This window comes from Nakamurella lactea DSM 19367 (genome assembly GCF_000426645.1).
GTDB lineage: Bacteria > Actinomycetota > Actinomycetes > Mycobacteriales > Nakamurellaceae > Nakamurella > Nakamurella lactea.
Genome location: NZ_AUFT01000008.1, coordinates 56,084 through 113,754, shown reverse-complemented (window position 1 = coordinate 113,754; position 57,671 = coordinate 56,084). Strand labels below are relative to the sequence as shown.

Below are 57,671 nucleotides of genomic sequence, written 5' to 3'. Positions count from 1 at the left end.
CATCTGCCGGCCGGCACCGCGACGCTGGCGGTCGACCCGTTGCTGCTGGACGAACTGGACGCGATGAGCAAGGGGTACCGGGTGCAGCGACCGGGCACCGTGCAGGGACCGATCACCCAGGTGCCCACGCCGGCCCCGACCACCACGGCCGCGACCACCGGCAGCGCGGGCGGGCAGAGCGAGACCGATACCGCCTCGTCCGGCACCGCGATGTCCGAGCCTGCGGTATCCGGCGGCGTACCGGCGACCGCCGGCGCGGCCGGGTCGTCCCCGGCGTCAGCCCCTGCCGCGTCAGACCAGACCGCGACCGACGCGGCCACCGGGTCGACCGCGGCCGCCGGGGCGACAGAAGCGGCGCCGAACACCGTCGCCGGCACCGGCGCGGCAGCGGCCGCAGCGTTCCTCGGCCGGCTGCGCGAGCTGGCCGCCGGGACCCAGGTGCTGGTGCTGCCGTACTCGAACCCGGACACCGCCGCGCTGGTGCGCTCCGGCGACTCCTTCACCACGTCGGCCGCCACCGGCCGGCAGGTGGCCGCCAGGGTGCTGGGCAGCCAGCAGCTGATCGACGATGTGGCGCTGCCGCCGAACGCCGTCACCGATGCCGCGACGCTGGACGGGTACCGGGCCGCGGGTTACGGCTCCGTCCTGCTGTCCGCGGCCGGTCTGAGCGGCGACGACGGCGGCGGCGTCGGGCTGGCGAGCACCGCGGTCGGCGCCGAACTGCCCGCCCTGCTCGACGATTCGGATCTGCAGACGGTGCTGGATCAGGTCATCCATCCCAGCTCGGGGACCGGCGCGCTGGCCCTGAACTCGGTGGTGGCGCTGCTGGCCCGCCGATCGTTCGACGGCGACCAGCGGATCGTGCTGCGGATGCCGGACCAGGTGGTCGCGGCCGCCGGCCTTGACGATCTCGGCGGCGCCCTGTCCGCGCTGGCCGGCGATGGATCGGTGGCGCCGGCCGACCTACCGAGCCTCACCGCTGCGGTCCGCTCCGACCCCCGGGCCCCCGCGCTGACCGTCGCCCTGCCGGCCGCCGAGCAGGCCTCCCTGCTCGATGCCGGTTACCTGCGCCGGGTGCGGGACGCGCAGACCGAACTCGACCTGCTCGCCGCGGCGCTGCCGGCAACGCCGGATCCCGGGGCAGCTGCCCTGATCGCCGAGCTGAAGGCCTCGTTGGCCCCGCTCACCTCGACCTCGCTGCGGGTCGACCGCAGCCCCGGCGATGCCGTGCTGTCCACCGTCGATGCGACCATCGCGCACCTGCGGGCCGGGGTGTCGATCCGACCGACGGTCGGCTCGTACACGCTGGCCTCATCGGATTCGCCGCTGGTCCTGACCGTCCAGAACACGCTGCCGTTCCCGGTCAAGGTGAAGGTCCGGATCGACGGCGGGCAGCAGGCCGGCCTCAGCACCCCGCCGCAGGACTGGCTGACGCTGGCCGCCGACACCACCCGACAACTGCAGATCCCGGCAACCGTCAGCCGAGCCGGTACGTTTCTGGTTTCGGCCCAGCTGATCGGGCCGGACGGCCAGGAATGGAACGACCCGGTCCCGCTGAAGATCAGGTCGAACGCCTACGGCGCGTTGACCATCATCCTGATCTCGGTGGCCGGCGGTGTGTTGTTGTTGATGGTGGCGCTACGGATCTGGCAGCGGTGGAAGGCCCGGCGCGACCGGATCGCCGCCGCGGCCGCCCAGCAGGCGGAGCCGCCGCCACCGCCGGCGGCCGGCTCGATCATCGCCAGCGCCAGCGACCCGGAGGAGGGTGAGGAGTCGTGAACGAGCGTGCCAGGGAACCATCAGCGCTGAACGACGCCAACCCGCGAGGGACGAGCGGGACGGGGTCGTGACGATTCCGCGCGGCCCCTGGGAACGCCGTCCCGAGCAGAGCGCGGCCGGCCGACCCGGGCCACGGCACGCCCGCGACGATGCTCCACCGGCTGCCGGCCCGCCACCGCAGCCGAGGCAGAACGTGGGCCCGTACCTGAGCCCGAACCCAGGGCCGTTCCAGGTGCCGTTCTTCCCCGGTCAGGAGGACGCCACCGTCCTGATCCAGCGGATCACCGATGAAGTCGACATCACTGCGACGACTCCGCGGGTGGTGGTCGATGATCGCCCGCCGGGCGGGCCCGACGACGGCGACGGCGCTGCCCGGGGCGGGCCGGACGACGAACCGATGCGGACCGCCAGGACCGGCGGTGTTGTCCGGGCCGGCGCGATGATGGCGGTGGCCACCTTGGCCAGCCGGATCACCGGGTTCATCGCCAAGGCGCTGCTGCTCGGCGTCATCGGACTGACCCTGGTCAACGACTCGTACAACCTGGCCAACACGCTGCCCAACATCGTCTTCGAGCTGGTGATCGGCGGCGTCCTCACCTCGGTGGCCATCCCGCTGCTGTCGCGGGCCAGGGCCGATCCCGACGGCGGTCAGGCCTACACCCAACGACTGATGACGATGGCCCTGGTCGGGCTGATCGTCGTCACCGTGTTGGCGGTGTTGGCGGCGCCGGTCTTCACCGCCATCTACAGCTCCGACAGCAGCCACGCCGACCCGGAGCTGACCACCCGGCTCGCCCGGCTGTTGCTGCCGCAGATCTTCTTCTACGGCATCGCGGCGCTGTTCGGCGCCATCCTCAACACCAAGGAGCGCTTCGCCGCCCCGGCCTGGGCACCGCTGGCGAACAACCTGGTGGTGATCGCCGTGGCGATCGTGCTGGGGTCGATGGGCGGGATCAGCACCACCGGGCTGACGGCACCGCAACTGCTGTTGCTCGGTCTCGGCACGACGGCCGGCATCGTGGTGCAGGCCGCCGTCATGCTGCCCTCGCTGCTGCGCTCCGGCTTCCGGTTCCGCTGGCGCTGGGGTGGCGACCAGCGGCTCGCCGAGGCCGGCGGGCTGATGCTCTGGTCGATCGCCTACGCACTGATCTCTGCGGTCTCGTTCGTCGTGACCACCAGGGTGTTCACCGAGAAGGTGGCCGGCGCGCTGTCCGGCTACTCGTTCGCCTCCATGCTGTTCCAGCTGCCGTACGGCATTCTCGGTGTCTCGGTGCTGACGGCGATCATGCCGCGGATGAGCCGGCACGCCGCCAACGGCGACATCGAGTCGGTCAAGGACGACGCCTCGCTGGCCAACCGGCTGTCGGCCATCGCGTTGATGCCGGTGGCGGTGGCGATGCTGGCGCTGTCCGGGCCGCTCGCGGTGATCACCACCCGCTACGGCAAGGTGGACGCGGCCGGTTCGGCGATGATCGGCGGCACGCTGGCCGGGTTCGCCCTCGGCCTGGTGCCGCTGGCCGTCACCCTGGTGCAGATGCGGGTCTTCTACGCGATGAAGGACGCCCGCACCCCGACACTGATCAACGCCGTGATGGTCGCCGTGCGGATTCCGTTGATCCTGCTCTGCGCGAACCTGCGCACCGATCTGATCGCCCCCGGCATCGCCGTCGCCACCACCGCCTCGTACCTGGTCGGCGCGGTGGTCGGCGAGGCCTGGCTGCGGGCCCGGTTCGGCGCGATGGGCACCGGTCGGCTGCTGCTGACGGTGCTCAAGATGACGCTGGCCGCCGGGTTGGCAGGCGTCGCCGCCTGGTGGGTGGTGGGCCGGATGAGCGAACCGGTCGGCGCTTCCGGCGCGATCATCCGGTTACTCGTCGGCGGGGCGGTGGGGCTGATCGTGCTGGTCCCGGCCATGCTGGTGGTGCGGCTTCCCGAGGTGGATCCGCTGCGCCGACGGATCGCGGCGGCGCTCGGCTTCGGGCCGCGGCCGGTGGTGTCCGACGGCGTTGCGGCAGCGGCGCCGTCACCGACTTCCGTTCCGCAGGTGGCACCATCGATGACGCACACCGCACCAGCGCGCCCGGCCCGGGCGCCGGTTCCCGACAGTCAGGAGTCCGACCCGGTGGTTTCCGTCCCCCCTGGATCCGAGCCGGCCCGTCCGCCGGCCGACGAGGCGACGCCGGCCGACGCTCCGCCGACGCCCACGGACGCACCGCCGACACCCACGGACGCACCGCCGACACCCACGGATGCACCGACGACACCCACGGATGCGCCGACGACACCGACGGACAGCGGCGCCGACGAGACCGTGTCGATCCCGCCGCCGCCCGGATCCGAATCGGCCCGCCCCCCGGCCGACGAGGCGCCTCCGGCGCCCGGCGTCACCATCGGCGGCCGCTACCGGCTGGTCAGCCAGGTGGCGGTGGACGCCGCCGGCAACCGGTTCTGGCGGGCGAAGGACACCGTGCTGCCGCGGGACATGGCCGTCACCCTGCTGCCCGATTCGTCGGGCACGTCAGCCACCGTCGCTCGCACCCTGCGGGCCGGGCGGCTGCATCACATCGGCCTGCCGCAGACCCTGGACCTGGGTACCGACCGTGGGCAAACCTTCGTCGTCGGGCAATGGGTGGACGGGGCGACGCTCACCGACCTGCTGGCCCGCGGACCGCTGGAACCGGCGGTCGCCAGTTCGATCGCCGGCAAGATCAGTGAGGCGGTGGCGGAGGCCCACCGCAATGGCCTGTCCCTCGGCTCGATCAGCCCGTCGCTGGTGCGGGTCAACGTCGACGGCCAGGTCCGGTTCTCCCACGTCATCGCCCATGCCGCCGCCACCCCCGATGAGGACATCCGGGCGCTCGGTGCGGTGCTGTACCTGATGTTGACCGGCACCTGGCCGGCCGGCGAGCAGGTTCCGATGGTGCCCGGAGCGAACCTGAAGGCGGCGCCGCACCGGAACGGCCGGGAGATTCCGGCCGACGAGGCGAACGAGGAGGTCCCGGCGCCGTTGGCCGACCTCACCGAACGGGCTCTGCACCCGGAGGACCCCAACGGAATACACGCGGTCGGCGCCCTGGCCACCCTGCTGCGCTCTCCCGAGCCCGCACCGTCGGCCGGGATCAGCGCGTTCGCCGGCGCACCGGCCGGTCCCGGGCGACCCGCGCCCGAACCGCCGCCGCCGACCATGTCGCCTGCCGATCGCAAGCTCCGCAAGGAGCGCCGGGTCAAGCTGGGTCTGGCCGCTTCGCTGATGGCGGTGTTCGTCGCGCTGATGCTGATCATCGTGGCGACGCTGGCGAAGAACGCGCTGACCGGGATCAACGAGTCGAACGCCGCCGGATTCGACCAGCTGGCCGAGTCCTCGCAGCCCACGGTGTCCGCGACCACGGCCAAGCCCGCCGGCGGGCAGGGCAGCAGCGGCCCGACCGGCAACAGTTCGTCGGCCGGCAGCGCCACCACGACGGCACCGGCCGCCAAGAAGGTCAAGATCATCGGCTCGGCGATCTACGACCCGGAGGGGCAGGGGTCCAAGGACTACGAGGACCTGCGGGACCGACTGTACGACGGCGACCCGTCAACCGAATGGCTCACCTGGGTCTACAAGCAGCAGTTCAAGCCGAAGGCCGAGGGCGGCTACAAGGTCGGAGTCGGCGTGGTGTTGCAGTTCGAGCGCGACGTCACCCCGCAGTCGGTCGAGATCACCGTGCCCGAGGGCGCCGGCGAGATGACGGTCGAGATCCGCACGGCCGGCGGGATGGACCCCGGACCACTGGCCGGCACCACGGTCGTGGGTTCAGGAACGGTGGCCGGCGGACCGGCGGCCATCCCGGTCAGCGGGGCGCCGAAATCGCCGTATCTGCTGGTCTTCCTCACCCAGATCCCGGGTTCGGGGAACACCTACCAGGCGAAGATCGGCGAGATCGTGGTGAACGGAAACTGACCCGGCCGCGGCCCGGTCAGGCGGCGCCGGCCCGGGCCGGAGTTGATCTCTTTCGACCCTCGCGGTGGAGCCCGTTAGGCTCTCGGGGTGCCAGTCCTCGATTCCGGGCGTTCCGACGCCGACCTGATCGCCGCTCACGTGGCCGGCGACTCGGGCGCGTTCGGTGAACTCGTCGCCAGGCACCGGGACCGGATGTGGGCGGTGGCGTTGCGCACCCTGCGTGATCCGGAGGAGGCCGCGGACGCCGTCCAGGAGGCGCTGATCTCGGCCTTTCGGGCGGCCGCCCGGTTCCGCGCCGAGTCGGCCGTCACCACCTGGTTGCACCGGATCGTGGTGAATGCCTGCCTTGACCGGATCCGCCGCAAGCAGGTCCGGCCGACCGTCCCGTTGCCCGAGGAGGGGTCAGGGACTCCCGGCGATCCCGCCGTGTTGGCCGCGCCGCGGGACGCGATGGCCGACCGGGAACTGCAGATGGACATCACCGATGCGCTGGCGACGCTGCCCGACGAACAGCGGGCGGCCATCGTGTTGGTGGATATCGAAGGTTACCCAGTGGCCGAAGTGGCGCGCATGCTCGAGGTGGCCGAGGGGACGGTGAAGAGTCGCTGCGCTCGGGGGCGCGCGAAACTTGCCGTGCTACTCGGGCACCTACGGAACCAAGACTCCTCGAGCGGCGTCGAAGCTTCGAAAGCCGCATCCGGATCTGGACCCCCGACGGGCCGGGTCGGGGGAGGAGCGGCGCCGCATGCGCATCGAGGGAGCACCCCATGACCACCGAGTTCCAGGGCCCGTACGGGCCACCCTGGGACGTCGACGTCGTCGCTGACGTCCACGCAGGCGTGTTCCCACCAGAGCAGACCGCCGAACTCCGCCGGCTGATCGCGGACGACCCACAGGGGGCGGCGATCCTGGCCGCGTTGGACAGCACGGTCGACGGGTTGTCCCTGATGCCCGCGTTGACCATGCCGGAGTCGGTGGTGAAGCGGCTCGACGCGGCGCTGGCCGCGGAATACGCAGCACTGACGCCGGCGACCCCGGCCGGCGTCGGATCCGGATCGGCCGGTAGCGCGAACGGACCAGGGGCCGGTGGGACAGACGTCATCCGCGGGCACCTCGGCGCGCTCCTGCGGCCGGGAGCGGCCACTGCCGGGCCGGGCGCCGTCGGCGCCCAGCTACCGCGCCAGGTCGGCTCCGCCCGGCCGGTGCATCCGCCCCGTCGACAGCCCGTCATCCCGGCCGTGTTGCCCGGCGGGCCGCGCCCCACGGCAGGGATTCCGGCACCGGCCGCAGCAACCCCGGCGCCGGCCACCGAACCGGGTGGCCCGGCCGCGAACATCACCGACCTGCGCACCGCCACCGGGAACCGGCCGGCCGACGGGCGCCCGCCGCGCGCTGCCGCACCGTCGGGTCCGACCGGACCCAGCCGGGTCGGCTCGCTCGAAGCGCAGCGCGCCAAACGCCGGCGCTGGACCGGCGGGCTGCTGGCCGCCGCGGCAGTGGTGGCGATCGGCGCGGTGACGGCAATCTCGCTGACCTCCGGCAACGGCAACAATGTCGCCGGCAGCGCGGCGCCGACCGAGACCGTCACGATCCAGACCGGCGTGCCCGCCCCTGGGGCCGGTAACAACGGCGATGCCCCGCAGGCACTGGTGCTGGAGCCGGGCAAGTTGGGCGATTCGCTGGACCAGATCGAGGGCAACATGACGCCCGGCGGTCCGCTCGCGAACCCGGTCACCCAGGCCGCCTGCCTCGGCGCGAACGGCATCGACCCCCGCGACATCTCCGGGATCACCCAGGTGACCTACCAGGGCAAGCCGGCCTACGCGATCGCGGTGAAGCAGGAGAACAACACCAAGGTCGATGTGGTGGTGGTCGGCGAGAAGTGTGGCACCGACGGCGCCGCCGACACCCTGGACAGCCAGGTCGTCACCCGCTGACCCGCCCGGTTCGCGGGTTCAACTGCGGTTATCCGGCCAGCAGGCCGGCCGGCACCGCTTCGGCCAGCAGTTCGACCTGCGCCGGGTCGGCCGAGGTCGGGAACAGGATCAGCTCGTCGACCCCGGCGGCCGCGAAGCCCGCGACGTACTGGCCGATGGTGTCGGCGTCCTTGGCGGCACTGCCGATGATCATCTCGGCGTAGTCGCCGAGGAACGCGTAGTAGTGCCCGAGGTCGTCGCGGGCCTGCTGTTCGGCGTCGTCACCCAGCGCGTAGTAGCAGAGCACCACGACCCGCGGTTTGCCCTCGCGTCCCTGCTCCGCCCAGGCGGCGGTCAGCTCGGGGAGCGCTCCGGCGACCATGTCCGGGGTGCCGCCGCCCATCGTCCAGCCGTCGGCATAGCGGGCGACCCGCTGGTAGGACTTGGCGTTCCCGCCGCCGATCAACAGCTGCGGCCGGCCGGCGGCGGGCGCAGGACCGACGCCGGTCTCCCCGCCCCAGTGCGCGCTGAGCTCTTCCAGCTGGCGGTCGAAAACCTTGCCGCGAGAACGGAAGTCGACACCGGCGGCCCGGTAGTCGTCCTCCCGCCCACCGACTGCCATGCCCAGCACCAGCCGGCCGTTCGAGAGGCTGTCGATGGTGGCGGCCTGCTTGGCCAGCAGCGCGGTGCCGTGCAGCGGGGCGAGCAGCACGTCGGTGGTGAGCCTGATCCGCTCGGTGACGGCCGCGGCAGCGGCCAGCGCGATCAGCGATTCGTAGTTCGAATAGACCAGCCGGTCGATGGTGCCCAGCGAGGCGAAGCCCGCCTGTTCGCTGCGCCGCGCCCAATCGACGATGCCGGCGCGATCGACGCCGGGGACGGTGTTCGGGAGTCCGATGCCAATATCCATGTCCGTCATCCTCGCCCTTGTCGGTGCCCAGGCGCTAGCCGGCGTCCGACGCGGTGCCGGCCTGCTGGGCGCGCAACGCCCGCTCCAGCTCGTCTGTCCGCTCGATCACGATGCGGCGCAACGCATTCGGCGCGTCCCGGTGCGCAGCCAGCCAACCGTGGGCCTCGGCCAACACCGGATGTTGCCCCATCGGCGTAGCTGGGCCGACGCCGTCCGCCGGCGAGGTGGCGAGGTTGTCCCGGCCGTCGGCCGCGGTGCCCGGCCGTAGGTCGCCGCCGGGGAACAGGTCCTCGGCCAGCATGCTGGCCATCACCTGTGAGCGATGCCGCCAGATGTCGATCAGCATGGCGAAGTACGGCTGCACGAAGTCGTGCCGCTCGCCCGCGCCGAGCGGCTGGGTGAAGCCGGTGATCATCGCGCCGAGCTGGTCGTTGGTCAGCGAGCTGTCGGTGGTCATCCGGGCCCAATCGCTGTCCTTGCGACCGGTGCGGCTGGTCACCGCCTGCAGGTGCGCGGTACGGCCGCTCATGGTGTTGTCCTGCGCCAGCACCGCGGCCAGCTCGGCCTCGGTGGCGCTGCCGACGGCAGCCAGCGCCTGCCAGAGCTGCCACCGCAGATCCGGGTCGATCGTCAGCCCGGTCAGTCCCTCGCTGCCCGCCAGCAACCCGCGGACCTGCGGTGCCGCGGCCGGCACCGTGGCGGCGACCGCCGGGAAGCTACGGGCCAGGAGCAGCTGCAGCTCCGAACCGGCGGCAGCAGCGTCGAGGCGCTGTCGGATCGCGGCCAGCAGCGCGGCCCGCGCCGCTGGCCGGTCGGCCGCCGGCAGGTAGCGCTCGACGGCGATCTGCGCATTGCCGATCAGGCCACGCAGCAGCCCGAGGTCCGGCTCGTCCCGCAACTGCGCCCCGACCAGCTGCAGGTAGTCGGCCGCCGGCAGCAGCGCATCCCGGGTGGCGTTCCACAGTGCCGAGGTGACGATTGCCCTGGACAGGCTGCTGTCGATGGTCGACAGGTGCGTGCGCAGCGTCGGCAGTGCGTCAGCGGCGAGCCGCACCTTGGCGTAGGTCAGGTCGTCGTCGTTGACCAGCACCAGCGCCGGGTCGCTGCCGACCGCGTCGGGCACCGGGGTTCGCCCGCCGACCACGTCCAGTTCGATCCGCTCGGTGCGGGTGAGCCGGCCGGAGACCAGCTCGTACAGGCCGACCACCAGCCGGTGCGGACGCAGGTTCGGCTCGCCGGTGGTCGGGTCGGTGGCCCGCTGCTCGATGACCAGCTCGGTGAGCCGACCGTCGGCGCCGCGAGTGAGCACCGGCGTGAGCTCCGAGATCCCGGCGGTCTGCAGCCACTGCACCGACCAGGCCTGAAGGTCGCGGTCGCACTCGGAGGTCAACGCGGCCAACAGGTCCGGCAGTCTGGTGTTGCCGAATGCGTGCTCGGCGAAGTACCGGCGGGCGGCGGCGAAGAACGCCGGCTCGCCGACATAGGCGACCAGCTGCTTGAGCACTGACGCACCCTTGGCGTAGGTGATGCCGTCGAAGTTCTGCCGGGCCGCCTCCACGTCGTCGATGGTGGCAACGATCGGATGGGTGGTCGGCAGCTGGTCCTGCAGGTAGGCCCAGGCCTTGCGGCGGGCGGCGAACGGCGTCCAGGCATCGGTGAACTCGGTCGCCACCGAGTTGACGTGGGTGCCCATGTAGTCGGCGAAACTCTCCTTGAGCCACAGGTCGTCCCACCACTGCGGGGTGACCAGGTCGCCGAACCACATGTGCGCCATCTCGTGCAGGATGGTGTTCGCCCTGGCCTCCCGTTCCGGCCGGGTCGCCGAGCCACGCGGCAGGTAATCCTCGGTGAAGGTGACCAGCCCCGGGTTCTCCATCGCGCCGATGTTGTACTCCGGCACGAAGATCTGGTGGTACTTCCCCCACGGGTACGGGTAGCCGAACTCCCGGTCGTAGAAGTCCAGACCCTGCTTGGTGACGGTGAGAATGTCGGCGGCGGCCAGGTGCTGCGCCATCGAGGCGCGACACAACAGCGCGAGCTCGATCTGCTGGCTGCTGCCGTCCTGACGGGCTGTCGACCAGCCGTCGTCGACCCGGTGGTAGGGGCCGGCGGCCACCGCGGTGAGGTAGCTGGACAACGGCGGGCTGACGGCGAAGCTCACCGTCGCGACGTCATCGCCCACCGGCTCCCGTCCGGACTCCGGCTGGTTCGACAGCACCTGCCAGTCGGCCGGTGCAGTGACGCGGAAGGTGAAGCGGCCCTTGAGGTCCGGCTGCTCGAAGCAGCTGAACATCCGCCGTGAGTCGGTCGGTTCGAAGTGGCTGTAGAGGTAGGTGTTGCCGTCCTCAGGGTCGCGGAAACGGTGCAGGCCCTCGCCGGTGACGCTGTACCTGCAGGCCGCCTGCACCACCAGCTGGTTCTCCGCAGCCAGCGGGCCGATCGGCAGCCGGGCGCCGTCATAGTCGGCGACGTCCAGCGGCACGCCGTTCAGGATTGCCGACCCGAGGCCGTCGGCGATCAGATCAACCCAGGTGTGCTCGCCGGGAACTCCGCTGAACCGCAGGGTGCTGCGGGAGCCGAAGGTGCCGACGGCCGGATCGGCCGCTGCGGTCAGGTCGAGCTCGACCAGTTGCCGCAGGTCACCGACGAGCTCGGCGCGGCGGGCGGTCTCGGTCCGGGTGAGGTTCGCGGTACTCATCGGCTCCAGTCAAGCACCCCGGACAGGGGCGGCAGCGCCGTCGTCGGTCGGTCGCTGCTCCGTCGCCGCTGTGTCGCCGGTCCGTCGCCGCCGCGCGGGTAGCGTGCCCGTGATGGACGGCTGGGACGCTACCGCTGCCGGCGTGCTGGCGCTGCCGTCCGGCCGGCTGGTTCGGGGCCGCGGACTCAGCAGGCCAATGCCGATCGGGCCACCGCCACAGTTCGGGCTGTACCTGCTCGGCCGGCGGCCCGCACCGCTGGACTGGCCGTCACGCTGGGTGCACTGGCCGGACTTCCGGCTGCCTTCGGACCCGCGGGATGCCCGCGATGCGCTGGCCGAGCTCTGGCGCCGGTCCACCGACGAACGGGTGGAGGTCGCCTGCGCCGGTGGCCACGGCCGCACCGGCACGGCGCTCGCCTGCCTCGCCGTCCTGGACGGGGTGCCGGCCGTGGCGGCGGTCGAATATGTGCGCCGGCATTACGACGCACGTGCGGTCGAAACCCGATCACAGCGGAAGTTCGTGACCCCCTTCGGGTGATCCGCCGGTCGACCTGGCCGGGCATCAGCGGCCGGCAGGCCTTCCGTCGACCGACGCCAAGAGGTATGTTTGTCGGTCGCCCCCCAGCCACCCCTTCGAAGGGACTGCCAACGCCTGCGCGCCCGAAACCCGTCACCGTCCGCTCCCGAGGTCCACCCGAGCTCCCACCCTGAAGCCAGCATCCCGAAGAAGTTTGTTGCGCCACTTGAGGTCTCATCTATCGACCGGAGAGGACCAACACAGACATCGACGACGAAACCCATCACGAGAGTCCCCGGAGCGCCGCATTGCACTGGATGTACGAAGACCTGGCCCGCGACCGACAGAAGCAGAACCGACGTGACATGGAGGCCATCCGCGTGGCCCGCCGGGTCCGCACCGAACGACGGAAGAGCGTCGACCGACGCCGCTGGTAACCGACCAGTGTTCTGATAACGCGGGCCCGGACCATTCGGTCCGGGCCCGCGCCGGTTCCGCGGTCGTCGACCGATTCGGCTGACGGGCTGACGGGTAAAGCTGTTGCCGATCCGGCCGCTGCCCGTCACACTCCCGGGCATGCAGGGATTCGACCCGGCGACCAGCTTCGGCCCCGACGTCGCCGGTCGCTACGACGACCACCCGCGCGGCGACGAGGCCCAGACCGTGGACTTCCTCGACCGCTACACCCATCGTGATGCGACCAGTGGCGACGCGGACGGCGGCCGAGCCGGGCAGGGCCACGCCGTCGAGCGGACGGCGCTGGAACTCGCCATCGGGACCGGCCGCATCGCGCTACCGCTGGCGCAGCGCGGCGTCCGGGTCGACGGGATCGAGTTGTCGCCGGACATGGTGGCGGCGATGCGGGCCAAACCCGGTGGCGCCGACCTGCGGGTGACGATCGGCGACATGGCGGAGGTTCGCGCACCGGGCGAGCGATACCCGTTGGTGTACCTGGTGTTCAACACCATCTACAACCTGTTGACCCAGCAGGCGCAGGTCCGCTGCTTCGAGAATGCCGCCCGGCATCTCACCGACAACGGGGTGTTCGTGGTCGAGGCCGGGGTTCCGTCAGCCTGGCTGCGCGGTGACCAGTTCGTCGACGTCGAACGGGTGACCACCGACGAGGTGGTGCTGGACGTGAACCGCTACGACCCGGTCACCCAGATCCTGGACGAGAACCACGTCAGCCTGACCAGCGGCGGTGTGCGGATGGGCCCGATCTCCTGCCGGCTGATCTGGCCGGGCGAAATGGACCTGATGGCCCGGATCGCCGGCTTGCGGCTGGTCAACCGATGGGCCGGTTGGCGCGACGAGCCGTTCACGTCCGACAGCAAGCGGCACATCAGCGTCTATGCCCGCTGAACCCAGCGTGGCAGATCAGTTCCTCCCTCACCGAATGCATCAAAAGGGGTCCCACGCCGCACTTTGGGTGCACTCCGGGCGACACCACCGTCAGTCGCGGCCCACCCAGGACGCCACGTCGACCTCGTTGCCCTCCGCGTCGGCGAGGGTCCACCACATCGGCGCGAACTTGTCGTTGATCAGCCGGCCGCCGGCGGCGATCGCCGCGTCGACCCTGGCCTTCGCCTGGTCGTGCGGCACCGACACGTCGATGTGGATGCGGTTGCGTTCCGGTCGGGGCCGGTCCATGTCCTGGAACCACAGCGACGGACCGCTGCCGCGCGGGTCGTCCAGGTCCTCATCACCCCGCTCCACGTAGCCGAGCACCGCCCGCCAGAACGGCATCACCTCGCTGCTCACCACGGCGTCGATGGCCACCTGCACGGTCTGCACCATCGACGGGTCGGCGGTCACACCCAACTCCTTCGCGGCGACCGAGATCTGTTGCGCCAGTGCGACATCACGACGACTGAGGCCACCGACGTCGTGGCTGATCAGCCGCACGGCCACCGCCGAATAGCGCAGGTCGACGTCCGGATGGTGGTTCGCCGCGTCGGCCAGGGCGCCGATGGCATCCACCAGCGCGACGCCCTTGCCGAACGACCCGGTGCTGAAGTACGCGCCCGCCCCGGCGAACACCACCCGCCAGTCGTCGACCCCATCCGCCTCGTGGAACTGCCGCGCCGTGATCTGGTCGGTCATGGATCCGACGGTAATCCCGTACTCCGATCCCAACCAGTGCTGGCCCGCACTCGTCAGCCGCGCCGGATGCACTCGAAGTGCCCGCACAGGGCATTCCGGGTGCACTGCGCTGCCGTGGACGGCCCGGATCCGCCAACCTGCCGCCCGTTACGGTGGACGCGGACCCGACCCGACCGAAAGGCGCCACCAGTGACCCTGACCGAAGCCCTACTCGCCGAGCAGCGTCGTCCCGCCGTCGTCGCCGATCTGGTGGCGGTGATCGACGCCGAGGTCAAGGGCAAGAAGGGCGTCTCCGGCGCCGCGATCAAGGCCGGCTACGCCACGGTCAAGAAGGTCAGCCCGAACATCACCACCAGCGCCACCAACCGGATGCTGCCGGACTTCGCCACCGTTCTCGAGCCGTTCTGGACCGACTTCGGCGGCGCCGGCGACTTCGGCAGCTATCTGGCCGGCCGGGGCGACGAGGCGGCGGACGCCCTGCTCACCGTCACCGACAACCGGGTCGGCAAGTCCGGCCGCAAGACCGTGCAGAAGGCCTACAACGGGCTGCGCGGCCGGGCCAAGGAGAACGTCAAGGCGGCGCTGCCGCGGATCGGTGCGGTGCTGCAACAGCACGCCGGCTGACCGTCCTCCGGTCCCAAAATTTCGGACCTGTGCAACGCTCGGATGCCGACGGCCATTACCGACGGTGGGAGCGACTACGGACGACGAGCGGCAGCTGCAGCCGACCGCCGATGAGGATGACCGGGCGGCGTTCGCGGCCGTCTACCGCCGTCATTCGTCCCAGGTGTTCACCCACTTCCTGCAACGTGGGGTGGTCCGCGCCGACGCGGAGGACCTGACCGCCGAGGTGTTCGCCATCGCCTGGCGTCGCCGGTCGGTGATCGAACCGCACCCCACCGCCGGGCTGCTGCCCTGGCTGCTCGGCACCGCGAACAACCTGATCAAGGACAGCCGCCGGTCGATCATCCGGGCCCGCCGCGCCCTGGCCAGGGTCGAGCTGCCCGGCGACGTCCCGGACATCGCCGAGGAGCTGGCCGCGTCCGCCGAGGATCGGGCCCGGATCCGGATGCTCACCGATGTGCTGGCCGACCTCACCACGGCCGAGCAGGAAGTGATCCAGTTCTGCGTGCTGCGCGGACTGTCGGCGAACGTGGTGGCCGGCGTCACCGGTGAGCCCGCCGGCACCGTCAGGTCCCGGCTGTCCCGCGCACTGGCCAAGGCGCGCACCAGCTATGCAGCTCTCAACTCCGATGACGCACCCCGCCGCACCCGCAGGAGCAACCCATGACGACCTTCGACGACCTGGTCGCGGACCTGCCCGACCTCGAGCTGAGTCCGCAGGTGCAGCGCCGCCACCTGGCTTACCTGGCGGCCCTGCCGGACACCGCCACCGACACCGCGCCCGACGACGACACCGCGCCCGACGACGACACTGCACCCGACCACGACACTGCACCCGACCACGACACTGCACCCGACCACGACACCGAGGACCGCACTGACGCGGGCACGGCCGCCGGCCGGGACGCCGTGGTGATCGACCTGGCCGCCCAGCGCCGCCGGCGCCGGCGCTTCATCGCCGGCGGCATCAGCATCGCGGTGATCCTGGCGGGCACCGGCACGGCCGCCGCCTTCGGAGTGTTCGGCAAGGTCACCAATACCGAGACCGCCTACTGCTACGGCAGTGCAAGCCTGAGCGAGGACAACGGGAATCGGATGGAGTTCGCCACCCAGGGGACCGCGGAGGACCCGCGGGACGCCGCGGCCAGCGGGGTCGACATCTGCGCCGCCTACTGGCGGTCCGGGGTCTTCCAGTTCGGCAAGCCACCGGACATCAACGCCGTGCCGACCGGCAATGCCTACTCGGTTCCGCCGCTGGTCGCCTGCGTCCTGCCGTCCGGGCAGGCCGGCATCTTCCCGGGTGACGACACCACCTGCGAGAGCCTCGGGTTGGAGAACTATCGTCATGAGTGACCTAGATCACATCAACCCTTTGCAGCACGGAACCGTCTTCGGCAACAAGAGAGAGCAGGGACGACAGCGCAGGAGGTGCCGATGCTGCAGCCGGCCTCGTCCGGCCCGCGCCGGTGGTGGATGCGGGCGGCAATGGCGGCGTTGACTGCTGCCGCGATCACCGTCTCGACACCGTCGGTATGGGCAACACCGTCAGCACCCTCGGTACCGTCAGCACCCTCAGCAGCCGCCGGCAGGATCGACGACGCCGGCAGCTTCTGCGCGTTCAACTCGGCGACCGGCGTGCTCGCCTGCGTTGACGACCTACAGGACTATCCGGCGGCCAAGCAGGCCGCCGGCGTCGAACCGGACCTGGGCGTCGCGCGACCGGGAGCGATCGCCGCCGCCCAGTACCTGCTGGGCCGCTTCTACGACGACGAGCTCTTCCTGACCACCCACGGCTACATCGACTGGTTCGCCTCCTCACCCTGCACCAGCACCGGCAGCGACATCGACTCGAGCTGGTCGGACACCACCAGCTGGCGGTCCCGGATCAGCTCGTTCCGGGCGTACTCGAACTGTGCGATCAAGGCCTGGCGGAACACCGGCTACAGCGGATCGAGCGTCGGGTACACCAGTTCCAGCTCGAACGTGGGCAGCACGCTCAACGACCATGTCTGGTCGGTGCGGTTCACCTGACCGGGGGGTGGCTTGGTCCCGCTGCCGGTCGGGGGTAGCGGGACCAAGTCTGAGGGGAGTGACGATCCTGCCGGGTTGGCGGCAGGTTTCCCGGTCCGCCGGCGGGTACCCACCCGCCGGCGGACCCATTCCGCGATCGGTCCGCAGAGAATCGGTCGGCGGCCGCGACGGGACCGCATCCGCCCCCGATTTCCGCATCCGGCGCCGGATCTGTCCCGGCCGACGGAGGGAATGCCGGTCGGTAGGCTGACGTTCCAAACAATGCACACCCGAACAGCACCGACCGCGCCCCCGGTGGCGACACCGCGCCTGCGGCATCGGTCGGGGATGCAGGCCGGCGAAGGAGAGTAGTGAGCGACACCACCACCAGCACCGAGAACGTCGTGCGCGACGTCATCGTCGTCGGATCCGGGCCGGCCGGCTACACGGCCGCCCTCTACCTGGCCAGGGCCGAGCTGAAGCCGCTGGTGTTCGAGGGCCTGAACTTCGGCGGCGCGCTGATGACGACCACCGAGGTGGAGAACTTCCCCGGGTTTCCCGAGGGCATCATGGGCCCGGACCTGATGGCCAAGATGCGCGAACAGGCCGAGCGGTTCGGCGCCGAACTGCGGATGCAGGACGTCGAATCGATGGACCTGGACGGAGAGATCAAGTCCGTCGTCGTCGACGGCGAGGTGTTCCGGGCCAGGGCCATCGTGCTGGCCACCGGCTCCGCCGCCCGCTACCTCAACCTGCCGGACGAGCAGCGGCTGATCGGCCGCGGCGTCAGCGCCTGCGCCACCTGCGACGGATTCTTCTTCAAGGGCCAGGACATCGCGGTGATCGGCGGCGGCGACTCGGCGATGGAGGAGGCCACCTTCCTCACCCGGTTCGCCGACAGCGTGACCATCGTGCACCGTCGGGACGAGTTCCGGGCCAGCCCGATCATGCTGGACCGGGCGAAGGCCGACCCGAAGGTTCGCTGGGCCACCAACGCGCAGGTCACCGGAGTGAACGGCGAGCAGAAGGTCGAATCGCTCACCGTCACCGATACCGAAACCGGCGAGCAGCGCCAATTGGACGCCACCGGGCTGTTCCTGGCCATCGGCCATGACCCGCGGTCGGAACTGGTCCGCAATGCGGTCGCCACCGACGACGAGGGCTACGTGCTCACCGGCGTCAACCTGCCGGACGCCCCCGCCGACGTCCCCGGCACGGCGACGTCACTGCCGGGGGTGTTCGCCTGCGGCGACCTGGTCGACCACACCTACCGGCAGGCGATCACCGCGGCCGGCTCGGGCTGCGCGGCCGCGCTGGACGCCCAGCACTGGCTGGCCGCCCACGGCGCCCGCACCACCGATCCCGAACCGGAAGCCGCCGTGGAGCCCGCGCTGGCCTGACCCGGGGCGCCGTCAGCCCCGGTCCCGGAACGACCACCAGACCCACCCCACCATGCACGACTCAGAATCCCAGAAAGGGAATTACACATGGGAAGCATCAAGACCACCGACGCCACCTTCGCCCAGGATGTCCTGCAGTCGGACAAGCCGGTCATCGTCGACTTCTGGGCCGACTGGTGCACGCCCTGCAAGGTGATCGCGCCAGTCCTCGAGGAGATCGCCGACTCCAACTCGGACAAGGTGACGGTGGCGAAGCTGGACATCGACGCCAACCCGCAGATCGCCGCGCGGTACCAGATCATGTCGATCCCGACCATGCTCGTCTTCAAGGGCGGCGAGGTCGTCAAGCAGGTCGTCGGCGCGAAGCCGAAGGCCGCCCTGGTCGCCGAATTCGGTGACGTTCTCGCCTGATCGAGGGCCCGGGTTCCACCCACGGTCACGCCGGTTCGACGGACCATGATCGACCCCGGAAGCGGCGCCCGTTGCGGCGCCGCGACTGGTCGTTCCCGGTCGGCCGGCGCGCTACGGTGAGGGGTCACGACAACCGCCCCAACAGCGTTCGGACCCGCTCGAGAGCACGGTCCGGTGGTCACCCGGTCAGGAGGGAATGTGCTGCGACTCGGTGACGCGGGAGCCGCTGTGGCGCAGCTGCGTCGGGAGCTCAGCTCCCTCGGGCTGGTCGCACCGGAGTTCCTCGACAACGACGCGCTGGCGGTGTTCGATGCCGACGTCGACGGCGCGGTCCGCGCGTTCCAGCAGAAGCGTCAGCTGATCGTCGACGGGGTCGTCGGCCCGGCCACCCAACGAGCCCTGCTCGATGCCCGCTGGCGGCTCGGCGACCGCACCCTGTCGTACACCCTTTCGGCCCCGATGACCGGCGACGACGTCGCCGACCTGCAGATGCGGCTGTCCGGTCTCGGGTTCAACACCGGCCGACCTGACGGCCTGTTCGGCGACACCACCGACGCCGCGGTCCGGCAGTTCCAACGCGACTCGGGCCTGCCGGAGGACGGCGTGTTCGGCGCCGACACCGCCCGCGAACTCGGCCGGATGACCCGTCGGCCGCTGGTCACCGGTGGCCGGCCGCACTACCTGCGCGAGTACGACCAGGTGCGCACCTCCGGACCCCGGCTGCGCGGCAAACGGATCGTCATCGACCCGGCGCACGGTGACGGCGATCCCGGCTGGGTGGTCGACGCGGTACGCGCCGCCGACCTGGTCTTCGACGTGGCGCGCCGGCTCGAGGGCCGGATGACGGCTACCGGGATGTCCACCTTCCTGACCCGCGGGCCGGGCCAGAACCCGTCGGCCGAGGAACGCGCGGCGCGCGCCAATTCGCTGGATGCCGACCTGCTGATCAGCCTGCACATCGACGGCACCAGCTCGCCGAAGGCATCCGGGATGGCCACCTTCCACTTCGGCACCGACTCCGGCGGGGTGTCCACCGTCGGCGAGAACCTCGCCGAACTGGTGCACCGCGAGCTGGTCGCCCGCACCCGGCTGCTCGATTGCCGGATCCACCACGCCGCCTGGGATCTGCTGCGGCTGACCAAGATGCCCGCCGTCCAGGTCGAACTGGGTTACCTGACGAACGATGCCGACCGGAACTCCCTGCTGTCGCCCGAGTTCCGCAACACCATCGCCGAGGGGTTGCTGGTCGCCATCAAGCGGCTGTACATGGACGGCCGCGACGAGCCGCAGACCGGCACCTACACGATGTCAGACCTGTTGGCCCACGAGGAATCGGTGCGCGGCCTCGGCAGCTGAAGAGGGCGCAGATCCCCGCCCCCGTCCGGTCGCAGTGCCGAACGGGGGCGGAGCGCCCTGCAGGCCGCGGTGCTCAGCCGGACATCGCCTGCACCGTCACGGTTGACGTGGCGGCCCCGAACTGCCGCTGCAATGCCACCCGGTTCTGCTCGGCCGTCGCCGTCACCGCGTCGGTGAGGGTGTCCGGGGCCCCGGCGGTCTCGGCCGCCATCGATCGCGCGGCGGCCACCGGCGGTGCCGTGATGGTGGCGAGGATCTGATCGGCGATCTGGCCGGCCAGTGCCCGGCCGTTCGGCGAGTACCAGGCGTCCCGGCCACCGAGCAGAACGAACTGCACCGCAACCGCGGTGGTGCTGCAGTCGGTGCACGCCGCGTTCACCGCGAGCGCCCGATTGTTGACCTGGACGTCCTTGGCCGATCTGCCGAGCACCACCTGCACCGAAACCGCGATGGCCGAACAGTTCTGGCAACCAGCGGACCAGGCGGTCGCCACGTTGTCGGCACGCACCGTGCCGTAGCGGAACGGCAGATGAACGTCGACGACGGCGACAGCGGTTCCCGCGCAACCGTCGCAGACCGCCGACGAGGTCGCCGTGGTGTTGGCCTTGGTCCGCTTGGCCAGCCGAACGCTGACCTTCTGGGTCTCGCTCGCCGACGGTTGGCCGCTGGTCGGCTGCGCCGAGGCGACCACGTCCGGGTGCCGGTTGAACCGGTAGTCGGGATGCGAGAAGCCGGCGACGGTGCTCCCGGCCTTGCCGATCGACAGTGCCGTTGACCCGGCGGCCGCCGACCCAGTGGCCGCCGACGCGGTCACCGGCCCGGCCGACAGGCCGACCAACAGTCCGATCACCATGGCGATCACCGGTCGGGCCAGCGCAGTCCTGCGTGGTTCGCTCATCACGTTCCTCCTGATTGACTGCGCCGCAACGGTTCCGCTGCGGCGCGCAGTGCGAGTGCCGCACTCTCCTCGGCACCTACTGGGGTGTTCGTCGGCTGCTCAGCAGCCGGTGCGCACCACTCGGTTGTAGAACCCGAGTGCCCGTCCACTCCCCGGTTCGCCGATGAAGGTCAACCGGAATTCTGTTGTGCCACAGCGTGTCTGGATGCTCGTCACGGCCGGTGGTGCCGGCCCGTGCTGGCCGGTTGCGGCCGGTGCCGACTGGTCGGTGACGAGCACGCCGAACAGCAGGAACACCGTCAGCAGCCGCAGCGGGGTCATCACGTCAGGTCCTGACCTGCAACCCGCCCGGCAACCCGCGCCGGCGGATCGGCGAACCGGTCGGCGACCGCGGCGGCCAGTTCCAGGTACGCGCTCCTGGTACGCCTGGCGAGCGCGTCCAGCTGCACCTGGGCGCCGGCCTCCAGCGTGCGATCCCAGGGAATCCGCACCACTGCCGAGCAGCGGGCGGCGAAGTGCGCGTCCACCTTGGCGAGATCGACCAGCCCGTCGGAGTCCCGAACCCCGTTCACCACCGCGATCGCCCCGTCGACCAAACGGCCGTAGCGATGCTGATCCAGCCAGTCGAGGGTGCCGGCCGCCACCCGAGCGCCGTCCAGGGCCGGCGGCATCACCACGATCAGCTGATCCGCCTCGCCGAGGATGCCCTGGATGGCGTCATCCAGGATGCCGGTCCCGGTGTCGATGATCATCAGCGTGTAGTGCCGGTCGAGCGTGTCGATCACCCTGCGGTAGTCCGACATGCCCAGCGCCGAGGTGATCCGTGGATCGTCGTCGGAGGCAATCACCTCGAGCCGGGTCTCGGCCTGTGAGGTGAACACCCGGATGTCGGTGTACCGCTCGATGCTGTCCGCCGCGGCGAGCAGCGAGGTGACGGTGGCGTTGGTCTCCCTTGGCACCCGCTGGCCGAGATTGCCGGCGTCCGGGTTCGCGTCCAGCGCCACCACCCGGTCGCCGCGGATGCTGGCGAAGGTGTGCCCGAGCATCAGCGTGGTCGTCGTCTTCCCGACCCCACCCTTGCGGGACAGCACGACGATCCGCCGGGTCCGCGGCACCGGGCGGCGGGCCCTGGCCAGCAGCGCCGACTGGGCCAGTTCCGCCTTCGTCGGTCCCGGATTGATCCGCCCACCGCTGACCCGGTGCACGGCCCGCCGCCAGCCGCGGGTCGGGGGCTTGGCCCGCGGCCGGAGCATGGTCAGTTCGGTGAACTGATCGGCGCCGGGCGGCCGTTCGCTGTCGTCACCCCCGTCCACCGACTCACCCCCGTCCGTCGTCCCCGGTGGCATTGCGTGGGCCGACGGCGCGGAAGGCGAGGTTGTGGACGGGGCAATGTCGCCTGTCCCCGCCGCCGGCGCTCCGGTGCCCCAGCTGGTCCAGCGCAGTCCGGCCGACGCCGTCACCAACGGCGCGGCCGGCCTGAGCACACTCAGCCGGGATGCCGCGAAAGCCACACCCTTTCGCAACAGCACCACGGTCAACATGGCCAGCCCGACCGCCGGCAGCGCGGCGAGCAGACCGGTGATCAGCGCGACCAGCACGGTCGCGACCGAGCCGTCCGACCAGCCGTCGAGGCCGGTGTGCCAGGCCTGCTGCCAGGCGGCCACGGTCGAGCTGATGATGGTCGGCGTCTGCAGCAACAGGAATCCGAACCCGACGGTCAGCACCGGGACCACCACGGCCACCCAGCCGACCACGATGGTCCTGGTGCGCGGCAACAGGTGTGCCACGTCCGGATGCGTTCCGCGGCCCGGGATCAGGCCGGACAACAGCGGCCGGATCCGGCCGAAGAGATCGGGGACGCCGGTCAGGTCGGTGAGAATGAAGTACCCGTCCATCCGGACCAGCGGCAGCAACTGCTGCGCCAGTTCGATCTGCGCCAGGAACGCCACCAGCAACAACAACGGGGAGCCGGTGGTCAGGTGGCCGACGCCTGCGGCCAGCGCCGTCAGCGCGGAGAAGTACACCCCACCCAGGTCGGTACGCAGCCGTCCGCCGCGGGTCAGCCGGTACGAGTCGGTGACGTCGGTGTAGAAGGCCGGGAAGATCACGTACAGGCCGATACCGATCCGGCCCGGTCGGCCTCCGCCCCGATGGCAGCCGGCCGCGTGGCCGAGCTCGTGGAACAGCGACACCGCGACCATCGCCACGACGACCAGCAACACGTCCGTCGGGGTCAGGATCACCTGGCCCAGCGCGGCACCGATGTCGGCGGTCGCCAGCAGCACGCCGTCCACGACCAGCAGGGCGAGCAGGGCCGCGGCGATGACGGGCGCGACGAACAGCGGGGACAGCAGCCGGGCCAACCGCCGGACCCAGCGGACCGGAATCAGGGTGGCGTGCAGTCGCAGCGCCAGCACCGGATCGGCCTTCGGGGAAGCGCCGACGACGGCGCTGTCCGGGGCCGGCGACCGTTGCCCGGCCAGCAGGCCGAGCGGGGCCAGCTTCTCCGTCAGCAGGTAGTCGAAGGCCTCGGGTGGCAGCTCGCGGTCGAACCGTTCGCCGACCAGAGCCGCGGCCTGCTCGTCGGTGCGCTCCCCGTCAAGGGCCTCGAGCACCAGGTACAGCAGGCGGGTGAGGTGGACGGCCTGACCGTCCGCCCTGATCACCAGGAAACGCGGATCGCGGTAGCCGGATCCGTCGAACTCGCCGATCAGTTCGAGGCCGTCGGCCCTGCGGTGCAGCACGTCGTCGGCGTTGCTCATCTTCCGTACTCCTGGATGTTGACCGGATCGGTGGCGGCGGGTGAGTCGAATCCACCTGGCAGCGACGAGCCGGAGGGAGCGGTGGGGGTCGGCGTGACCCCCACCGCATCCCGGGTCCGATCGCCGCAGTACCGGGCGACCGGCGGGTGACCCCGGAAGTCGGGATCAGGTGTGCAGCGCCATCGTGATCCACTGGCCGGCGAAGGCCTGGGCGGACGAGTTGATGGTCGCCGCGTTCACGGCGATAGCGACATTCACCGCCGTGACCGGCGCGATGTTGATCGAGAACAGTGCGAGCGTTTCCCGCGACGGCAACAGTTCGCCGGTCTGGGCCGCGATCTCCCGGATCTCGATGGCCGACATCGCGATCAGCCCTGGGCGACGGTGATGACCTGGGCCGCGGAGGAGTTCGCCAGGGAGAACAGCGAGGCGGCGTTCAGGGCCAGCGACGAGTTGCTCGCCCAGACGTTGGCGTAGTTGACGTGGATGAAGTCCAGCGTCTCCCGGGTCGGCAGCAGTTCGGCCGACTCCGTGGACAGTTCGCGCAGCGTGAGTGCAGACATGATGGTGGTTCCCTTCTGATGGTGATGTGGATGGATGTGTTGTGCGCACGCCATCAGTAGGCACCCCCACCCGTCATCGCTGCGTAACCGTCGCATCACCGATCCGTCTTCGTTCCGAGGTCGAGGCCACTTTGTGGTGAACGGGTGACGGACAATCTGCTACCCCTGGTGACGTATCCGGACATCGAACCGGAACCTCAGGGATGGGTGAACCTGCAGGTCGGTTCACGTCGAAGCGTTGGGCGGTGACGGGATGACCGAGACCATCGGATACAGCCTGCGATTACTGGACAGCTTCCAGCTGACTGCGAACCCGGGGAGCCGTTCTGTGCGGCTGCCACCGAACGGTCGCCGACTGATCGCCCTGCTGGCGGTGGTCGGCATCAAGGAACGCTGCTGGTTGGCCGGAACGCTCTGGCCCGATCACCGCGACACCGCCGCCATGGCCAGCCTGCGGACCACCATGTGGCGGGTGCTGCGGGAAGCCCCCGGCCTGCTCGACGGCGATCGGTCGGCCCTCGGGCTGGGAGCGGTGACGGACACCGACCTGCTGCAGCTGCTCGGATTCATCGACGCCGCCCTCGACGGGCGGCCGGTCCATCGGACCGGCCGGTCGACGGTCCGCTGCGCCGGCGAACTGCTCCCCGGTTGGTATGACGACTGGGCACGCGACGAGCGGGAGAGACTGCGGAACCTACGGGTGGCCGCGTTGGAGCGGCTCTGCGCGACCCAGCTGCGGGAGGACAACCTCGACGAGGCGCTGGCACTGGCGATGGCCGGAGTGGCCGCCGATCCGTTGCGGGACAGCACCCATCGGCTGCTGATCGAGGTCCATCTGCGGCAGGGCAACGCCTCCGCCGCGGTACTGCATTTCGACCGGTACCGGCAGCTGCTGGAACGCGAGCTCGGCCTGCCTCCGTCGGCCCAGATCCGCGCCCTGATCGACGAGATGTTCAACGGCCTCGAGCAGACGGTGCTGCCGGTGGTCGGCAACGGACGGGTAGGCTCGTAGCTGTCCGGCTGGCGAAATGCCGGTGATGCGGCGAAGGGTCGGTGACGTCGTGAGTGAGCGGTCGGAGGCACCGAAAACCGGACACCCGTCCACCATTCGGTCACGGGCGCGGCAGGGCAAGATGCGCCGCCGCGACGCGATCCTCATTACCCTCGGTTGCGGCCTGTCGACGCTGGTCCTGTGCCTGGGCGTGAACGCCCTGTTCGGCTCCCCGGTGCAATGGTTCTGGCTGGTCGCGGCGGCGGTTTACGTCGTCCTGCTGGTGGGTGCGTTCCTGCTGATCAGGCTGACGCCGAGCGCCTGAGCGCCGCGATCGGTGCTCGACCAGCGCCGCGGTCAATGCTCGACCAACGCCGCGGTCGCCGACCCGGCACCGGCCGGGACGAGGTCGAACCGGCGATCCAGCGCGGCCTCCACCTCCGCCTTCCAGTCGTGCTTGCCGGACAGCTCGTACCGCAGTCGCGGGTATCGCCGATGGCCCTTGATCTCGACGAATCCGGCACTGCGGACGAAGTCCGCCGGCACCGTGCAGTGCCGCCGGGACGGCGGTTCGGCATTCCCGTCGCGGGACCGCGGCTCCCGGCCGAACACCTCGACGGCCCGCACCCCGCGCCTGGTGAGGGTCTGCACCACCCCGTTCAGCAGGAACGATCCGATGCCGCCACCCGTGTACTGCGGCTGTACCCGGACGGTGGTGAGCAACACCGCATCGGGGGATACCGGCCCGGACGGGAAGGCGGCCACGGCCGGGACCGTCGTCGGCGGTGCGAACAATGCGTAGCCGGCCGGTCGGTCGTCAACGGTGACGATCAGCCCGGCGCTGCCCCAGGTCAGCATCACCCCGGACAGCCAGACCTCCTTCTCGAACGCCGTGTGTCCCTCGCGGGAGGCGATCTGATTCGCCTCGGCGTCCAGCTCCCAGAACACACAGTCTCGACACGGTTGCGGGATCATCTCGATGGTCGACATGGACAGCGGGACGAGGGCGAGCGTCATCGCGTCCTTCCGATCGGGGTGCCGGTGCACGTCCCAGCATCCCAAACCGGGCAGCGTGGCGCCGCCGCGGCCCGGCCGCCGGCGGCGGCTGCGGTGATGGGGTGGATTTCGGCCGCGTAGTCGCGGCCGAAATCGACCCGTACTCGCGGGTAGCTTCCGGCGGCCGCGGTCAGCGCGGCGTCAGCACCGCCGCCCTGGCACCGGCCTCGAAGGCCAGCCGGAGGTCCCCGGCGTCCGGCTCGCCGTCAGCCCCGATGCCGATCTTGTTGAAGCCCGCGAAGGCGTGGTTGTCGCGGGCCATCGTCCGGTAGGCCGCGATCGCCCCCTGTTCGTCCCGGAAGACCCGGACGTCCGCCGCCACCCGCCGGCCCTTGAGCCGGATGTCGACCGGATCGCCGGTGCGCAGGTTGCGGATCCAGCCGAACGGGCTGCCGACCAGCAGGTCGGTGCCCTGGGCGGTGTAGGCGACCGGGATCGCGTAGTGCCGGCCACTCTTGCGGCCGACCAGATAGATGGTCAGCAGCCGCGCACCGACCAGTCGGCACAGCAGCGGGGTGCGCAACAGGCCGCGGATCAGCGCGTTGGTGAATCGCTGGAAGCGCAGCTTGTTGGCGCGCGGCTGCGGCCGCTCGGCGGCGTTCCCGGCGGCCGGGTGGGGTACCGGATTCGGCGCCGGCTGCGGTGCTGCGTCGTTCGTCATCAGGGTCTCCTTCGTCGTCGGATGTGACATCCGCCGGTGCTGCTTCGTCTTTCTCTGATAGGACGAACCAGGAGGGAGGCAGGTAACAGTGACCGACCGGCTGGCAGCCGAATTCGAGGCCCACCGCGCTCATCTGCAGGCCGTCGCGTACCGCATGCTGGGTTCGCTGACGGATGCCGACGACGCCGTCCAGGAGGCCTGGCTGCGGCTGGCCCGCGCCGACACCGACGAGGTGCGGAGCCTGCGCGCCTGGCTCACCACCGTGGTCGGCCGGATCTGCCTGGACATGCTGCGCAGCCGGGCCGCCCGGCGCGAGGACCCGATCGAGGACGGGCATCTACCCGACCCGATCGTCACCGCCGTCGATGACGACCCGCAGGCGCGCGCCGAACTGGCCGACTCGGTAGGGCTGGCGTTGCTGATCGTGCTGGAAACGCTGTCGCCCGCCGAGCGATTGGCGTTCGTCCTGCACGACGTGTTCGGGGTCCCGTTCGACCAGATCGGGCCGATGCTGGATCGGTCGCCGGCCGCGGCCAAGCAACTGGCCAGCCGAGCTCGACAGCGGCTGCGGTCCGCCGGTTCGACCCCGGACGCCGACGCGCGCCGGCACTCCGAGGTGCTGGACGCGTTCCTCAGCGCCTCAAGGGAGGGCGACTTCGAGGGCCTGGTGGCGCTGCTGCACCCGGACGTGGTGCTGCGGGCCGACGCCGGCGACGGGCCGCTCGGCCCGTCGCGGGTGCTTCGCGGTCCGGTGACGGTGGCCGGGCAGGCTCAGCGGTACGCCGGGCTGGCCCGCTCGACCGTTCCGGTCCTGGTGAACGGCGCGCCGGGCCTGGTCGCCGCCCCGCGTGGCGTCCCGATGGCGATCGTCAGCATCGCGGTGCGCGACGGCCTGATCAGCGAGATCGACATCCTCGCCGACCCGGAACGGCTACGCCGGGTACTGCCGCCAGGGCTCACCCGGCACCTGGCACCCGATGCCGGGCACGGCGCGGATCCGCTGAGCACTCCGTAGATCCGCCGGACTGGTCGCATCCAGCACTCGCGGGCTGCCCACTGCCGCGTGGTCCGCGGGCGTCTCCGGTGGGTGCCTGTAGGATCGCAGCTTCCCCTCCGCCGAAGGAAGTTGCGCGATGTCCGGTCGATCCCTGGATCCGCAGTTGCAGCGGAACGCCGTCCGCACCGGCGGCATGCGGGCCTCGGCCATCCGGGCACTGTTCGCGGTGGTCAACCGTCCCGAGGTGGTCTCGCTGGCCGGCGGAATGCCGTTCCTGGACTCGTTGCCGCTGGAGCAGCTGGCCGCGGAGACCGGGCGGCTGCTCGCCGATGACGGCCGGGTGGCGTTGCAGTACGGGGCCGGGCAGGGCATTCCCGAACTCCGGGAACAGATCTGCCAGGTGATGGCCCTCGAGGGGATCAGCGCCCACCCGGACGACGTGGTGGTGACCATCGGCTCGCAGATGGCCCTCGACCTGGTGACCCGGATCTATTGCGACCCAGGCGATGTGATCCTGGCCGAGGCACCGTCGTACGTCGGCGCGCTGGGCACCTTCTCCGCCTACCAGGCGCAGGTGGTGCACGTCGAGACCGATGACGACGGCCTGGTTCCGGCGGCGCTCGAGGCCGCGATCGCCGCGGTACGTGAGTCCGGGCGGCGGGCGAAACTGCTGTACACGGTCCCGAACTTCCACAACCCGGCCGGCGTGACGCTGTCCGTTGACCGGCGCGCGCAGGTCGCCCGGATCTGCGCCGAGGCCGGGATCACCGTGTTGGAGGACAATCCGTACGGGCTGCTCGGCTTCTCGGACACCGTCTACCCGGCAATCCGTTCGCTGGATCCCGACAACGTGATCTACCTCGGCTCGTTCTCCAAGACCTTCGCTCCCGGGCTGCGGGTCGGCTGGGTGCTGGCGCCGCACGCGGTCAAGGAAAAGCTGGTGCTGGCCAACGAGTCCGCCATTCTGAACCCGCCGATGTTCAACCAGATGATGATCTCCCGGTATCTGGCGAACTTCGACTGGCAGAGCCAGATCAAGACCTATCGGGAGCTGTACGCCGAGCGCCGCGACGCCATGCTGGCTGCCCTGGAGACGCACATGCCGGCCGGCACGACCTGGACCCGGCCGGACGGCGGCTTCTACGTCTGGCTGACCCTGCCCGAGGGTTACGACACCGCCGCGATGTTGCCGAGGGCGGTCACCGAGCGGGTCGCCTACGTACCCGGAACCGCCTTCTACGCCGATGGTTTCGGCACCCGGCAGATGCGGCTCTCGTTCTGTTACCCGACTCCCGAGCGCATCGTCGAGGGAATCCGCCGGCTGGGAACGGTACTGGAGGCCGAGCAGGAGATGCTGCGGACCTTCGGCGTCGGATCGGTGTCAAGGCCCGATCTGCGGCTCGGTGGGCCGACCGCGCCGGCCCCCGACGCAGTCTGATGCGCTTCCGCTGACCCGTTGCACCACAAGGAGATCGGATGGTCAATGCCCGCCGCTGACGAACCACCGTCGCGCCATGTGGTGGTGCTGGCCGGCGGGTTGACCCACGAGCGTGACGTTTCCCTGCGATCCGGTTCCCGGCTCGCCGAGTCGCTGCGACGGGACGGCCACGACGTCACCGTCCGCGACGCCGACAGCGATCTGGTGCCCTGGCTGGCCTCCCAACGACCCGACGCCGCGGTGATCGCCCTGCACGGAGGGCGCGGCGAAAACGGTGCTGTGCAAGGGGTGCTGGAGATGATGGGGATCCCATTCCCTGGGACCGCTTCGCATGACTGCCGTTTCGCCTGGGACAAGCCAACGGCCAAGAGCCTGATGCGCCGCGCCGGATTCCCGACCCCCGACTGGTTCACCCTGTCGCACAGTACGTTCCGTGATCTGGGTGCCTCGTCGTTGATCGAGCTGCTGGTGTCGTCGATCGGACTCCCGCTGACGCTCAAGCCGCATCAGGGCGGATCGGCCCTCGGGACGAACGTGGTGCGCGCCGCCGGCGAGCTGCCGGCCTCGCTGGTGTCCAGCTTCGGCTACGGCGAGGTGGTGCTGGTCGAACGGTTCGTCACCGGGCGGGAGATCGCGGTCACCGTGATCGACGACGGATCCGGTCCCAGAGCGCTGCCCGCGGTTGAGGTCTCCTTTCCCGGTGACGTTTTCGACTACGACGCCAGATACACCGCCGGGATGACGACCTACCACACGCCGGCCCGGCTCGACGAAGCCGGCCGGGCCGCGGCCGCCGAGCTGGCCGTTGCCGCCCACCGCATCCTCGGCCTGCGCGACGTGTCCCGCACCGATGCCATCGTCGACGAGAGTGGAACCGTCCAGTTCCTCGAAGTGAACGTCTCGCCCGGCCTCACCGAGACGTCGCTGCTACCGATGGCGGTGGAGGCGGCCGGTGAATCCCTCGGTGGACTGTATTCGCGCCTGATCGAACAAGCGATTTCCCGAGGCAAGCGCTGACGGGTCTTTCGCCCGGCGACCCCTCCGGGTGAGCCCACCCTGCGCTGGGGTTGGTCGGGTACCGCGCCCTCCGGCCACCGGGAACGGCGCTGGGGTTGGTCGGGTACCGCGCCCTCCGGCCACCGGGAACGGCGCTGGCGGCGGACCTCTTCGGCCGCCGGTTCTCGACGGTTGTCACCACGCCGCCATACGCGCCTTATCCCGGCGGCCTGCGTGCGCTACGTCGTGGGTGCGGAGTGAAATACTGAGATATGAGTTCTGACAACAGGTCTGAGTATGTGATTCGACGGCCGTTGGTTGGCGATGCAACCGAGTTGGGGGCGCTGCATGTGGCGGTGTGGCGGGAGGCCTATGTCGGGATGATGTCGGAGGAGGCGCTGGCGCGGCTCAATCCCGAGAGCTCGGCTGAGCGGTGGCGGCAGATCGCCGAGCGCGCGGAGTCGGCAGAACGCGAGGGTCTGGTCACTCGGATTGCCCAACATGCGGTGACCGGGGAGATTGCCGGTTTCGCGACGGCCGGCAATGCCCGGGATGACGATCCGCCGACGCCGCGGCAGCTGTGGGCGATCAATGTTCTGGCCGCGCATCACGGCAGCGGCGTTGCCGATCTGCTGATGGCCGCGACCATCGCCGACGATCCCGCCTACCTCTGGGTGGTCGAGCAGAACGCCCGCGCGCAATCCTTCTACCGCCGCCACGGTTTCGAGCCCGACGGCGGCCGCCTCCATGACGAGGATCTGAACGCCGACGAAATTCGCCTACTCCGTCGACAGGATCTGTTCGGCAACGAGCTTGGGCCAAGCTGCAGGTCGGCGCGAAAAGGCACGTAGGGCGGAAGCAATGCGAGCGCAGCGAGCGAGACCCGCCAGTGCCGTTCGCGTCGACCGGAGGATTGGGCCATGCGACTCCACCCCAGCGCCGTTCGGAACGGACGGAGGGTCGTCGTCGCGGCCGGGAACTACTGAAACTGTTGCGCTGCAAGGTGTCTCGGTCTGAAACGGTCGTGGTTCGGAACCCACCCACGGCCGTTCCGTCACCGTGACGGAACGGCCGTGGGTGGTCGGTCGTCGAAATTACATCACTGTGATTCGATCACCGAACTGTGTGCCAGTACGGCGCCGTCAGCGGGGCCGTTGGTCGACTCGACCACACCGACCGCGGCGTCGGTGGCCTGAAATCCACCGTCGGCGGCGGTCCGGCGGGCGACGTCGGGGGCCATGATCGCGACGATCCGCTCAAGGTCGTCGACCGTCGCGAACTCGAGGGTGATCTTGCCCTTGCGCTTGCCGAGCTCGACCTTCGCCCGGGTGTCGAACCGGTCCGACAGGCCACGGGCCAGGTCGTCGAGGCCGGGCATGATCAGCTTCTTGCGTGGGGCCGCTCGCTTCTTCGGCGTCTGCGAACCCAGCATCGTCACCTGCTCTTCGGTGCCCCGGACCGACAGGCCTTCGGCCACGATCTTGGCGGCCAGTTCCTCCTGGGCGCCGGCGTCGTCGAGACCGAGCAGAGCGCGGGCATGACCGGCGGACAACACCCCGGCCGCGACCCGGCGCTGCACAGCGACCGGCAGCTTCAGTAGTCGGATGGTGTTCGAGATGACCGGGCGGCTGCGCCCCAACCGGGCGGCCAGCTCGTCGTGCGTCACCTCGAACTCCTCGAGTAGCTGCTGGTATGCGGCCGCCTCTTCCAGCGGGTTGAGGTTCGCCCGGTGAATGTTCTCCAGTAGCGCGTCCCGCAGCAGGTCGGCGTCCTCGGTCTTGCGGACCAGGGCCGGGATTGCGTCGAGGCCGGCACGCTGGGCGGCCCGCCACCGTCGTTCGCCCATCACCAGTTCGTAGCGGCCGCCATCGGTTCCGGCCGGCAACTCACGGACCACCACCGGCTGCAGCATGCCGAACTCGCGCAACGAGTGTTCCAGCTCGCCGAGCGCGTCCTCATCGAAGACCGTGCGTGGGTTTCGCGGATTGGGCCGGATCTGCTCGGGATCGATCTCCGCATACCGCGGGCCGTCCGGCCCACCGACCGCGCCGTCGGCGGATGGCGCGCCGTTCGCACTTGCCGCGCCAGCCGACGACGATGCTGACGCCGGTCCGGTCCCGGCCGGGGTCCCACCGTTCACCGCACCGTCGCCATCGGTGTCCGTCGACCGCTCCGCGTCCGCCGCGGCTGGGACGGGCTTCGGCTTCGGCGGACCGCCGAGAAAGACGTCGGACACCGTGTTCGTCGGCGGACCGGTCGGGATCAGGGAGGCGATACCGCGCCCGAGACCACCTCTGGACTTGCTCATACTGTTTCCTCCTGGCCCTGGTGGGCCGACTCGTGCTGCTCTTCATCGGTGCTGACGGGGTTGTCGACCCGGGGGGCGTCGACGGGCTTGGCGCCTCGGTGGGCGATCTCGCGTGCGGCATCCAGGTAGCTCATCGCCCCACGCGAGCCGGCGTCATAGGTGATCACCGATTGGCCGAAGCCCGGCGCCTCGGAGACTTTGACCGACCGCGGGATGACGGTCGTCAGCACCTTGTCGCCGAAATGGTTGCGGACCTCGGCGGCGACCTGGTCCGCCAGCTTCGTTCGGCCGTCGTACATCGTCAGCAGGATCGTGCTGACCTCCAGTCCGGTGTTGAGGTGCTGCTGGATCAGGCCGATGTTGTTCAGCAACTGGCCCAGACCCTCCAGCGCGTAGTACTCGCACTGGATCGGGATCAGCACCTCCTCGGTGGCGACCATGGCGTTGATCGTCAGCAGGCCGAGCGACGGTGGGCAGTCGATGAAGACGTAGTCGTACTCGCCCTTGATCGCGTCGATGGCGCGCTTCAAGCGGAACTCGCGTTCCTCCATGTTCACCAGTTCGATCTCCGCACCGGCAAGGTCGATGGTCGCCGGCAGCACGCCGAGGCGCGGTGCGTCCGGGCAGGTCTGGATCGCCTCGCCGGCTTCGATCTCGCCGAGCAGAACTTCGTAGATCGACGGCGTGCCGAGAACCCGTTCGGCGCCGAGCGCCGTACTGGAGTTGCCTTGCGGATCGAGGTCGATCACCAGGACATGCAGCCCGGCCAGGGCCAAGGCCACACCGATGTTGACCGTCGTGGTCGTCTTGCCGACGCCGCCCTTCTGGTTGGCCACGGTGAACACCCGGCGGTTCCGGGGGCGCGGCAGGGTCAGATCGCCCTGCTGTACATCGATCGCCTGGCGCGCGGCCCGGCCGATTGGAGTGTCGTCGTCGAGTGGGTCGAAGTCCTCGTCTGACGGGCTGTCGGCGATCCGGATACTCCCCGGGCCATTGAGTGGGATGTGTGCGACCTCCGCGTCGTCATCGTCCGTATCCGCTGCGGAGTACGCGGTCTTCGGCAGGGGTTGCTCGACGGCATCGCTCGATGTTTCACGTGAAACATCACCCGTGCCGTTGCCCGGAGAACCTCCGTCCATCCGTTCGCCGGAATCAGTTTCCCTCGACGTCACACAGTCCTCCAGCTCGTTTGTCGGTCGGTGCCGGATCGAGCCTACGACACGACTGTCGGGATGTTTCACGTGAAACGAGCGTGCCGTCGAAGCGTCTTGTTTCACGTGAAACATCGGCCGGGCGATCGGCCGCGGCCCGGTCCCGGGTCGCATCCCGGACTCCTCGACGGGGATGTCTCACGAGAACAAGCGTGCCGTCGAAGCGTCCTGTTTCACGTGAAACATCGGCCGGGCGATCGGCCGCGTCCCGGTCCCGGGTCGCGTCTCGGACTCCTCGACCGGGCTGTCTCACGAGAACGAGCGTGCCGTCAAAGCGTCCTGTTTCACGTGAAACATCGGCCGGGCGATCGGCCGCGTCCCGGTCCCGGGTCGCATCTCGGACTTCTCCACTGGGATGTTTCACGTGAAACACAGTGAGCGCCCCACTGTCAGGGACACGCACTACCGTCATCGGTATGACGACGAACTCCGTGATCACCCCAGCGCCGCGCGCATCCATCGGCATGTGCTTCCACCGGACCTTCCCCTCGGCCACCGTGACCGAGTTCGCCCGGGCGTTGGAGGTCGGGGGAGTTGACGAGCTCTGGCTGATCGAGGATTGCTTCTACACCACCGCACCGCCACTCGCGGCGGCCGCGTTGGCCGTGACCGATCAGCTCACCGTCGGCCTGGGCATCCTGCCGGCGGTGGCCAGAACGGCGGCCATCACCGCCATGGAGATCGCCACCCTGGCAGGCATGGCACCGGGTCGGGTGATCGCCGGGATCGGTCACGGCGTGCAGAGCTGGATGGCACAGATGGGCGTCGCCACCGCGTCGCCGTTGACCACCCTCGACGAGGTGATCACGGCGGTCCGGCAACTACTGGCGGGGGAGACGGTCAGTACCCGCGGACGGCAGGTCTTCCTGGAAAACGTCGGGTTGGCGCAGCCCCCGTCACCGGTGCCACCGGTGATCGCCGGTGTCCGTGGACCGAAGTCACTGGCGCATGCCGGCCGGCACGCCGACGGAGTACTGCTCGATGGCCCCTGCCCGCCGGCCTACGTCCGTTGGGCGAAGGAGCAGTGCGCCGCCGGCGACGCCTTCGAATTCCGTTGCTTCGCCTCGATGTCGATCTCCGACGATCGGGCCGACGCCTATCGGGCGATGGCACCACTGATCGCCGATCTACTTGATGACGGGAGTCAGCAGCTCCGGCAGCTGCCGTTCCATGACGAGTTGGTGACGCTGTACGCCGCCAAGGGCCAGGACGGTCTCACCGGCATGCCGACCGAGTGGTGGCAGCAGCTCGGCGCCATCGGGACCATGGACGACGCGCTCGGCTACATCGCGGCACTGGAGGCCGAGGGAGTCACCGGGATCAGCTTCTTCCCGTCCATCGACATCGACATCGCCCGGTCCCAGATCGGTCAGGTGTCCGCACTCGCCCGACGCTGACGACCCCGACTACCCGGCCGGCACCGGAGCCGTGGATCGCGGGTGACAACGCCGCCAGATGCCCGGTGCTGTTGAGCTCGCAGATCTGCCGGCCGCGCTGCATGCGGTCCTCCGGCAGCAATGCGATCCCGCCAGTGGCTGAACCGGAGGCCGATCAGCCCGGCGGCCTCGATCGGGGGACTGTGGCCTTCCGCGGCCTCGCCGAACGACCTCTCACGCAGGTCCGGGTCGACAACCCGGTCATCGGCCGGAGTCAGCCGGCCCTCTTCCGGCCCACGCTCTTCGGGACCACGCCCTTCCCGCCGGCCTTCCCTGGCACCGAGCCGGGTACCCGCCGCAGTAGCTCCGCCCGGACCACATGTGTCGGCGGATCGACCACTCCGTCACCGACGTCGAGCACCTCGGCCGGGCCGAGCCCGAGCGCTGCCAGCTCGGCGGTGTCCCGGGCGACCTCGTCAGCGGCGCTGGCGCCCTTCAAGGGCAGGAACTGACCTCCGACCCGCAGCAGCGGCACCGACCATCGAGCCAACTTCGCCAGTGGCGCAACGGCTCTGGAGGTGACCACATCGGCGCCCTCGGTCGCGCCGGCACCCAGTCGGCCGATCACGTCCTCGGCGCGGCCGCGCAACACCCGGCAGTTCGTCAGACCGAGTTCGGCAACGATCTCGGCCAGGTACACCGTGCGGCGCAACAACGGCTCGACCAGGATCACCGTGCAGTCCGGCCGGGCAATGGCCAGCGGGATGCCCGGCAGTCCGGCACCGGATCCGATGTCGACGACGGAGGCCCCGGGGGCGATCAGTTCGGCGACGACCGCCGAGTTCAGCACGTGCCGGGTCCACAGCCGTCCCGATTCCCGCGGGCCGATCAGGCCTCGCAACACACCCTCAGCCGCCAAAGACCGGACATACCGGACAGCTAGGTCGGAACGATGCGCGAAGACCGCTGCCAGCACATCCGCCGACGGCACGTCCTCGGTGTCGTTGACCTCGCTCATAATCACCTCAGGATCGGCGGACCCGGAGGCTCGCGGGTCGTACGGCGGTTAGCGGTCGAACGACGCACCGGGAAACTGCGCTGGAACCCGCGAACCTCGGGGCATCGCTCAGGACGTCGGGCTGACGACAACCCGCCGGTGCGGCTCCTCGCCCTCGCTGGAGGACTCGACCCCGTCGACCTCGGCGACCGCGTCGTGTACCACCTTGCGCTCGAACGGGTTCATCGGTGCGAGCCGGACCGGTTCGCCGGACTCCAGCACCTCGCGGGCGGTCCGGGCACCCAGCTCCGACAGTTCGAGCCGGCGATTGGCCCGGTAGCCGGCGACGTCCAACATCAACCGGGACCGCTGGCCGGTCTCGGCGGTGGCGGCCAGCCGGGTCAGTTCCTGGAGCGCATCCAGTACCTCGCCGCGGTCGCCGACCAGCTTCTCGACGTCGGGACCGTCACCGATGATCGACACCACGGCGCGCTCACCCTCGACGTCCAGGTCGATGTCGCCGTCGAAGTCCAGGATGTCCAGCAGCCGCTCGAGGTAGTCGCCGGCGGCGTCGCCCTCGGCGACCAGCTGCTCGTGTCCGGGTGCCCGGCGCGACGAGCAGTTGAGCTTGGCCGCGACCACCTGATCGGCGTCGTCCACCTCGGCGGCGCCATCGGTGCTATCGGCCGTATCGGCACCATCGGTGCTATCCGCCGTATCGGAACCATCGGTACTGTCGGCCGCCGGCTCATCGAGCGCCGGCACACCCTGCACCGCAGCGTGGTTCACCTCGGGCGCCTGCTCGGCTTCGCCGATCGAAGCGGCGGCGAGATCGTGGTCGACAACGGTGTCGGTCACGGTGGTCTGGTTCTCCGTCATCGTTCTTCCTTCGAGTTCAGCATGCGGTCTTCAGCATGCGGCCGTACTGGTCCCCAGCGGGGTTGGTCATCGAACGGCCCCGGCTCGCGCGGCACCTCTGCAGCGAGCGGGCGCCGGTCAGCGTTTCTTCTTCTTCGCGCCGGATCGGTTGCGGTTGCCCTGACCGCCTGCCGGCCGGTTCCCGGCCTTCGACCGGTTGCCGCCACCGTTGCTGGACGGCTTGGCCTTCGGCCGCTGCGAATCGGAGATGGTGCCGGGCGGCAGCGCGTCGTCGCCGGCTCCGGTGTCGGCAACCCCCGCATCGGAGGTGCCATTGCCGGACGCATTGTTGCTCGGATCGAGGTAGCCGTACACCCCTTCGCTGCCGATCGTCCCGTCGACGATCTCGGGTGACGACTTGGTGAGATTCGGCTTCGCACCGGGCTTGGGCTTCGTACCGGGCTTGGGCTTCGTGCCAGGTGCCGGGCGGGCACCGGGTGCCGGCTTCGCACCCGGCGCCGGTCGCGCACCGGCCACCGGCTTGGCACCGGGGGCGGGTTTGCTGAACCGCCTGGCTTCCTGCTGCTCAACGACCAGGAAGGCCTCGGCAGCCTTGCGCTTGTCCTGCAACCGGTGCGCGACGAACAGCTGACCGAAGGTCCAGGAGTTGTTGGCCAGCCAGTAGAACAGGATCGCCAGCGGGAAGAACGGGCCACCGACCACCACGAAGGCGGGGAACAAGTAGAGCATCAGCTTGTTCATGATCGCGGCCTGGCCCGTGGTGGCCGCGTCCGGGTTGAGCTCCTTCTGCCGCCCGACCGAGCGGCGACTCGTCATGTGGGTGGCGATACCGGCCAGGATGGTCAGCGGCACGCCGACGGCGATGATGGTCGAGCGGATGCCACCCATGTGCGAGAGCTGCTCGATCGGCATCGACATCGAGCCGCCGAGCGGCGCGCCACCGAACAGCTTGGCCAGGCCGAAACTCTGCACGTCGGCACTGTCGAAGAAGTAGACGTTGTCCCGGAACATCCAGCCGCCGGCACCGTCGGGCACCGGCTGGAACATCCGCAGCACGTGGAACAGACCGATGAAGACCGGGGCCTGGATCAGCGCCGGCAGGCAGCCGCCGATCGGGCTGACGCCGGCCTCCTTGTTCAGCTTCATCATCTCTTCGGCGAGACGCTGACGGTCGTCCTTGTACTTCTCCCGCAGCTTCTTGATCTGCGGCTGGATGGTCTGCATCTTGAGCTGGCTGTCCATCTGCTTCATGAACGGCTTGAACAGCAGCGCCCGCAGGGTGAACACCAGGAAGATGACCGACAGCACCCAGGCCCAGCCGTTACCGTCCCCCAGGACGGAGCCGAACACCTTGTGCCAGACCCACATGATCCCGGAGACCGGGTAGTACAGGTAGTCGAGGCTGAAGAAGTTGAAGTTCACGCGAGACGACTCCCGTGGTCAGGGGGTGGTGACGCGCGGAACGCGTCCTGGAAGCTCAGGGGTTCGACCGACCTGGCCGGCCCGGCCGCCGCCCGCACGGCGTCCCGGTGGCCGGGTGGACCACCGGCCGGCAGGCCGGCGGCACCAGCAGTGGAACTCATGGCGGAGCCACCAGGTTCCCGGATCGGCACCGGATCGATGTGTTCCCGCCTGCTCCACGGCTGGCAACGGCCCAGCCGGCGCAGGGCCAGCCAGCTGCCGCGCAGCGCACCCCACTCCTGCAGGGCCTCCACCGCATAGGCGCTGCAGGTGGGGTAGTACCGACAGGTCGCCGGCAGCCCGGGGGAGATGTACCGCTGGTACAGCCGGATCGGACCGAGCAGCATCCTGGCCGGCAGGCTGGTCATCGGTTGGCCCCGACCGGGCCGGACCGCCGGGCGACAGCCTTGAGACCACGATCCAGGTCGGAGGCCAGCGCGGAACTGGTGGCAGTGGCAGCGGCGGGCAGCGCCCGGATCACCAGATCGGTCCCGGCCGGCAGGCCGACGAGACGTTCGCGCACCAGGGGCCGGAGCCGTCGGGTGATCCGGTGCCGGACCACCGAGTTCCCGATCTTGCCGGAAATGACGAACCCGGCACGCGGCGGTCGCTGCGAACCGGCCGGGACGGACCGATCGGTCGGATCGGCCGGTCCGGGGACGGGAAGCAGGTGCACCACCAGATGCCGGGTACTCGCGCGGCGGCCGTTGCGGACCACCGCGGAGAATTCCTGCGGGCGCCGCAACTTAGACGCGGCGGGAAGCACGGGTCGAGGGGGTCGACTGTCGGCTCAGGCCGACAGCTCGACGCGGCCCTTGCGGCGACGGGCGGCCAGGATGGCGCGGCCGGCGCGGGTCCGCATCCGCAGACGGAAGCCGTGCGTCTTCGCGCGACGGCGATTGTTCGGCTGGAAGGTCCGCTTGCTCACGGTGTTTCTCCACGTCAGATCGGTGACGGCAGCCGCGTGGAAACGAATCCGACGGTTGCCTTCAGGTGGCCCACGATCGGCTGACGGTCGGCGACGACCATCACTTCTCCCGGGCAAGGGGACTGTTGCTGGTTCCGGATCGAGACTGTTGTCGTCGGTCCGGCAGCGCACAGCAGCCTGGTGTGTCCAGGCACTCGCTACAGGGTACGGGTCGGCCGCGTCGCCGGTCAAACCGCGCAGGCCAGCACGGATGCGGGGTCCGACACCCGGAATCAGCGTCCCGCCGGACCTGCCGCCCAGTGTCCCGCGGGACCGCCCGATGGCGGGCATCCGGAACGACCGTTTCCGCGTGTTCCGCAGAATCAACCCGATGGGCTGATGAGGCTTGGGAATCGGCACTCGGGGTGACAACCACGTCCCCGCACATCCCCGGATCGGGCCGCGCGCAACCCGCCGGTCGGGTGACGCTGCCGTCCCCGCCGGCCCAAGCACCGCGGTTCGGGACACGGTCCGCGACCTGCATCGACGGCGTTTGCGGCAGCGGCGCGCCGCCACCTCGCCAGAAGTTCTCGGCGACACGCCGAAGCCGATGCTTGCCAACCGGCGCGGTCTTGTGCAGAGCCGAACGAAGTTGTTAGCGTGCCACGGGCAAGCCCCGGACATCCGGGCCCTCCGCCCGTCCCGTCCCCGGGGGTCCGAAGGATCCGCGAAGGCAGCCGCAGCAGTTGTCCACTTCTGTGGATAACATCTGTGGATGGTCGTCGGGGTGAGAGTGTCGACGTATCGAACGACTGACGCTCAGGACCAACGAGGAGGGCTTCCACAGGGTGGCTGACGAACCGGGAATCTCCCTGCACGACATCTGGCCCGCCGCGATCGCCGACCTCGACCGCCGCGTCTCCCAACAGCAACGAGCCTGCCTGGCCCTCACCGAACCCATCGGCCTGCTCGGCAACACGGCCCTGCTCTCCGTCCCGAACAGCTACGCCAAGGACACCATCGAGCGGGCGATCAGGGACGAGGTGGCCGGCGCGCTGTCCTCCCGGCTCAAGCTGCCGATCAGCCTGGCCGTCACCATCGCCGATGGCGCCGCGGCGGCCGGTCGGACGACCAACGGCGATGGGCTGACGTCAGCCCCGACGGACCGCGCCGACCCGGCGACGGAACCGCCCCGACCGCGGACCGGCGGCGCTCTCGGCACCAACGAGCGTGCTGGCGGCAGCACGAACGGCACCACGGCCGACGCCGACGAGGACACCGTCGACGAGGAGGCCGAGGCGCTGGCCACCGTCAGCGAGATCTGGCCGACCTACACCGGGCGCCGTGACCTGCCGACCCCGAACACCTCGCAGACCAGGCTGAACGCGAAGTACACCTTCGAGAGTTTCGTCATCGGCGCCTCCAACCGGTTCTCCCATGCGGCCGCCGTCGCGGTGTCCGAGGCGCCGGGCAAGGCCTACAACCCGCTGTTCATCTGGGGCGAGTCCGGGCTGGGCAAAACCCATCTGCTGCATGGGATCGGGCTCTACGCGCAGGGGCTGTTCCCCGGTATCCGGGTGCGCTACGTCTCCAGCGAGGAATTCACCAACGACTTCATCAACTCGCTGCGCGACGACCGGAAGGTGGCCTTCCAGCGCCGCTACCGCGACGTCGACCTGCTGCTGGTGGACGACATCCAGTTCCTGCAGGGCAAGGAGTCGACGCAGGAGGAGTTCTTCCACACCTTCAACACGCTCTACAACGCGAACAAGCAGATCGTCATCAGTTCGGACTCGCCGCCCAAGCGGCTGGAGACCCTCGAGGACCGGATGCGCACCCGGTTCGAGTGGGGCCTGATCACCGACATCCAGCCGCCCGAGCTGGAGACCAGGATCGCCATCCTGCGCAAGAAGAGCGCCAACGACGGGCTCAAGGTCCCGGACGACGTGCTGGAGTTCATCGCCACCCACATCGAGCGGAACATCCGCGAGCTGGAGGGTGCGCTGATCCGGGTCACCGCGTTCTCCTCGCTGAACAAGCAGCCGATCGAACTCGCGCTGGCCCAGACCGTGCTGCGGGACCTGATCAGGGACGCGGCCAGCAACGACATCGATCCGCCGACGATCATGGCCGTCACCGCCGAGTACTTCGATCTGACCCTGGACGAGATGTGCGGCCCGCAGAAGACCAAGGCGATCGCCGGCGCCCGGCAGATCGCCATGTACCTGTGTCGGGAGCTGACGGACCTCACGCTGCCGAAGATCGGCCAGCTGTTCGGCGGCCGCGACCATACAACAGTGATGCACGCGGACAAGAAGATCCGCGGCGAGATGAACGAGCGCCGTCAGACCTACGACAACGTCCAGGAGCTGACGGCCCGGATCCGGGACCGGGTCCGCCGGACCTGACCCCTGCGCGCCCTCCCGGTGTCTCGTGGCACCGGTGATCGGCGACCCCTGGGCACGGGCCGGCAGCCGGTCGGTGGCCGGACAAATCTCGCGTCGATCCTGGAATCACCCATTGGAGTGATCTACGACACGCAGAGTTTTCACCAATTGTGCATAACCCTGTGGACAGCTGGGGACAAATCGACAAATCAGGGGGACCGATGACTGCCCGGTCGGTCGGATGCCTCCCCCGTCCCCGTAATTACATGGCTGAGACAAGCGCCGTCCCGGATCCGTCCACCGACCCGCCACGCGAGCCGGCCAGCAGCGACCGGGGTCCGTCCACACCGTCCACAGTGCCTACTACTACGACTGGATTTATCTCTCTGAGAGTTCTGAAAAGAACCAGGGTTGGGGACAGACCACCCCGCCCGCCGGCTCCCGGCCCACCATCGGTCCGAGCACCGACATCGCAATCGGCACCCGATCCGTCGGGTCGCATCGAAAACACCACCCCGGAGGTGCGCGGACACCCCGGCAGGCCGTACGGTGAACGCCCCGGCCGTCATTCGCCGGGACCACGTCCAGCGTCATCCCTTTCGCACGTCAGCGCTCGGTACACCGAACCGGTGTCCCGGCTCCAGCGCACTTGTCACCCAGGAGGCCGGAGAAGATGAAGTTCCGCGTCGCACGCGAAGACCTCGCCGACGCCGTGGCCTGGGTGGCCAAGTCGCTACCGGCCCGGCCGCCGGTACCGGTACTCGGCGGAATCCTGCTGACGATCGATGACGCGACGCCCCCCGTCCTCACGGTGGCCGGCTTCGACTACGAGGTCTCGACCAGGGCCGAGGTGTCGGTGGACGCCGAGACGGCAGGCCGGGTGCTGGTCTCCGGGCGGCTGCTGAGCGAGATCACCCGCTCGCTGCCCGCCGGCAAGCCGGTCGACATCGCGGTGGACGGCTCCAAGGTCACCATCAAGGGCGGTTCGGCCCGGTTCACCCTGCCGACCATGCCGGTCGAGGATTACCCCGCGCTGCCCGAGCTGCCCGAGACCTCCGGCACCGTCGACTCGGCCGCATTCGCCGAGGCGGTCGCCCAAACGGTTGTCGCGGCCGGGCGGGACGACGCACTGCCGATGACCACCGGCATCCGGCTGGAGATCGAGGGTGAGACGCTCACGCTGGCCGCCACCGACCGGTTCCGGCTCGCGCTGCGCACGCTGAGCTGGACCCCCACCAAGAGCGACCTGTCGACCGCGCTGCTGGTGCCGGCCCGCACCCTGTCCGATGCCGCGAAGAGCCTCGGCGGCAGCAAGGACGTCACCGTGTCGCTGGGCGACGGGCTACTCGGCCTGCAGTCGGCCGGCCGACGGACAACCGTCCGGCTGATGGACCTGGAGTTCGTCAAGTACCGCTCGCTGCTGCCGAACGAGTCGACCACCACGGTCGACGTGCCGGTGCAGGACCTGGCCGACGCGATCAAGCGGGTATCGCTGGTCACCGACCGCGGGCACCACCTGCGGCTGCAGGTGTCCGACGGTGCGCTGACGCTGACCGCCGGCGGCGACGACGAGGGTCGTGCCGAGGAGGACCTGCCGGTGGACGCCGACGGCGCCGAACTGCTGATCGCCTTCAACCCCGGCTACCTCATCGACGGACTCGCCGTGCTGCGCACGCCGAAGGTCCGGCTGGCGTTCACCACTCCCAGCCGGCCGGCACTGCTGCTGCAGCTGGACAATTCCGAGTCCGGCGACACGGTCGACGAGGGCTACCGGTACCTGGTGATGCCGGCCCGCCTGCCCGGCTGATCGTCCGCCGGATCGGGCCGCCGGGCGTCATCCCCGGGTTTGTTCGCGGCCTCGCCCTCGGTATTCGCGGCAGTGTTCGCGGGGGCGCCCTTGCCGGCCGCCGGCGCGGCTTCTGCCGCCCCGGCCCGGTTCGCCCGTCGCGACCAGCGGCGGTGCCTCGTGTACCAGCGCACGCGGTCGATGAGCAGGGCCAGCAGCAGCAGCGCACCACTGGCGAACTGCTGCCAGTACGAGGTGACGTTGAGCAGCGACAGTCCGTTGTCCAGCACGTTGAGGATCAGCAGTGCCAGCGCGGTGCCGGCCACCGTGCCGCGGCCGCCGGACAGGCTCGCGCCGCCGAGCAGCACCGCGGTGAGGACCGTCAGTTCGACCCCGTCGGCCACGTTGGGGACGGCGGTACTGAGCTGTGAGGTGATGATCATGCCGACCAGCGCGGCAGCGGCACCCGAGGCGGCAAAGACCCCGACCACCAACACCTTTGCCCGGACGGTGTGCAGCCTGGACAGCGCCGGCCGCCCACCAACCCGGTAGGTGCCGCGGCCGATGGCGGTGTACCGCAGGATGATGCCGGCGGACACCAGCACCACCACCAGGATCAACACCGGCAACGGGATGTTCAGCAGTGGCCGGGCGTTCCCGAGTGCACCGAACCCGGCGATCGGCACCACCTGGCCACTGGGCAGCAGGTAGGCAAGGCCGCGCACCATGGCCAGGCTGCCGACGGTGACGGCCAGGCTGGGGATCCCCAGCACGGCCACCAGCACGCCGTTGGTCAGGCCGATGACGATGCCCACCGCCGCCGACAGCACGATGCTGCCGGCCAGGCCGAGCCCCTGGGCCTGGCCGGCCAGCACCACCCCGCAGATCGCCGCGGTGGCGCCGACCGACAGGTCCACCTGACCGGCCACCATCAGGAAGGTGGCCGGTGCGGCGAGAATGCCGGCCAACGCCATCGTGGTGAACAGGTTGCTCATGTTGCCGGCGGACAGGAAGTACGGACTGGCCAGGGCGAACAGCACCACCAGGCCGATCAGCAGCGCACCGAAGAGCGCCCACTCGGTTCTGCTCAGCGACCGGATCGTCGGCTTCGCTGCCGGATCCGTTGGTTCCGCCGGGTTCCCCTCGGCCACCCCGGCCAGGTACTTCCTCACGGCGTCTGCTCGCAGTCGGAGACGTCGTAGTGCTCACCGATGGTCGACGCGTCGATGAACTCGTTGCGGACGAACAGGTTGGCCGGCACCGGCTTTCCGGCCATCAGATCGACCAGGTAGGGCATCACCAGTTGCCCGTACTTCTCCGGGAACGAGGCGACATCGCCCACCCAGTGCGGATCTTCGGCGATCTCGCAGTAGGAACGCGGATCGGCGCCGATGCCGCCGACGTAGACGTCGTCGAGTCGCCCGGCTGCCCTGGCGGCGCCGACCGCGCCGAGCGTCAGGCCGTCGTTCGCGCCGACGATCAGCACCCGTTGCCCCTTGTCGATGGAGGTCAGCGCCTTGCCGACGGCGGCGAAGGCGGCGTCCTGGCCGCTGGCCTCGAGCTGTACCGGCGGCGGCCGGTCGGTCGCCGCCGGACAGATGGTGTCCAGCCCGATGCCGGCGCCGGTGGCCCGACGTCGGTGGACGAACCCGTCGGTGGGATCGACCAGATAGACGACGACGCCGACCTGGCAGTCGAAGCGCCGCTGGATGAAGCGCCCCAGCTCGGTACCGAGGGTGAAGCCCGCCCACTGGTCGTCGATGCCGACCCTGGTCGACTGGCAGTTGCCCTGGGTGCTGTCGATGGAGATCATCGGGACGTCCTTCGGTCCCGCCCCGCAGATCGACTGCCCGGCCGAGATCACCGGCTGGAACGTCACCCAGGCGTCCACTCCCTGGGCGGCCAGCCGACGGGCACAGCGCAGCGCGACCTCGGCGTTGTTCTCGGCATCGCAGTAGACCAGTGCGGCACCGGCGATCGTCGCCTGCTCCTTGATCGACTCGGACACCAGTTTGCTGTACGGGTTCGCCTGGTCGAGGCCGATCAGCCCGATCCGCCTGCCCTCCGCGCTGTTCGGCACGGTCGTCCGGAACGGGGTGAAGTGGTCGGAGCCGAAATCACCACTCGGGTTCGTGGTGCTCGTCGTGGTGCTCGTCGAGGCGCCGCTGGGGGTGCTGGAGGGGCTGGTGCTGATCGGCCCGGTCTGCGATGTCTGCCCGGTTTCCGGCGGTGACGGATTCACCGCGGTGCAGGCGGTGCCGCCCGCGAGCACCGTGGCGAGCACCAGCGACAGCATCCGCCGTCCGGGCCGGCGGCCGGTCCCGGGCCGGACCCGACCGGCGTACGCCGATGGCATGATGTCCTCCTGGGTGCGGTGTCGTCAGCCAGAACGGGGTGACATGAGAATCCGACGGGCATTGCGGCGCGGTATCGCCCTGGCCGTCTGCTTCACACTCGTGCTCAGCGGGTGCTCCTCACGCGCTCCTTCCGACGTGGCGGCGGTCGATGTCCTGGTGGCAGACTACGACCTCCGGGTCGGGGTCTGGCCGACGACCGGATGGTGGAATTCGGCGAATGCGCTCACCACGCTCACCGACTACATGATCAAGTCCGGCGACCATCGCTATGCCTGGGTGCTGGACAATACGTACAACAAGAAACGAAATGCCTTACAGGGCAACTTCATCAATTCGTTCATCGACGACACCGGGTGGTGGGCCCTGGCCTGGATCCGTGGTTACGACCTGACAGGTGATCCGCGGTTCCTGCAGGTGGCAAAGCGCGGAGTGGATTTCATGTGGCAGTACGCCGACGACGTCTGCGGCGGAGGGCTGTGGTGGACCACCAGCCGCAGCTACAAGAACGCGATCTCCAGCGAGCTGTTCATCAAGGCCGCCGCCGAATTGCACAACCGAGTTCCCGGCGACACCCGCTATCTGCAGCAGGCGCTACAGGTCTGGGACTGGTTCGACAGCAGCGGGCTGATCAACGATCAGCTCCTGATCAACGACGGTCTGTCGTCCAGTACCTGCCGGAACAACGGCGACCAGACCTGGACGTACAACCAGGGTGTGGTGCTGGGCGGTCTGGTGGCGCTGCACCAGGCCACCGGCGACATCGGCTACCTGCAACGGGCCAGGGAGCTCGCCGACGCCTCGGCGACCAGCGATGCCCTGCACGTCGACGGCGTGCTCACCGAACCCTGCGAGGCGACCGGATGCGACACCAACGGCGTCAGCTTCAAGGGCATCTACGTCCGCAATCTCGGCGAACTGAACGATGCGCTGGAGGATCAGCCCTACAGCGGCTACCTCACCGACCAGGCGAACAGCGCGTACAAGAACGACCGGGACGCCAACGGCCGCTACGGGGTGCACTGGGCGGGCCCGATCGCCGGCGTCAACGCCGCCACCCAGCAGAGTGCGGTCGACCTGCTGGTGGCCGCCCAGCCGCGGCCCGAGCAGCCGACCAGCGGCAGCGGGTCAACCGGTTCGACCACCGGTCCCGCGGTCGACCCCGGTGCCGGCCCTGGCGTCGACCCCACCGGCGGCTGACCCGCGGCTGACCCGCGGCTGACCCGCGACCCGACCGCGCGGTCGCGCGCCCCCGGCGGTGCTGTCTACAGTCGTGGTCAGCAGCCTTCGAAAGGACGGACAGCATGCAGATCGGTCTCATCGGCCTGGGCAAGATGGGTGCCAACATGGCGGAGCGGTTGCGTCAGGGTGGTCACGAGGTGGTCGGTTACGACCGAAATCCGGACTCCAAGCGGGATGTCGCCTCGCTGGAGGAGCTGGTGGGTGCCCTGCAGACGCCGCGCTCGGTCTGGGTGATGGTGCCCTCCGGCGACCCGACCAGGGAGACCATCCGCTCGCTCGGCGAGGCGCTGGAATCCGGCGACATCGTCATCGACGGCGGCAACTCCCGCTACACCGACGACCAGGTGCACGCCGACGAGCTGTCGAAGAAGGGCATCAGGTTCATCGACTGCGGCGTCTCCGGCGGCGTCTGGGGCCTGACCGAGGGATATGCCCTGATGTGCGGCGGCGACGACGACGCTGTCGCAGTCGTCCAACCGGTGTTCGACACGTTGAAGCCCGAGGGTGACGGCGGCTTCGTGCACGCCGGCTCGGTGGGCTCCGGTCACTTCGTGAAGATGGTCCACAACGGCATCGAGTACGGCATGATGCAGGCCTACGGCGAGGGCTACGAGCTGATCAAGTCGGTGGACATGGTGACCAACCCGGACGAGGTGTTCGCGTCCTGGAAGGAGGGCACCGTCATCCGGTCCTGGCTGCTCGACCTGATGGTGGACGCGCTGAAGAAGGACCCGGGTCTCACCGAGATCCGTGGCTACGCCCAGGATTCCGGCGAGGGTCGGTGGACCATCGAGGCCGCGATCCAGAACGCGATCCCGCTGCCGGTGATCACCGCCGCCCTGTTCGCCAGGTTCAATTCCCGCCAGGACGAATCGCTGGCGATGAAGGTGGTGGCCGCGCTGCGCAACGAGTTCGGCGGCCACGCCGTCGGCAAGGCCGGCTCCACCGACGCCGTCCCCACCTCCTGACCCCCCGCCCTGGGCGCTTATCAACATCGCATCCGCTGGCCAAGTTGAACACTTGCGTCACACCAGTCCCAGTTCGTGCCCTTTGATAAGCGCAGACGAAGTTGATAAGCGCCGGGGATCGAACACCCCACGAGGAGGCGATCGGCCGGATGTACGTCCGTCACCTCTCGGTCGGTGACTTCCGTTCCTGGGAGACCGTCGAGGTCCCGCTGCAACCCGGCGTCAACGTGTTGCTCGGCCGCAACGGGGTCGGCAAGACCAACCTGGTCGAAGCCGTCGGCTACCTGGCAACCCTTGCCTCACACCGGGTTTCGTCAGACCAGGCGTTGATCCGCCGAGGCGCGGCGCAGGCCTTGGTGCGAGCCGCGGTGGTGTCCGGGGGCAGGGAGCTGCTGCTCGAGGTGGAGATCACCACCGGCAAGACCAACCGGGCCAGGATCAACCGCTCACCGGTCACCCGCCCCAGGGACATCCTCGGGGCGCTGCGCACCGTGCTGTTCGCCCCCGAGGATCTCTCGCTGGTGCGCGGCGACCCGTCCGAACGCCGCCGGTTCCTGGACGAGGTGCTGGTGATGCGTGCCCCGCGGCTGGCCGGCGTCCGCTCCGACTACGACCGGATCCTCAAGCAGCGCAACACCTTGCTCAAATCGGCCGGGATCGCCAGGCGCAGTGGGCGCGCCCCGGAGCTGTCCACCCTCGATGTCTGGGACGAGCACCTGGCCGAGGTCGGCGCCGAGCTGATCTGCGAACGGCTGGCCCTGGTGGACGCGCTTCGGCCGCACGTGGTGGCCGGCTACGCCGAACTGGCACCGGAGTCGGAGCCGATCGACCTGGTGTACCGGTCTCGGGTGCTGGAGCCGCTGGATCCGGATGGTGCGGCGCCGACAACCGCGGTGGAGCCCGCGGACCCCGAGGTTCGCGGGTCCGACGGTGGTTTTGACACCCGGAACGGCGCCGATAACCGCACTGAGAACCGCGAGGCCGTGAAGGGCGCGATGCTCGGGCACCTGGCGACGCGCCGGTCGGCGGAGCTGGAGCGCGGGGTCTCGCTGGTCGGACCACACCGGGACGAGTTGGAGCTGCGGTTGGCCGATGGGCTGGCCAAAGGCTATGCGTCGCACGGCGAATCGTGGTCGTTCGCGCTGGCCCTGCGGCTCGGTTCGTTCGCCCTGCTGCGCAGCGACGGCGTCGATCCGGTGCTGGTGCTCGACGACGTATTCGCCGAGCTGGACGCCGGACGGCGTGATCAACTCGCCGAGCTGGTGGCCGACGCCGAACAGGTGTTGATCACCGCCGCCGTCGAGACCGACGTGCCGAAGGTGTTGGGCGGCAACAGGTTACTGATCCAGAACGGGACGGTCACTACCGATGGCTGACGAGAATGACGCTGCCGCCGGGAGCGCCGCGGCGGGCGGGGCGTCGACCGGTCGTGGATCGGACCTGGCCAGGGAGGCGTTGGCCGCCGCCCGCAAGCAGAACGCCGCCAAGCGCAAGGACCGGATCCCGCTCACCCAACGGTCGGGCGGCTCGACCAGGTCGTTGCGCCGCCGCCGGTGGTCCGGGTCCGGTCCGGACTTCCGTGACCCACAGCCGTTGTCGGCGACCCTGCAGAAATTCGTCAAGACCGCAGGTGCGGGAGCCGACATCGGCAAGGCGACGCTGTTCGCCCGGTGGCCGCAGATCGTCGGCGCCGCCCTGGCCGAACATGCCCACCCGGTCTCGCTCACCGATGGTGAGTTGGTGCTGCAGTGCGAGTCCACGGCGTGGGCGTCGCAGGTGCGGCTGATGGCCCCGCAAGTGGTCAGGAAGATCAACGAGGCGGTCGGTCACGGCAGTGTCCGGCGGATCAAGGCACAGGGTCCCTCCGGGCCGTCCTGGCGATTCGGCCCGCGGCACGTGCCCGGCCGAGGCCCCCGCGACACCTACGGCTGACGACCAGCGGTAGTCCCGGGATGCGTCGGCCTGATCACTGGATCGCGGACGTGCCGACCGAAGGTGGGTGCGCGGCTGCCACTGTGCCCCGGTGCGCGGGGCAAAGTGGTAGGCCGGGACAGACGTCACCCCCGCGGTCCCGGAAATCGAGGATCGCTCATCCCCACCCGGTGCCGGCCAGCCGCATCCCCAGCTGCAGCCGGTTCGTCACCCCGTACGCCTGCATCATCACTTTGACCCGCCGCTGGACCGTCCGCTCGCCGATCCCGAGCTGGCGTCCGATGGCCTTGTCGGTGAGACCGGCGGCGAGCAGCTGAATCACGTCCTGATCCATCGGGCTCAGACTCTCCGGGACGGTGCTGGCCGGTCCGGCACCGGCCGGCCGGGTACTGGTGAACCGCAGCGGTGCCGCCTGTTGCCAGAGCACCTCGAACAGGGCTCGCAACGAGTCCAGCAGGGCCGACGGGTGGATGGCCGCCGCGACCCCGATCGACTCCGGCGCCGTCTCCAGCGGCAGCAGCGCAATCCGGTTGTCCCCCATCACCATTTTCAACGGCACCGTCGGCGCCACCCTGGCCGATTCGCCGGCCACCACCAGCTCCTGGATCCGGGTGTAGTTGCCGGGCAGGTCGAGCGCGGCCCGGTCGTAGAGGCAGCGGAAACTGGTGGAGCCGCTGGTCAGCAGCTGCAGCTCGGTGGCGTTGCCCAGTCCGGAGCTGGCGTACGGCGGCTTGTCGAAGATCAGTACCTCGTCGGTTGCCGTCCGCTGGATCTGTTCTGCCCGTTGCAATGTCGCCTCGCGACCGACGACGATCTCGATCAGCTCCCGGGGATCGACCGACCGGCCGACCCGCGACCAGCGGCGCGCGAGTTCGCCGGCCGCAATGCGCGCCTTGGCGATCTCTTCCTCCCGCGCGTTCGCCAAGTTGTCAAGGGCGACGTCGGGCGCCACGGCCGCGTATCGGGTCGGAACCCCCGCCCAGGTGGTCGCCAGCCCTTTGGCGGTCAAGCCCGCGAGTAGTTCCTGGACGGCCGGTTCGCCGGGCAACCCATCGGCGAACTCGGCCACCGTCATCGGCGGTCGATCCACCAACCTGCGGTAGGCGACCACCTCCGCCGGCGTCAGCCCCAGCGTCTCGAGATCGTCCACGGCACCCCCAACGAGCTCGACCGACCGACTTCCGCCATTGACGTGAATACGTCACCGCGGACCCTAGCCGACCGACAAACCGCGTGTCAGGCTCGATCGGCCTGCGTCCGGTCTGCCGAGAGGTTCCGCTATGACGTCCCGCCCGTTCCACACCCCAGCGAGGTCGCTGCTGGCCGTCGCCTCGGCCGTCTGTGTGGCGCTGACGTTGGTCACTCCGTCCGGCGCCGGCGCGGTCCCGGCGGCAGCGCCCGTTACCGCAGCGTCCACTGCGGCAGCGCCGGTTGCAGACCCGGCCACCGCGGTCGGCGCCGTCACGCTGGTCACCGGAGATCGGGTACGGGTCAGCCGCACGACGGCAGGAAAGCAACTGGCAACCCTGATCCAGCCGCCCGGTCGGCCGCCGGCCGCGGTCAAGATCATCGAGGACGCCGGTGATCTCTTCGTGATCCCCGAGCCGGTCGCGGGGCTGGTCACGGCCGGAACCCTGGACCGACAGCTGTTCAACGTAACGGCGTTGCTGGACAACGGGTTCGGCACCGACGACAAGGCGATTCCGTTGATCCTGACCTACGACGACGAGCCGACGGCGCGCACCCTCGACCGGCGACCGGCGCCGGCCCACGCCACCGCCGGGGCGACCCTGGAGAGCATCGACGGGGTGGCGGTCACGGTCGCACCGGACTCGGCGGTCGCGTTCTGGGACGCGGTGGCCGATGCGCCGACCGACCGGCTCCGGGCCGCCGGTCACCTGCGGAAGATCTGGCTGGATCCGGTGGTCACCCCGGACCTGGCCGAGAGTGTGCCGCAGATCGGTGCGCCACAGGCGTGGGCGGCCGGGTACGACGGCACCGGGTCAACCGTGGCGATCCTGGACACCGGCTACGACCCGACTCATCCCGACCTGGCCGGAAGGGTCGTCGGCGCCCAGGACTTCACCGGAGCCGGGTCGGCGACGGACGGCCACGGGCACGGCACCCACGTCGCGTCGACGGTCGCCGGTACCGGTGCGGGGTCGGACGGCAAGTACGTCGGTGTCGCCCCCGGGGCGGACCTGTTGGTCGGCAAGGTGATGGGCGACGACGGGACCGGGCAGGGGTCGTGGTTGATCGACGGGATGGAATGGGCGGTGGCGCAGCACGCCGACGTGGTCAACATGAGCCTGTCGACCGAACTGAGCGACGGCACCGACCCGATCAGCGAATCGGTGAATGCGCTCAGCGCCGGCTCCGACACACTCTTCGTCGCCACCGCCGGTAACACGGGGCCGGGGGAGCAGACCGTGCACGCCCCGGGCAATGCGGACGCGGCGCTGTCGGTGGCCGCGGTCGACAAATCCGATGGCCTGGCGGACTTCTCCAGCCGCGGACCGCGGACCGGCGACTACGCCATCAAGCCCGACATCGCCGCGCCAGGGGTGGACATCGTGGCCGCCAGGGCGGCGGGCACCAGTCTGGGCACTCCGGTCGACGAGTTGTACACCGCCGCGTCCGGAACATCGATGGCCGCTCCCCACGTCGCCGGCGCTGCGGCGATTCTGGCGCAGCGGCACCCGCAATGGGGCGACGAGCAGCTCAAGGCCGCGCTGATGAGCACCTCGCTGCAGCTGGCGGACGATTCGGTCTACCAGATCGGCGCCGGCCGGGTCGACGTGGCGAAGGCCGTGCAAGAGAAAGTCTTCGGCTCGCCGGGTTCGATCAGCTTCGGCCGGTACCCGTTCAGCGAATCGACGCTGCCGATCCAGACGCGGACGCTCAGCTACGCCAACGAATCCGCCGATCCGGTCCGGCTGAGCATCGGACTCGAGGTGACCGACGATGCCGGTCGGCCGGCGCCGGTCGGCATGTTCTCCCTGACCACCGAACACCTCGAGATTGCCGCCGGCGCGACCGCCACCGTCGACCTGCGAATGGATCCGAATCTGGGCGACAGCAAGCTGTTCGGCGGACAGGTGATCGCCACCGACGATGCCGGGGAGGTGCGGGTGCACACTCCGGTCGGCGTCTACAAGGAACCGAAGATGGTCGAGGTGACGGTCGACGCGGTCCGGCAGGACGGGCTGCAGGCGAACGGCGCCAGCTCCGCCGATCTGTGGAGCCTGGACACCGATATCACCTACGAGGGTCGATTCGGCGGCAAGGGCGGCGGCACCCAACCGGCCGTCTTCCGGGTGCCGGTCGGCACCTACAGCCTGGTCGGCTGGCTCTGGAACACCGACGAGACCGGCCGCGCGGCAACCGAACTGGCGGTCGTCTCCCGGCCGGAGATCACCGTCGAGCAGGACATGCACCTCGTGTTGGACGGGACCACCGCCCAACGGATCGACCCCGTCGCGCCGCAACCGGCCGACGCGCACGAGCTGACGGTGGGCGTGTACCGCGCGTCGGCCGGACGTGACTACTCCGTGCACTACCTGACCGACCGGTATGTGGACTCGGTGTACGCCACCGCGACGAAGACGCCGCCCACCGGCGAATTCGAACTGTCCGGCCACTGGGAGATGTATGCCCCGGAGTTCGACATCCAGGTCGGGTCCCGTGGGACGACGGTCGCGGCCGAATACAACGTCGGGTCACCGCGGCTGGACGGCAGGCACTCCTACCAGGTGGTCGATGCCGGGCAGGGCACGTCGGAGGACGTTGCCGGTCGCAACCTGCGTGGCCGGCTGGCACTGATCCGGTACTCCGAGGAGTTCGACATGCCGCAGGCCATCCGAAACGTCGCCGCTGCTGGGGCTTCCGCGGCGATCGTGTACCTCGACCAACCCGGATTCTTCGTCGGCTGGGTACCGGACGATTCACCGATCCCGTCCTGGGCGGTGGGCCGACAGGTGGGCGCCGACCTGCTCGACCGGCTCTCGTCCGGCCGGTTGACGTTGCGGATCGACGCCACTGCCGTCAGCCCGTACACCTACGACCTGTTCCGCTACTGGAGCGGGCGCGTCCCGGCCGGCATCTCCCGAACCGTGCGGGCGCGGGACCTGGCCAGGGTGGATGCGAGCTACTACAGCTCGGGAACGAGCCGAACCGGGGCCGAGGTGCGATTCCCGATGCGGCCGCAGGACGATATCGCCATCCGGCAGGCGCAGGACCTGCCGATTCCGTCCCGCCGGACGGAATGGGTGACGCCGGGCGACATCTCGTGGCAGCAGATCACCTACGCGCTGGCATCGCAGGAGGGCACCATGGTCGAGGCCAGGCAGTCCTACCGGCCGGGGCAACGGCTGACGGCCGACTGGTTCCGGCCGGTCGCCCGGCCCGGCGTTCCGGCCGACGTGGACCAATTCGCCGACGACGGACAGCCGCCGTTCCGCGAAGGCGATCAGTTCTCCATCTGGATCCGCAGCATCCTGGCGGCGGACGACAAGTTCGACGAGCGGGTGCCGGCCGCCACCAGGCTCTATCGCAACGGCACCCTGGTCGCCGAACGCGCTGCGGCGTACGGCTTGTGGCCGGCGGCCGCCGAACCCGCCCGGTACCGGCTGGAGATGGACGTCGCTCGGTCGGAGCCATGGTGGCAACACTCGACGGCCACCTCCACCGCCTGGGAGTTCGACTCCGGCCGGCCGGCGCCCGGTCAGCGCACCCCGCTGGGTCTGCTGCAGGTGGACTACGACGTGGACACCGATCTGCAAGGCCGGCTACGGCATCGGGGCACGGCGAAGATCGGCCTGTTCGTGCACCGGCAGGTCGCGAGCAACGGGGTCCGCGGATTGACCGTCACCGGCTGGGTGTCCTTCGACGACGGCAAGAACTGGAAACGGGTCGACACGATCAGACAGCGCGGAACGGGTCGGTACATCGCGATGGTGAAACCGCCGAAGGGGCACGGATCGGTGAGCCTGCGGATCCGGGCCGGCGCGCCGGACGGCCAATCGATCGACCAGACCGTCGAGCGCGCCTTCGGCTACTGAGCCGACGGGCTCCGCGGCGCGGACCTCAGGCTTCGGTCAGGGTCCACCTGCTCGAGTCGCCCGTCAGCTCCTCCTGGGTCACCGGCGCACCCTCGGTGGTCGCAAGCGCGGTGAGGTAGAGCCCGCTCTCCCGGTTGCGGATCGTGTAGCTCGCATCACCGCCGCGGGTCAGCTCCCATTGCTGGTTCAGCCCGCCGCCGTCGGCCCACTGGCCGATCGGGTTGCCGGCCGTCAGCTTGTGGTCGAGGTTGTCCAGCGCCAGGCCGGAGTGCCGGTTGAGGATGGTGGAATACCCGCTGCCCAGGTCCACCACCTCCCATTGCTGCGACGACTCTCCGGTGCCGGTCTCGATGTTCGTCTTGGCGCCCGGAGACTGGCTGCCGCCGGCGATGCCCAATACCTTGCCGCTCGCCAGGTGGGCGATGGCGTACACGGTGCCGCCGCGGCCCGGCAGGTCCACGTCGTCGAGTGCCTCGACGAACGCGATCGGCGCCTGCTCGGTCCGGTGCAGGTCCAGTACGTGGATGGTGTTGGTGCCGCGCCGCAGGAATCCGGCCGGGCAGAACAGCGCGAGCTGCGGACCGACGTTCCAGTAGCGGCCCAAATTGTGGCCGTTGACGAAGACCAGGCCCTTGGTCCACTTCGACATGTCCAGGTAGGTGTCGCCGAGTGTGTCCACCTCGAACTCGGCGCGGAACACCTGACCGGGACGGGACGGATCGGAGATCCTCGTTTTCAGCTTCCGGAACCATGCCTCGGTCAGCGGCAGCAGATGGGTGGTCCAGCCGTGGATGTCGGTCTGCGAACCGTCTTCGGCGGTCACCGCCACCGACGAGGTAATGCCCTTCCGGTCGACCATCCCGTGCCCGTAATTGATCCGACCCATGCCCTCGACCAGGACGTCCAGCGTGCTGGTCGTGGAGGTGCCCGCCGGCAGTGGTAGTGGCCCGTCACCGATCCGCACCTGCACCGGGTTGGTGAATGCCGCCGGGACGGCGGTGCGGGACAGCCCGCCCTGGTAGGCGCCGTCGAGGAAGACGGTCGCGTAGTCGTGCACCGAGCTGACGGTGAGATCACCGCCGACGTGCTGGCGCAGCTTCGCGCGGTAGAGCACCAGGCCGAAGTCCTGGCCGTGCGCCTCCATCGGTCGGGGATCCGGTTCGCCGGCGGACGCGGCGCGCGGAAGGTTGTCCCACAGCGAGGCGTACGGGGTGGCGGTGGTGGCCGCCGGCGCGATCGCCGGTGGTGCCGCCGGCACCGGGGGCGCCGGGACACCGGTCGCCGTCGTGATGATCTCTCGGTACTGCTGGTAGAGGTCGGTGGCGACGCCCTGCTCGGTGACCGGCGCGCCGTAGTCGTAGCTGGTGATGTCGGGTCCGTAGTTGCTGCCGTCATTGCCGGCGTTCGCCCCCGACCAGAATCCGAAGCTGGTGCCGCCGTGGAACATGTAGAAGTTGAACGACCGCTTCTGCTGCATCAGCGCGGTGACCTGACTGGTGACCGCGCCGGAGGCGAAAGCCCGGTCGCCCCAGTGGGTGAGCCAACCGGAGTAGAGCTCGCCGGACATCGCCGGAACGTCCGGGAACGACCGGCGTGCCGCCGCGATCGAGTTGACGTCGCCGCCGCTGAGTGCGATCGCGCCGCCGGGGACGTTGGTGTGGTTGCTCTGCACCTGCCCGAGGCCGTCCTCGGTGTAGAACGGCCCGGTCAGGCCGTTGTCGATCCAGGTCTGACGGATCTCCTCCACGTAGGTGGCGTCGTTGCCGTACGAGCCGTATTCGTTCTCGACCTGGATCATCAGGATCGGGCCACCGTTGGCGACCATCAGGTGACGCACCTGGTGGGCCAACGCCGCGGCGTAACGGCGGAACGCGTCCATGTACGGCGGGTAGTCCGCGTGCCGCACCCGTAGTTGGGCGTCAGGGTCGGCGAGCAGGTACGAAGGCAGGCCGCCGAGGTCCCATTCGCCGCAGACGTACGGGCCGGGGCGCAGCAGCACCCACATACCCTCGCGTTGGGCGAGCCGGATGAATCCGGCCAGGTTCCGTCGCTCGCTGTGGAAGTCGAACTTTCCCTCGCGAACCTCGTGGTAATTCCAGAAGTCGTAGGCCGAGATGGTGTTCAGGCCCATCGCCTTGGCCATCCGGATCCGGTGCCCCCAGTGCTCGACCGGCACCCGGGCGGGGTGGATCTCGGCGCTGCGGATCTGTAGTGGATTCCCGTCCAGCAGGAACTCGCTGCCGTCCGCGGCGAAACCGAAGGTGTGCCGCCCGGCGCCGGGCGGTCGGTCGGCCTGCGCGGCCTGCGCGGCGGTGCCGGTCAGCGTCATTGCGGCCAGCGGCGACAGGCCGGCCAGGGACAGGAACTTGCGACGATCCATGGGTACTCCTCGTCATTGAGCCAGTGGAATCCACGCGCCGTTGGAAAGCACTGCACAGATCTAGACATATTCGAGCACTTTCGATCACGGCGGCCATAGTTGAACACGGCCGGACCCGGTTCGCAACCCCTTCGCCGGCCCCGAGGACGGCGGGGTACCTACTGTCATGGGCATGACGAACGACAAGCAGCTGCACTGGGGCATCGTCGGGCCGGGCCGGATCGCCGAAAAGGTGGTCGAGGACTTTCGCCTGGTGCCGGGGGCGATCCCGGTCGCGGTGGCGTCCAGGTCCGCGGACCGGGCGGCCGACTTCGCCAGGCGACACGGCCTGCAGCGCAGCTACGGCAGCTACGCCGAGATCGTCGCCGATCCCGATGTCGACGTGCTGTACATCGCC

The 57,671-nt window shown here is 69.8% G+C and carries 48 protein-coding genes and 2 pseudogenes (2 of these 50 running past the window's edge); 28 read left to right on the top strand and 22 right to left on the bottom strand.

The genetic code is table 11. The features are described from left to right. From K340_RS0110420 to K340_RS34135, 4 genes are all read left to right on the top strand, one after another. On the top strand, positions 1–1,779 hold the 3' portion of the coding sequence (locus tag K340_RS0110420) for a DUF6049 family protein (protein ID WP_029136656.1). 834 nt of this gene lie to the left of the window's left edge; only the last 1,779 of its 2,613 coding nucleotides appear in the window; its start codon lies beyond the left edge, outside the window; the stop codon is at positions 1,777–1,779. A 67-nt stretch (positions 1,780–1,846) separates the two neighbouring features. After that, complete coding sequence (murJ, locus tag K340_RS34140) at positions 1,847–5,719, top strand: murein biosynthesis integral membrane protein MurJ (protein ID WP_154674180.1); 3,873 nt, start codon at positions 1,847–1,849, stop codon at positions 5,717–5,719. An 87-nt stretch (positions 5,720–5,806) separates the two neighbouring features. Further along, positions 5,807–6,490, top strand: a complete 684-nt coding sequence (gene sigM / locus K340_RS29105) for an RNA polymerase sigma factor SigM (protein WP_084614256.1) — start codon at positions 5,807–5,809, stop codon at positions 6,488–6,490. Then, on the top strand, positions 6,487–7,656 hold the full coding sequence (locus K340_RS34135) for a hypothetical protein (protein ID WP_029136655.1): 1,170 nt from the start codon (positions 6,487–6,489) through the stop codon (positions 7,654–7,656). The genes sigM and K340_RS34135 overlap by 4 nt, the downstream gene beginning before the upstream one ends. A 28-nt stretch (positions 7,657–7,684) precedes the next feature. On the opposite strand, the gene K340_RS0110400 is transcribed toward K340_RS34135, so the two are convergent. Further along, on the bottom strand, positions 7,685–8,545 hold the full coding sequence (locus K340_RS0110400) for an LLM class flavin-dependent oxidoreductase (protein WP_029136654.1): 861 nt from the start codon (positions 8,543–8,545) through the stop codon (positions 7,685–7,687). Positions 8,546–8,579: 34 nt separating this feature from the next. Next, positions 8,580–11,243 (bottom strand): aminopeptidase N, encoded by a 2,664-nt coding sequence (gene pepN / locus K340_RS0110395; RefSeq protein WP_029136653.1) that lies wholly within the window; start codon positions 11,241–11,243, stop codon positions 8,580–8,582. Positions 11,244–11,352: 109 nt separating this feature from the next. Here pepN and K340_RS0110390 point away from each other — a divergent pair, with 109 nt between their 5' ends. Together K340_RS0110390 and K340_RS0110380 are read left to right on the top strand one after the other, a co-directional pair. After that, positions 11,353–11,781, top strand: a complete 429-nt coding sequence (locus K340_RS0110390; RefSeq protein ID WP_029136652.1) for a protein-tyrosine phosphatase family protein — start codon at positions 11,353–11,355, stop codon at positions 11,779–11,781. Positions 11,782–12,336: 555 nt separating this feature from the next. After that, on the top strand, positions 12,337–13,122 hold the full coding sequence (locus K340_RS0110380; protein ID WP_029136651.1) for a class I SAM-dependent DNA methyltransferase: 786 nt from the start codon (positions 12,337–12,339) through the stop codon (positions 13,120–13,122). Between the two features lie 90 nt (positions 13,123–13,212). On the opposite strand, the gene K340_RS0110375 is transcribed toward K340_RS0110380, so the two are convergent. Beyond that, complete coding sequence (locus K340_RS0110375; protein ID WP_154674179.1) at positions 13,213–13,863, bottom strand: VOC family protein; 651 nt, start codon at positions 13,861–13,863, stop codon at positions 13,213–13,215. A 189-nt stretch (positions 13,864–14,052) separates the two neighbouring features. Here K340_RS0110375 and K340_RS0110370 point away from each other — a divergent pair, with 189 nt between their 5' ends. The 7 genes from K340_RS0110370 (at position 14,053) to K340_RS0110340 (ending at position 19,664) form a co-directional block, all read left to right on the top strand. Continuing rightward, positions 14,053–14,487 (top strand): DUF6918 family protein, encoded by a 435-nt coding sequence (locus K340_RS0110370; protein ID WP_037363985.1) that lies wholly within the window; start codon positions 14,053–14,055, stop codon positions 14,485–14,487. Between the two features lie 64 nt (positions 14,488–14,551). After that, positions 14,552–15,154, top strand: a complete 603-nt coding sequence (locus tag K340_RS29095; protein WP_051265770.1) for an RNA polymerase sigma factor — start codon at positions 14,552–14,554, stop codon at positions 15,152–15,154. Further along, positions 15,151–15,840 carry a hypothetical protein gene (locus K340_RS36620; protein ID WP_029136648.1) on the top strand — a complete coding sequence of 230 codons (690 nt, stop codon included), beginning with the start codon at positions 15,151–15,153 and terminating at the stop codon, positions 15,838–15,840. The genes K340_RS29095 and K340_RS36620 overlap by 4 nt, the downstream gene beginning before the upstream one ends. Positions 15,841–15,921: 81 nt before the next feature. Further along, positions 15,922–16,518 (top strand): hypothetical protein, encoded by a 597-nt coding sequence (locus tag K340_RS0110355; protein WP_029136647.1) that lies wholly within the window; start codon positions 15,922–15,924, stop codon positions 16,516–16,518. 350 nt (positions 16,519–16,868) lie between these two features. After that, on the top strand, positions 16,869–17,897 hold the full coding sequence (gene trxB, locus K340_RS0110350; protein WP_029136646.1) for a thioredoxin-disulfide reductase: 1,029 nt from the start codon (positions 16,869–16,871) through the stop codon (positions 17,895–17,897). 87 nt (positions 17,898–17,984) lie between these two features. Next, complete coding sequence (gene trxA, locus K340_RS0110345) at positions 17,985–18,308, top strand: thioredoxin (RefSeq protein ID WP_029136645.1); 324 nt, start codon at positions 17,985–17,987, stop codon at positions 18,306–18,308. A gap of 228 nt (positions 18,309–18,536) precedes the next feature. Then, positions 18,537–19,664: an N-acetylmuramoyl-L-alanine amidase gene (locus tag K340_RS0110340; protein WP_245599520.1), complete on the top strand. Its 1,128-nt coding sequence runs from the start codon at positions 18,537–18,539 to the stop codon at positions 19,662–19,664. 73 nt (positions 19,665–19,737) lie between these two features. Here K340_RS0110340 and K340_RS0110335 read toward each other — a convergent pair whose 3' ends face one another. From K340_RS0110335 to K340_RS0110310, 5 genes are all read right to left on the bottom strand, one after another. Continuing rightward, complete coding sequence (locus K340_RS0110335) at positions 19,738–20,562, bottom strand: hypothetical protein (protein ID WP_029136643.1); 825 nt, start codon at positions 20,560–20,562, stop codon at positions 19,738–19,740. A 99-nt stretch (positions 20,563–20,661) separates the two neighbouring features. After that, positions 20,662–20,886 (bottom strand): hypothetical protein, encoded by a 225-nt coding sequence (locus K340_RS0110330; protein WP_154674178.1) that lies wholly within the window; start codon positions 20,884–20,886, stop codon positions 20,662–20,664. Continuing rightward, positions 20,883–23,324 (bottom strand): MinD/ParA family ATP-binding protein, encoded by a 2,442-nt coding sequence (locus tag K340_RS34130; RefSeq protein ID WP_051265766.1) that lies wholly within the window; start codon positions 23,322–23,324, stop codon positions 20,883–20,885. The genes K340_RS0110330 and K340_RS34130 overlap by 4 nt, the downstream gene beginning before the upstream one ends. 165 nt (positions 23,325–23,489) lie before the next feature. Further along, positions 23,490–23,687 carry a hypothetical protein gene (locus tag K340_RS0110315; RefSeq protein WP_029136641.1) on the bottom strand — a complete coding sequence of 66 codons (198 nt, stop codon included), beginning with the start codon at positions 23,685–23,687 and terminating at the stop codon, positions 23,490–23,492. Positions 23,688–23,692: 5 nt separating this feature from the next. Further along, positions 23,693–23,887, bottom strand: coding sequence for a hypothetical protein (locus K340_RS0110310; RefSeq protein ID WP_154674177.1), 195 nt, complete (start codon positions 23,885–23,887; stop codon positions 23,693–23,695). A 253-nt stretch (positions 23,888–24,140) separates the two neighbouring features. On the opposite strand from K340_RS0110310, the gene K340_RS29080 reads away from it, so the two are divergent. Both K340_RS29080 and K340_RS0110300 read left to right on the top strand, forming a co-directional pair. Next, positions 24,141–24,899, top strand: coding sequence for an AfsR/SARP family transcriptional regulator (locus K340_RS29080; RefSeq protein WP_051265763.1), 759 nt, complete (start codon positions 24,141–24,143; stop codon positions 24,897–24,899). A gap of 49 nt (positions 24,900–24,948) precedes the next feature. Next, the gene (locus tag K340_RS0110300; protein ID WP_154674176.1) at positions 24,949–25,203 is read left to right on the top strand and encodes a hypothetical protein; all 255 of its coding nucleotides are present in this window, start codon (positions 24,949–24,951) and stop codon (positions 25,201–25,203) included. A gap of 32 nt (positions 25,204–25,235) precedes the next feature. On the opposite strand, the gene K340_RS0110295 is transcribed toward K340_RS0110300, so the two are convergent. Both K340_RS0110295 and K340_RS0110290 read right to left on the bottom strand, forming a co-directional pair. Continuing rightward, on the bottom strand, positions 25,236–25,895 hold the full coding sequence (locus tag K340_RS0110295; protein ID WP_029136638.1) for a GNAT family N-acetyltransferase: 660 nt from the start codon (positions 25,893–25,895) through the stop codon (positions 25,236–25,238). Between the two features lie 169 nt (positions 25,896–26,064). Continuing rightward, a complete protein-coding gene (locus K340_RS0110290) occupies positions 26,065–26,595 on the bottom strand; it encodes a PNPOx family protein (protein WP_211229371.1) in 531 nt (176 codons plus the stop codon). An 88-nt stretch (positions 26,596–26,683) separates the two neighbouring features. On the opposite strand from K340_RS0110290, the gene sigJ reads away from it, so the two are divergent. The 4 genes from sigJ (at position 26,684) to K340_RS29065 (ending at position 30,877) form a co-directional block, all read left to right on the top strand. Continuing rightward, complete coding sequence (gene sigJ, locus K340_RS29075) at positions 26,684–27,610, top strand: RNA polymerase sigma factor SigJ (protein WP_051265760.1); 927 nt, start codon at positions 26,684–26,686, stop codon at positions 27,608–27,610. A 118-nt stretch (positions 27,611–27,728) separates the two neighbouring features. Further along, positions 27,729–29,030, top strand: coding sequence for an aminotransferase-like domain-containing protein (locus tag K340_RS29070; RefSeq protein ID WP_037363977.1), 1,302 nt, complete (start codon positions 27,729–27,731; stop codon positions 29,028–29,030). A gap of 45 nt (positions 29,031–29,075) precedes the next feature. Next, positions 29,076–30,047 (top strand): D-alanine--D-alanine ligase family protein, encoded by a 972-nt coding sequence (locus K340_RS0110275; protein ID WP_037363975.1) that lies wholly within the window; start codon positions 29,076–29,078, stop codon positions 30,045–30,047. A gap of 251 nt (positions 30,048–30,298) precedes the next feature. Beyond that, the gene (locus K340_RS29065; protein WP_084614253.1) at positions 30,299–30,877 is read left to right on the top strand and encodes a GNAT family N-acetyltransferase; all 579 of its coding nucleotides are present in this window, start codon (positions 30,299–30,301) and stop codon (positions 30,875–30,877) included. Positions 30,878–31,125: 248 nt separating this feature from the next. On the opposite strand, the gene K340_RS29060 is transcribed toward K340_RS29065, so the two are convergent. Beyond that, positions 31,126–32,334 carry a ParB/RepB/Spo0J family partition protein gene (locus K340_RS29060; RefSeq protein WP_084614252.1) on the bottom strand — a complete coding sequence of 403 codons (1,209 nt, stop codon included), beginning with the start codon at positions 32,332–32,334 and terminating at the stop codon, positions 31,126–31,128. Beyond that, positions 32,331–33,473, bottom strand: coding sequence for a ParA family protein (locus K340_RS29055; protein ID WP_084614251.1), 1,143 nt, complete (start codon positions 33,471–33,473; stop codon positions 32,331–32,333). Before K340_RS29055 ends, K340_RS29060 begins: the two co-directional genes overlap by 4 nt. Before the next feature lie 488 nt (positions 33,474–33,961). Between K340_RS29055 and K340_RS0110255 the strand changes: the two genes are divergently transcribed. Beyond that, the gene (locus K340_RS0110255; RefSeq protein ID WP_211229370.1) at positions 33,962–34,942 is read left to right on the top strand and encodes an LLM class flavin-dependent oxidoreductase; all 981 of its coding nucleotides are present in this window, start codon (positions 33,962–33,964) and stop codon (positions 34,940–34,942) included. Positions 34,943–35,195: 253 nt separating this feature from the next. On the opposite strand, the gene rsmG is transcribed toward K340_RS0110255, so the two are convergent. The 6 genes and pseudogenes from rsmG to rpmH all read right to left on the bottom strand — a co-directional run bounded on the left by rsmG (position 35,196) and on the right by rpmH (position 39,186). Further along, positions 35,196–35,939 (bottom strand): 16S rRNA (guanine(527)-N(7))-methyltransferase RsmG, encoded by a 744-nt coding sequence (gene rsmG / locus K340_RS29050; protein ID WP_051265754.1) that lies wholly within the window; start codon positions 35,937–35,939, stop codon positions 35,196–35,198. A gap of 108 nt (positions 35,940–36,047) precedes the next feature. After that, positions 36,048–36,560 (bottom strand): Jag family protein, encoded by a 513-nt coding sequence (locus K340_RS29045; protein WP_211229394.1) that lies wholly within the window; start codon positions 36,558–36,560, stop codon positions 36,048–36,050. Positions 36,561–37,202: 642 nt separating this feature from the next. Further along, positions 37,203–38,219 (bottom strand): annotated as a pseudogene (gene yidC, locus K340_RS29040) (membrane protein insertase YidC); the annotation flags it as partial. 110 nt (positions 38,220–38,329) lie between these two features. After that, positions 38,330–38,626: pseudogene (gene yidD / locus K340_RS35075) on the bottom strand (membrane protein insertion efficiency factor YidD); the annotation flags it as partial. After that, a complete protein-coding gene (rnpA, locus tag K340_RS0110230) occupies positions 38,623–39,024 on the bottom strand; it encodes a ribonuclease P protein component (RefSeq protein ID WP_029136633.1) in 402 nt (133 codons plus the stop codon). The pseudogene yidD and the gene rnpA, both read right to left, overlap by 4 nt. Positions 39,025–39,048: 24 nt before the next feature. Further along, positions 39,049–39,186: a 50S ribosomal protein L34 gene (rpmH, locus tag K340_RS0110225; protein WP_012895733.1), complete on the bottom strand. Its 138-nt coding sequence runs from the start codon at positions 39,184–39,186 to the stop codon at positions 39,049–39,051. A gap of 827 nt (positions 39,187–40,013) precedes the next feature. On the opposite strand from rpmH, the gene dnaA reads away from it, so the two are divergent. Next, positions 40,014–41,573, top strand: coding sequence for a chromosomal replication initiator protein DnaA (dnaA, locus tag K340_RS0110215; RefSeq protein ID WP_029136632.1), 1,560 nt, complete (start codon positions 40,014–40,016; stop codon positions 41,571–41,573). Between the two features lie 652 nt (positions 41,574–42,225). Then, positions 42,226–43,359 carry a DNA polymerase III subunit beta gene (dnaN, locus tag K340_RS0110210; protein ID WP_029136631.1) on the top strand — a complete coding sequence of 378 codons (1,134 nt, stop codon included), beginning with the start codon at positions 42,226–42,228 and terminating at the stop codon, positions 43,357–43,359. On the opposite strand, the gene K340_RS29030 is transcribed toward dnaN, so the two are convergent. Both K340_RS29030 and K340_RS29025 read right to left on the bottom strand, forming a co-directional pair. After that, positions 43,320–44,510, bottom strand: coding sequence for an ABC transporter permease (locus K340_RS29030; RefSeq protein WP_051265751.1), 1,191 nt, complete (start codon positions 44,508–44,510; stop codon positions 43,320–43,322). The two genes, dnaN and K340_RS29030, sit on opposite strands and share 40 nt — an antisense overlap. After that, positions 44,507–45,694: a sugar ABC transporter substrate-binding protein gene (locus K340_RS29025; protein ID WP_037363966.1), complete on the bottom strand. Its 1,188-nt coding sequence runs from the start codon at positions 45,692–45,694 to the stop codon at positions 44,507–44,509. The genes K340_RS29030 and K340_RS29025 overlap by 4 nt, the downstream gene beginning before the upstream one ends. A 157-nt stretch (positions 45,695–45,851) precedes the next feature. On the opposite strand from K340_RS29025, the gene K340_RS29020 reads away from it, so the two are divergent. The 4 genes from K340_RS29020 (at position 45,852) to K340_RS0110180 (ending at position 49,834) form a co-directional block, all read left to right on the top strand. Beyond that, positions 45,852–46,892 carry a glycoside hydrolase family 76 protein gene (locus tag K340_RS29020; protein WP_211229369.1) on the top strand — a complete coding sequence of 347 codons (1,041 nt, stop codon included), beginning with the start codon at positions 45,852–45,854 and terminating at the stop codon, positions 46,890–46,892. Positions 46,893–46,996: 104 nt separating this feature from the next. Continuing rightward, positions 46,997–47,902 carry a phosphogluconate dehydrogenase (NAD(+)-dependent, decarboxylating) gene (gene gnd / locus K340_RS0110190; RefSeq protein ID WP_029136629.1) on the top strand — a complete coding sequence of 302 codons (906 nt, stop codon included), beginning with the start codon at positions 46,997–46,999 and terminating at the stop codon, positions 47,900–47,902. Between the two features lie 149 nt (positions 47,903–48,051). Next, positions 48,052–49,278: a DNA replication/repair protein RecF gene (gene recF / locus K340_RS0110185; RefSeq protein ID WP_029136628.1), complete on the top strand. Its 1,227-nt coding sequence runs from the start codon at positions 48,052–48,054 to the stop codon at positions 49,276–49,278. Next, positions 49,271–49,834 (top strand): DciA family protein, encoded by a 564-nt coding sequence (locus K340_RS0110180; RefSeq protein ID WP_029136627.1) that lies wholly within the window; start codon positions 49,271–49,273, stop codon positions 49,832–49,834. Before recF ends, K340_RS0110180 begins: the two co-directional genes overlap by 8 nt. Before the next feature lie 157 nt (positions 49,835–49,991). On the opposite strand, the gene K340_RS29015 is transcribed toward K340_RS0110180, so the two are convergent. Further along, entirely contained in the window at positions 49,992–50,984 is a 993-nt protein-coding gene (locus K340_RS29015; protein WP_051265745.1) for a helix-turn-helix transcriptional regulator, read from the bottom strand. 130 nt (positions 50,985–51,114) lie between these two features. On the opposite strand from K340_RS29015, the gene K340_RS29010 reads away from it, so the two are divergent. Continuing rightward, positions 51,115–54,894, top strand: a complete 3,780-nt coding sequence (locus K340_RS29010; protein ID WP_051265742.1) for a S8 family serine peptidase — start codon at positions 51,115–51,117, stop codon at positions 54,892–54,894. A 25-nt stretch (positions 54,895–54,919) separates the two neighbouring features. On the opposite strand, the gene K340_RS29005 is transcribed toward K340_RS29010, so the two are convergent. Further along, the gene (locus tag K340_RS29005; RefSeq protein ID WP_161632084.1) at positions 54,920–57,274 is read right to left on the bottom strand and encodes a beta-galactosidase; all 2,355 of its coding nucleotides are present in this window, start codon (positions 57,272–57,274) and stop codon (positions 54,920–54,922) included. A gap of 166 nt (positions 57,275–57,440) precedes the next feature. Between K340_RS29005 and K340_RS0110160 the strand changes: the two genes are divergently transcribed. Continuing rightward, on the top strand, positions 57,441–57,671 hold the beginning of the coding sequence (locus tag K340_RS0110160) for a Gfo/Idh/MocA family protein (protein WP_029136626.1). 780 nt of this gene lie beyond the right edge of the window; only the first 231 of its 1,011 coding nucleotides appear in the window; its start codon is at positions 57,441–57,443; the stop codon falls past the right edge of the window.

Coding starts and splice junctions, on each gene's coding strand:
- K340_RS34135 (WP_029136655.1), top strand. CDS start 6,487: ATGACCACCGAGTTCCAGGGCCCGTACGGGCCACCCTGGGACGTCGAC.
- K340_RS0110400 (WP_029136654.1), bottom strand. CDS start 8,545: ATGGATATTGGCATCGGACTCCCGAACACCGTCCCCGGCGTCGATCGC.
- pepN (WP_029136653.1), bottom strand. CDS start 11,243: ATGAGTACCGCGAACCTCACCCGGACCGAGACCGCCCGCCGCGCCGAG.
- K340_RS0110380 (WP_029136651.1), top strand. CDS start 12,337: ATGCAGGGATTCGACCCGGCGACCAGCTTCGGCCCCGACGTCGCCGGT.
- K340_RS0110375 (WP_154674179.1), bottom strand. CDS start 13,863: ATGACCGACCAGATCACGGCGCGGCAGTTCCACGAGGCGGATGGGGTC.
- K340_RS36620 (WP_029136648.1), top strand. CDS start 15,151: ATGACGACCTTCGACGACCTGGTCGCGGACCTGCCCGACCTCGAGCTG.
- K340_RS0110355 (WP_029136647.1), top strand. CDS start 15,922: ATGCTGCAGCCGGCCTCGTCCGGCCCGCGCCGGTGGTGGATGCGGGCG.
- trxA (WP_029136645.1), top strand. CDS start 17,985: ATGGGAAGCATCAAGACCACCGACGCCACCTTCGCCCAGGATGTCCTG.
- K340_RS0110335 (WP_029136643.1), bottom strand. CDS start 20,562: ATGAGCGAACCACGCAGGACTGCGCTGGCCCGACCGGTGATCGCCATG.
- K340_RS34130 (WP_051265766.1), bottom strand. CDS start 23,324: ATGAGCAACGCCGACGACGTGCTGCACCGCAGGGCCGACGGCCTCGAA.
- K340_RS0110315 (WP_029136641.1), bottom strand. CDS start 23,687: ATGTCGGCCATCGAGATCCGGGAGATCGCGGCCCAGACCGGCGAACTG.
- K340_RS0110310 (WP_154674177.1), bottom strand. CDS start 23,887: ATGTCTGCACTCACGCTGCGCGAACTGTCCACGGAGTCGGCCGAACTG.
- K340_RS29080 (WP_051265763.1), top strand. CDS start 24,141: ATGACCGAGACCATCGGATACAGCCTGCGATTACTGGACAGCTTCCAG.
- K340_RS0110295 (WP_029136638.1), bottom strand. CDS start 25,895: ATGACGCTCGCCCTCGTCCCGCTGTCCATGTCGACCATCGAGATGATC.
- K340_RS0110290 (WP_211229371.1), bottom strand. CDS start 26,595: ATGACGAACGACGCAGCACCGCAGCCGGCGCCGAATCCGGTACCCCAC.
- K340_RS29070 (WP_037363977.1), top strand. CDS start 27,729: ATGTCCGGTCGATCCCTGGATCCGCAGTTGCAGCGGAACGCCGTCCGC.
- K340_RS0110275 (WP_037363975.1), top strand. CDS start 29,076: ATGCCCGCCGCTGACGAACCACCGTCGCGCCATGTGGTGGTGCTGGCC.
- K340_RS29065 (WP_084614253.1), top strand. CDS start 30,299: ATGAGTTCTGACAACAGGTCTGAGTATGTGATTCGACGGCCGTTGGTT.
- K340_RS29060 (WP_084614252.1), bottom strand. CDS start 32,334: ATGAGCAAGTCCAGAGGTGGTCTCGGGCGCGGTATCGCCTCCCTGATC.
- K340_RS29055 (WP_084614251.1), bottom strand. CDS start 33,473: ATGGACGGAGGTTCTCCGGGCAACGGCACGGGTGATGTTTCACGTGAA.
- K340_RS0110255 (WP_211229370.1), top strand. CDS start 33,962: ATGACGACGAACTCCGTGATCACCCCAGCGCCGCGCGCATCCATCGGC.
- rsmG (WP_051265754.1), bottom strand. CDS start 35,939: ATGAGCGAGGTCAACGACACCGAGGACGTGCCGTCGGCGGATGTGCTG.
- dnaN (WP_029136631.1), top strand. CDS start 42,226: ATGAAGTTCCGCGTCGCACGCGAAGACCTCGCCGACGCCGTGGCCTGG.
- K340_RS29025 (WP_037363966.1), bottom strand. CDS start 45,694: ATGCCATCGGCGTACGCCGGTCGGGTCCGGCCCGGGACCGGCCGCCGG.
- gnd (WP_029136629.1), top strand. CDS start 46,997: ATGCAGATCGGTCTCATCGGCCTGGGCAAGATGGGTGCCAACATGGCG.
- recF (WP_029136628.1), top strand. CDS start 48,052: ATGTACGTCCGTCACCTCTCGGTCGGTGACTTCCGTTCCTGGGAGACC.
- K340_RS0110180 (WP_029136627.1), top strand. CDS start 49,271: ATGGCTGACGAGAATGACGCTGCCGCCGGGAGCGCCGCGGCGGGCGGG.
- K340_RS29010 (WP_051265742.1), top strand. CDS start 51,115: ATGACGTCCCGCCCGTTCCACACCCCAGCGAGGTCGCTGCTGGCCGTC.
- K340_RS29005 (WP_161632084.1), bottom strand. CDS start 57,274: ATGGATCGTCGCAAGTTCCTGTCCCTGGCCGGCCTGTCGCCGCTGGCC.